This window comes from Pseudomonas luteola NBRC 103146 (assembly GCF_002091675.1).
GTDB classification, from domain to species: Bacteria; Pseudomonadota; Gammaproteobacteria; order Pseudomonadales; family Pseudomonadaceae; genus Chryseomonas; species Chryseomonas luteola.
In genome coordinates this window covers 1-57,423 of the sequence record NZ_BDAE01000010.1, presented here as the reverse complement: position 1 = coordinate 57,423, position 57,423 = coordinate 1, and the positions used below count along the sequence as shown (strand labels likewise).

The 57,423-nt window shown below is 53.8% G+C and carries 53 protein-coding genes and 1 pseudogene (1 of these 54 only partly in view); 21 read left to right on the top strand and 33 right to left on the bottom strand.

Annotation, left to right across the window (positions count from 1 at the left end):
- Positions 1-1,096: the 3' portion of a malate dehydrogenase (quinone) gene (mqo, locus tag PLU01S_RS12855; RefSeq protein WP_073450725.1), read on the top strand. Its footprint begins 395 nt before the window's first position; only the last 1,096 of its 1,491 coding nucleotides appear in the window; its start codon lies off the left edge, out of view; the stop codon is at positions 1,094-1,096.
- Between the two features lie 162 nt (positions 1,097-1,258).
- Here the strand turns inward: mqo and PLU01S_RS12850 are convergent, their stop codons facing one another.
- On the bottom strand, positions 1,259-2,089 hold the full coding sequence (locus PLU01S_RS12850) for an undecaprenyl-diphosphate phosphatase (protein WP_074826666.1): 831 nt from the start codon (positions 2,087-2,089) through the stop codon (positions 1,259-1,261).
- A 193-nt stretch (positions 2,090-2,282) separates the two neighbouring features.
- Between PLU01S_RS12850 and pnuC the strand changes: the two genes are divergently transcribed.
- The 4 genes from pnuC (at position 2,283) to folE (ending at position 4,612) form a co-directional block, all read left to right on the top strand.
- Entirely contained in the window at positions 2,283-2,843 is a 561-nt protein-coding gene (pnuC, locus tag PLU01S_RS12845; protein ID WP_074826673.1) for a nicotinamide riboside transporter PnuC, read from the top strand.
- On the top strand, positions 2,840-3,364 hold the full coding sequence (locus PLU01S_RS12840; protein WP_074826676.1) for an AAA family ATPase: 525 nt from the start codon (positions 2,840-2,842) through the stop codon (positions 3,362-3,364). Before pnuC ends, PLU01S_RS12840 begins: the two co-directional genes overlap by 4 nt.
- A 49-nt stretch (positions 3,365-3,413) precedes the next feature.
- Complete coding sequence (locus PLU01S_RS12835) at positions 3,414-3,971, top strand: Smr/MutS family protein (protein ID WP_010798423.1); 558 nt, start codon at positions 3,414-3,416, stop codon at positions 3,969-3,971.
- A 92-nt stretch (positions 3,972-4,063) separates the two neighbouring features.
- Positions 4,064-4,612: a GTP cyclohydrolase I FolE gene (gene folE / locus PLU01S_RS12830; protein ID WP_010798424.1), complete on the top strand. Its 549-nt coding sequence runs from the start codon at positions 4,064-4,066 to the stop codon at positions 4,610-4,612.
- 44 nt (positions 4,613-4,656) lie between these two features.
- Here folE and PLU01S_RS12825 read toward each other — a convergent pair whose 3' ends face one another.
- Genes PLU01S_RS12825 through PLU01S_RS12810 form a run of 4 tightly spaced genes read right to left on the bottom strand, consistent with a single transcriptional unit; the run spans position 4,657 to position 9,994 of the window.
- Entirely contained in the window at positions 4,657-6,459 is a 1,803-nt protein-coding gene (locus PLU01S_RS12825; RefSeq protein WP_074826679.1) for an ABC transporter ATP-binding protein, read from the bottom strand.
- On the bottom strand, positions 6,456-7,592 hold the full coding sequence (locus PLU01S_RS12820) for a family 1 glycosylhydrolase (RefSeq protein ID WP_074826682.1): 1,137 nt from the start codon (positions 7,590-7,592) through the stop codon (positions 6,456-6,458). Before PLU01S_RS12820 ends, PLU01S_RS12825 begins: the two co-directional genes overlap by 4 nt.
- Before the next feature lie 18 nt (positions 7,593-7,610).
- Positions 7,611-8,816, bottom strand: a complete 1,206-nt coding sequence (glf, locus tag PLU01S_RS12815) for a UDP-galactopyranose mutase (protein ID WP_074826686.1) — start codon at positions 8,814-8,816, stop codon at positions 7,611-7,613.
- Positions 8,804-9,994, bottom strand: coding sequence for a glycosyltransferase family 1 protein (locus PLU01S_RS12810; protein ID WP_074826688.1), 1,191 nt, complete (start codon positions 9,992-9,994; stop codon positions 8,804-8,806). The genes glf and PLU01S_RS12810 overlap by 13 nt, the downstream gene beginning before the upstream one ends.
- Before the next feature lie 432 nt (positions 9,995-10,426).
- On the opposite strand from PLU01S_RS12810, the gene galE reads away from it, so the two are divergent.
- Positions 10,427-11,536, top strand: coding sequence for a UDP-glucose 4-epimerase GalE (gene galE / locus PLU01S_RS12805; protein ID WP_010798429.1), 1,110 nt, complete (start codon positions 10,427-10,429; stop codon positions 11,534-11,536).
- A gap of 54 nt (positions 11,537-11,590) precedes the next feature.
- Here galE and PLU01S_RS12800 read toward each other — a convergent pair whose 3' ends face one another.
- A complete protein-coding gene (locus PLU01S_RS12800; protein WP_074826691.1) occupies positions 11,591-12,193 on the bottom strand; it encodes a glutathione S-transferase family protein in 603 nt (200 codons plus the stop codon).
- A 15-nt stretch (positions 12,194-12,208) separates the two neighbouring features.
- Complete coding sequence (locus PLU01S_RS12795; protein ID WP_074826696.1) at positions 12,209-13,366, bottom strand: aminotransferase-like domain-containing protein; 1,158 nt, start codon at positions 13,364-13,366, stop codon at positions 12,209-12,211.
- Positions 13,367-13,446: 80 nt separating this feature from the next.
- On the opposite strand from PLU01S_RS12795, the gene PLU01S_RS12790 reads away from it, so the two are divergent.
- From PLU01S_RS12790 to PLU01S_RS12780, 3 genes are all read left to right on the top strand, one after another.
- Positions 13,447-13,917: a MarR family winged helix-turn-helix transcriptional regulator gene (locus PLU01S_RS12790; protein ID WP_010798432.1), complete on the top strand. Its 471-nt coding sequence runs from the start codon at positions 13,447-13,449 to the stop codon at positions 13,915-13,917.
- Between the two features lie 120 nt (positions 13,918-14,037).
- The gene (locus tag PLU01S_RS12785; protein WP_037030959.1) at positions 14,038-14,640 is read left to right on the top strand and encodes a LysE family translocator; all 603 of its coding nucleotides are present in this window, start codon (positions 14,038-14,040) and stop codon (positions 14,638-14,640) included.
- A 10-nt stretch (positions 14,641-14,650) separates the two neighbouring features.
- Positions 14,651-15,850, top strand: a complete 1,200-nt coding sequence (locus tag PLU01S_RS12780) for a benzoate/H(+) symporter BenE family transporter (protein WP_074826698.1) — start codon at positions 14,651-14,653, stop codon at positions 15,848-15,850.
- A 57-nt stretch (positions 15,851-15,907) separates the two neighbouring features.
- On the opposite strand, the gene rluB is transcribed toward PLU01S_RS12780, so the two are convergent.
- The 4 genes from rluB to zwf all read right to left on the bottom strand — a co-directional run bounded on the left by rluB (position 15,908) and on the right by zwf (position 20,002).
- Positions 15,908-17,014: a 23S rRNA pseudouridine(2605) synthase RluB gene (rluB, locus tag PLU01S_RS12775; protein ID WP_074826701.1), complete on the bottom strand. Its 1,107-nt coding sequence runs from the start codon at positions 17,012-17,014 to the stop codon at positions 15,908-15,910.
- A gap of 171 nt (positions 17,015-17,185) precedes the next feature.
- The gene (locus PLU01S_RS12770; RefSeq protein ID WP_010798436.1) at positions 17,186-17,824 is read right to left on the bottom strand and encodes a bifunctional 4-hydroxy-2-oxoglutarate aldolase/2-dehydro-3-deoxy-phosphogluconate aldolase; all 639 of its coding nucleotides are present in this window, start codon (positions 17,822-17,824) and stop codon (positions 17,186-17,188) included.
- A gap of 11 nt (positions 17,825-17,835) precedes the next feature.
- Positions 17,836-18,546 (bottom strand): 6-phosphogluconolactonase, encoded by a 711-nt coding sequence (gene pgl / locus PLU01S_RS12765; RefSeq protein WP_074826704.1) that lies wholly within the window; start codon positions 18,544-18,546, stop codon positions 17,836-17,838.
- Positions 18,533-20,002, bottom strand: a complete 1,470-nt coding sequence (gene zwf / locus PLU01S_RS12760; RefSeq protein WP_010798438.1) for a glucose-6-phosphate dehydrogenase — start codon at positions 20,000-20,002, stop codon at positions 18,533-18,535. The genes pgl and zwf overlap by 14 nt, the downstream gene beginning before the upstream one ends.
- A 161-nt stretch (positions 20,003-20,163) precedes the next feature.
- Between zwf and PLU01S_RS12755 the strand changes: the two genes are divergently transcribed.
- Positions 20,164-21,039, top strand: a complete 876-nt coding sequence (locus tag PLU01S_RS12755) for a MurR/RpiR family transcriptional regulator (protein WP_074826707.1) — start codon at positions 20,164-20,166, stop codon at positions 21,037-21,039.
- A gap of 44 nt (positions 21,040-21,083) precedes the next feature.
- On the opposite strand, the gene PLU01S_RS12750 is transcribed toward PLU01S_RS12755, so the two are convergent.
- The 12 genes from PLU01S_RS12750 to edd all read right to left on the bottom strand — a co-directional run bounded on the left by PLU01S_RS12750 (position 21,084) and on the right by edd (position 34,291).
- Entirely contained in the window at positions 21,084-21,257 is a 174-nt protein-coding gene (locus PLU01S_RS12750; RefSeq protein WP_010798440.1) for a DUF1289 domain-containing protein, read from the bottom strand.
- A gap of 74 nt (positions 21,258-21,331) precedes the next feature.
- Positions 21,332-22,648 carry a carbohydrate porin gene (locus PLU01S_RS12745; protein ID WP_019365555.1) on the bottom strand — a complete coding sequence of 439 codons (1,317 nt, stop codon included), beginning with the start codon at positions 22,646-22,648 and terminating at the stop codon, positions 21,332-21,334.
- Positions 22,649-22,724: 76 nt separating this feature from the next.
- A complete protein-coding gene (locus tag PLU01S_RS12740; protein WP_074826709.1) occupies positions 22,725-23,936 on the bottom strand; it encodes an AGE family epimerase/isomerase in 1,212 nt (403 codons plus the stop codon).
- A 10-nt stretch (positions 23,937-23,946) separates the two neighbouring features.
- A complete protein-coding gene (locus PLU01S_RS12735; protein ID WP_074826712.1) occupies positions 23,947-24,858 on the bottom strand; it encodes a carbohydrate kinase family protein in 912 nt (303 codons plus the stop codon).
- A 9-nt stretch (positions 24,859-24,867) separates the two neighbouring features.
- Positions 24,868-25,971 (bottom strand): ABC transporter ATP-binding protein, encoded by a 1,104-nt coding sequence (locus tag PLU01S_RS12730; RefSeq protein ID WP_074826715.1) that lies wholly within the window; start codon positions 25,969-25,971, stop codon positions 24,868-24,870.
- Positions 25,972-25,979: 8 nt separating this feature from the next.
- Positions 25,980-26,825: a carbohydrate ABC transporter permease gene (locus PLU01S_RS12725; protein ID WP_010798445.1), complete on the bottom strand. Its 846-nt coding sequence runs from the start codon at positions 26,823-26,825 to the stop codon at positions 25,980-25,982.
- On the bottom strand, positions 26,818-27,747 hold the full coding sequence (locus PLU01S_RS12720) for a carbohydrate ABC transporter permease (RefSeq protein WP_010798446.1): 930 nt from the start codon (positions 27,745-27,747) through the stop codon (positions 26,818-26,820). Before PLU01S_RS12720 ends, PLU01S_RS12725 begins: the two co-directional genes overlap by 8 nt.
- A gap of 78 nt (positions 27,748-27,825) precedes the next feature.
- A complete protein-coding gene (locus tag PLU01S_RS12715; protein WP_074826717.1) occupies positions 27,826-29,085 on the bottom strand; it encodes an ABC transporter substrate-binding protein in 1,260 nt (419 codons plus the stop codon).
- 158 nt (positions 29,086-29,243) lie between these two features.
- Positions 29,244-30,701, bottom strand: a complete 1,458-nt coding sequence (locus PLU01S_RS12710; protein WP_074826720.1) for an ATP-binding protein — start codon at positions 30,699-30,701, stop codon at positions 29,244-29,246.
- Entirely contained in the window at positions 30,676-31,413 is a 738-nt protein-coding gene (locus tag PLU01S_RS12705) for a response regulator (RefSeq protein WP_010798449.1), read from the bottom strand. The genes PLU01S_RS12710 and PLU01S_RS12705 overlap by 26 nt, the downstream gene beginning before the upstream one ends.
- An 86-nt stretch (positions 31,414-31,499) precedes the next feature.
- Positions 31,500-32,468 (bottom strand): glucokinase, encoded by a 969-nt coding sequence (locus tag PLU01S_RS12700; protein WP_010798450.1) that lies wholly within the window; start codon positions 32,466-32,468, stop codon positions 31,500-31,502.
- The gene (gene edd / locus PLU01S_RS12695; protein ID WP_074826722.1) at positions 32,465-34,291 is read right to left on the bottom strand and encodes a phosphogluconate dehydratase; all 1,827 of its coding nucleotides are present in this window, start codon (positions 34,289-34,291) and stop codon (positions 32,465-32,467) included. The genes PLU01S_RS12700 and edd overlap by 4 nt, the downstream gene beginning before the upstream one ends.
- A 135-nt stretch (positions 34,292-34,426) precedes the next feature.
- Between edd and gap the strand changes: the two genes are divergently transcribed.
- Positions 34,427-35,431, top strand: a complete 1,005-nt coding sequence (gene gap, locus PLU01S_RS12690) for a type I glyceraldehyde-3-phosphate dehydrogenase (RefSeq protein WP_019365545.1) — start codon at positions 34,427-34,429, stop codon at positions 35,429-35,431.
- 68 nt (positions 35,432-35,499) lie between these two features.
- Here the strand turns inward: gap and scpB are convergent, their stop codons facing one another.
- Positions 35,500-36,261, bottom strand: coding sequence for an SMC-Scp complex subunit ScpB (gene scpB, locus PLU01S_RS12685; protein ID WP_074826799.1), 762 nt, complete (start codon positions 36,259-36,261; stop codon positions 35,500-35,502).
- A 152-nt stretch (positions 36,262-36,413) separates the two neighbouring features.
- Here scpB and PLU01S_RS12680 point away from each other — a divergent pair, with 152 nt between their 5' ends.
- The 4 genes from PLU01S_RS12680 (at position 36,414) to guaD (ending at position 40,464) form a co-directional block, all read left to right on the top strand.
- Positions 36,414-37,433 carry a GlxA family transcriptional regulator gene (locus PLU01S_RS12680; protein WP_074826726.1) on the top strand — a complete coding sequence of 340 codons (1,020 nt, stop codon included), beginning with the start codon at positions 36,414-36,416 and terminating at the stop codon, positions 37,431-37,433.
- Positions 37,426-37,659: a DUF1272 domain-containing protein gene (locus PLU01S_RS12675; RefSeq protein WP_074826730.1), complete on the top strand. Its 234-nt coding sequence runs from the start codon at positions 37,426-37,428 to the stop codon at positions 37,657-37,659. Before PLU01S_RS12680 ends, PLU01S_RS12675 begins: the two co-directional genes overlap by 8 nt.
- Positions 37,660-38,224: 565 nt before the next feature.
- Positions 38,225-39,058, top strand: coding sequence for a xanthine dehydrogenase accessory protein XdhC (gene xdhC, locus PLU01S_RS12670; protein ID WP_074826733.1), 834 nt, complete (start codon positions 38,225-38,227; stop codon positions 39,056-39,058).
- Positions 39,059-39,165: 107 nt separating this feature from the next.
- Entirely contained in the window at positions 39,166-40,464 is a 1,299-nt protein-coding gene (gene guaD / locus PLU01S_RS12665) for a guanine deaminase (RefSeq protein ID WP_074826736.1), read from the top strand.
- Between the two features lie 53 nt (positions 40,465-40,517).
- Here guaD and fdhE read toward each other — a convergent pair whose 3' ends face one another.
- Genes fdhE through fdnG form a run of 4 tightly spaced genes read right to left on the bottom strand, consistent with a single transcriptional unit; the run spans position 40,518 to position 46,162 of the window.
- Positions 40,518-41,408 carry a formate dehydrogenase accessory protein FdhE gene (gene fdhE / locus PLU01S_RS12660; RefSeq protein ID WP_074826739.1) on the bottom strand — a complete coding sequence of 297 codons (891 nt, stop codon included), beginning with the start codon at positions 41,406-41,408 and terminating at the stop codon, positions 40,518-40,520.
- A 44-nt stretch (positions 41,409-41,452) separates the two neighbouring features.
- Positions 41,453-42,163 carry a formate dehydrogenase subunit gamma gene (locus PLU01S_RS12655; protein WP_074826741.1) on the bottom strand — a complete coding sequence of 237 codons (711 nt, stop codon included), beginning with the start codon at positions 42,161-42,163 and terminating at the stop codon, positions 41,453-41,455.
- Positions 42,160-43,080, bottom strand: a complete 921-nt coding sequence (fdxH, locus tag PLU01S_RS12650; protein WP_010798462.1) for a formate dehydrogenase subunit beta — start codon at positions 43,078-43,080, stop codon at positions 42,160-42,162. Before fdxH ends, PLU01S_RS12655 begins: the two co-directional genes overlap by 4 nt.
- A 13-nt stretch (positions 43,081-43,093) precedes the next feature.
- Complete coding sequence (gene fdnG, locus PLU01S_RS12645) at positions 43,094-46,162, bottom strand: formate dehydrogenase-N subunit alpha (protein WP_139208821.1); 3,069 nt, start codon at positions 46,160-46,162, stop codon at positions 43,094-43,096.
- Positions 46,163-47,223: 1,061 nt separating this feature from the next.
- Here fdnG and PLU01S_RS26155 point away from each other — a divergent pair.
- A pseudogene (locus tag PLU01S_RS26155) lies at positions 47,224-47,490 on the top strand (urate hydroxylase PuuD); the annotation flags it as partial.
- Between the two features lie 5 nt (positions 47,491-47,495).
- Here PLU01S_RS26155 and rarD read toward each other — a convergent pair.
- From rarD to PLU01S_RS12620, 3 genes are all read right to left on the bottom strand, one after another.
- The gene (gene rarD, locus PLU01S_RS12630; RefSeq protein ID WP_074826750.1) at positions 47,496-48,401 is read right to left on the bottom strand and encodes an EamA family transporter RarD; all 906 of its coding nucleotides are present in this window, start codon (positions 48,399-48,401) and stop codon (positions 47,496-47,498) included.
- A complete protein-coding gene (locus PLU01S_RS12625; RefSeq protein WP_074826753.1) occupies positions 48,398-49,255 on the bottom strand; it encodes a carboxylate/amino acid/amine transporter in 858 nt (285 codons plus the stop codon). Before PLU01S_RS12625 ends, rarD begins: the two co-directional genes overlap by 4 nt.
- A 160-nt stretch (positions 49,256-49,415) precedes the next feature.
- A complete protein-coding gene (locus PLU01S_RS12620) occupies positions 49,416-50,024 on the bottom strand; it encodes an FMN-dependent NADH-azoreductase (RefSeq protein WP_074826758.1) in 609 nt (202 codons plus the stop codon).
- A gap of 154 nt (positions 50,025-50,178) precedes the next feature.
- On the opposite strand from PLU01S_RS12620, the gene PLU01S_RS12615 reads away from it, so the two are divergent.
- From PLU01S_RS12615 to PLU01S_RS12605, 3 genes are all read left to right on the top strand, one after another.
- The gene (locus PLU01S_RS12615; protein ID WP_074826759.1) at positions 50,179-51,078 is read left to right on the top strand and encodes a PA3225 family LysR-type transcriptional regulator; all 900 of its coding nucleotides are present in this window, start codon (positions 50,179-50,181) and stop codon (positions 51,076-51,078) included.
- A gap of 63 nt (positions 51,079-51,141) precedes the next feature.
- On the top strand, positions 51,142-51,693 hold the full coding sequence (locus PLU01S_RS12610) for a peptidylprolyl isomerase (RefSeq protein WP_074826760.1): 552 nt from the start codon (positions 51,142-51,144) through the stop codon (positions 51,691-51,693).
- Between the two features lie 121 nt (positions 51,694-51,814).
- Positions 51,815-53,650 (top strand): ABC transporter ATP-binding protein, encoded by a 1,836-nt coding sequence (locus tag PLU01S_RS12605; RefSeq protein ID WP_074826764.1) that lies wholly within the window; start codon positions 51,815-51,817, stop codon positions 53,648-53,650.
- A 2-nt stretch (positions 53,651-53,652) separates the two neighbouring features.
- Here PLU01S_RS12605 and PLU01S_RS12600 read toward each other — a convergent pair whose 3' ends face one another.
- Complete coding sequence (locus PLU01S_RS12600; RefSeq protein WP_074826766.1) at positions 53,653-54,288, bottom strand: hypothetical protein; 636 nt, start codon at positions 54,286-54,288, stop codon at positions 53,653-53,655.
- A 356-nt stretch (positions 54,289-54,644) separates the two neighbouring features.
- Here PLU01S_RS12600 and queD point away from each other — a divergent pair, with 356 nt between their 5' ends.
- Both queD and PLU01S_RS12590 read left to right on the top strand, forming a co-directional pair.
- Positions 54,645-55,001, top strand: coding sequence for a 6-carboxytetrahydropterin synthase QueD (gene queD / locus PLU01S_RS12595; protein ID WP_010798473.1), 357 nt, complete (start codon positions 54,645-54,647; stop codon positions 54,999-55,001).
- Positions 55,002-55,085: 84 nt separating this feature from the next.
- Positions 55,086-56,555, top strand: coding sequence for an inorganic phosphate transporter (locus PLU01S_RS12590; RefSeq protein WP_010798474.1), 1,470 nt, complete (start codon positions 55,086-55,088; stop codon positions 56,553-56,555).
- 432 nt (positions 56,556-56,987) lie between these two features.
- Here PLU01S_RS12590 and PLU01S_RS12585 read toward each other — a convergent pair whose 3' ends face one another.
- Positions 56,988-57,236: a hypothetical protein gene (locus PLU01S_RS12585; RefSeq protein ID WP_073450714.1), complete on the bottom strand. Its 249-nt coding sequence runs from the start codon at positions 57,234-57,236 to the stop codon at positions 56,988-56,990.
- Positions 57,237-57,423 lie beyond the last annotated feature (187 nt).

Here is a 57,423-nt window from a genome sequence, read left to right as displayed (position 1 = left end):
GCGCTTCGAAGCATTGTCGGCGAACCCCTTGTTTGCCGGGATGGAATACACCGAAGATCGTGCAAAGCTTGAAGAGTGGATGCCCCTGATGATGAAGGGACGCACCACGAATGAAAAGATCGCGGCGACACGCACTGAGAGCGGTACCGACGTGAACTTTGGCGCACTGACCACTAACCTGCTCCATCACCTGACCAAGCAGCCGGGTACCAAGATTACGTATAACCAGAAGGTTACCGATCTGCATCGCGAGCCTGACAATCGCTGGCGACTGACCATCCAAGATACCCAGACCGGCGCAACTCGCACCTTACGGGCCCGGTTTGTTTTTCTTGGCGCAGGCGGCGGTGCTCTACCACTCCTGCAAAAATCCGATATACCGGAAAGCCACGGTTATGGCGGCTTCCCGGTGAGCGGTCAATGGCTGCGCTGTGACAAGCCGGAAGTGGTCAGTCAGCATCAGGCCAAGGTGTATGGCAAGGCAAGCGTAGGCTCGCCCCCCATGTCCGTACCCCATCTGGATACGCGTGTTGTGGACGGCAAGAAATCTCTACTGTTTGGTCCATTTGCAGGCTTCACAACGAAATTCCTGAAGCAAGGCTCCTTTATGGACCTGCCTAAATCCATTCGAGCCAATAATCTGGGCCCCATGCTGGCTGTGGCACGGGATAACATGCCCTTGACCAAGTATCTGATCGGTCAGGTCATGCAGACGTTCGACCAGCGTATCGAGGAGCTTCGGGGCTTTTATCCAGAAGTGGACAAGAATGACTGGCGCCTTGAGATTGCAGGTCAACGCGTTCAGATCATCAAGAAAGATCCCAAGACGGGCGGCACTCTGCAGTTCGGAACGGAAATCGTGTCGGCACAGGACGGATCGATTGCAGCGCTACTGGGTGCCTCTCCAGGCGCGTCGACGTCAGTCTCGATCATGCTTACGCTCATTCAGCGCTGCTTCCCTGAGCAATACAAGAGTGAGGCCTGGCAGGCTCAGTTATTGAGGATGTTCCCGGCACTCAATGGTTCGCTGGATAAGGACCCTGAGCTGCTTCAGCGCGTGCGTTCACACTGTAATGAAGTTTTGCAACTCCGATAATATCGGTGAAAGAGGACGTGTTGAGCACGTCCTCTTAGAATAATTAGAATATCTAGCTAGCGTGTATTCACTGGACAACCGTCCACCCCGCCCCGAATACCCCCTCAGTGACTGTCGAATGCCATGAGAAACTCTTCCATGGCATTCGATTCGCGACCTTACTCAAGCCACTGCAGACGTCCAATCCACCCAGCCAAACTTCCAGGTTGCCAGGATCAGCAGACCAAAGACGATCCGATACCAGGCGAACATCGCATAACTGTGGTTACCAATAAATTTCAGGAGACCACGCACGGCGATCATCGCGAAAATAAAGGACGTGATGAAACCGATAGCGAATACAGGCAGGTCACTGGGCTGAAAAAGATCCCTGTACTTGTAGCCTGAATAGACCGCGGCGCCGACCATGGTAGGCATGGCGAGAAAGAATGAAAACTCGGTTGCAGCTTTTCGAGAAAGGCCGATCAGCAAACCACCAATAATGGTAGACCCCGAACGGGAAGTACCTGGGATCATAGCCAAGCATTGAATGCAGCCAATCTTGAGCGCATCGACCCAGGTCATGTCATCGACATGATCGATATTCGTGTTGTGTTGGCGCCGCTCCGCCCACAGCATGATCACGCCACCAATAACCAGTGCAATGGCTACCGTGATGGGATTGAACAGGTATTCATGGATCGCATCGGCAAAGGCAACGCCCAGAATGACGGCTGGAAAGAAGGCTACCATCAGATTTACGGTAAACCGTTGAGCCTCTCGTTGGCGGGGCAGGCCGACTACGACATCGATGATCTTGCGGCGAAACTCCCAAACGACAGCCAGAATCGCACCCAACTGAATAATGATGTTGAACGCCATGGCTCTATCGCCACCAAATCCCAACAGGTCGGCCACAATAATCTGGTGACCTGTACTTGAGATCGGCAGAAACTCGGTCAAGCCTTCTACGATGCCCAAAATTAGCGCCTGGATGGCACTCCATAGATCCATTCGTTTCTCCATATAGCTGCCGAGGTAGCAGCGCTAGCTTGCTTATTCAACTGGGGAGTCAGGTCTACAACCGGAACGCCGTGAACAATACCAGAGGCCTTACTTTTCGTTGGCATACGTTCAATAAAACGGAGCGATACAACTGAAGGTAAGATACGGTCCCTGTCCGACATATTTTCCCAGGGTGCTTAGGGTGTCTTCTTTTGAAATAGTTGCAGCCGTTTTAGGCGTTATCGCGGTCTGGCTCACGGTTCGGCAAAATGTTTGGGCCTGGCCGGTCGGATTAGTCATGGTCGTGATGTATGCCTGGGTCTTTTATGATGTCAAACTGTACTCAGATATGCTGCTTCAGGGCGTTTATGCCGTTCTGCAGCTCTATGGCTGGTGGCAGTGGGTCAAGGGCGGACAAGATCATCAAGGACGACACGTCACTCGTCTTTCAAATGCAGCTCTGCTGGGTAATCTGCTGGTAGGTGCTCTCGGGACAATTGCCTTAGGTTATTTAATGAGCACCCATACCGACGCAAGCCAGCCCTGGCTGGATGCGGGGCTGACCAGCTTTAGCCTGGTTGCTCAGCTCTGGATGGCACAGAAGCGGGTCGAATGTTGGGTGCTTTGGTTCGTAATCGATGTAATCTACGTTGCGCTCTTTATCTACAAGGCCCTCTACCTGACCGCCCTGCTCTATGTACTGTTTGTTGGTTTGGCCGCGCGCGGCTGGTTTGTATGGCGACGTGAGGTAGCAACCGTATGAAGGTGATCGTACTGACAGGCCCTGAATCCACTGGCAAGTCATGGTTGGCTCAAACGCTCAAAGACAATCTGGACGGAATGCTGGTAGGCGAATATGTGCGGGAATACTTTGCTACGCTAGGGCGCGATACTACCTACGAAGACATCACCCCTATCGCGCGTCGTCAGCTTGAACATGAAGACGCAGCACGCCAGCAGCGCCCCGCTCTTCTGATCCTAGATACTCATCTTTTAAGCAACATCTTGTGGAGCCGCTTTCTATTCGATGATTGCCCGGACTGGCTGGAAGCTGCATTGCTTGCGCGCCACTACGATCTTCATCTGCTGCTGGACCCGCGGGAAGTACCCTGGAGCAACGACGGACAACGCTGCCAGCCTGACATGCGAGACCGCCTGGCCTTTTATGAGGCTTGTAAAACGTGGCTGGATAACCATAAGCAAACCTATCGGTGCATCGGAGGCAACTGGGCGAATAGACAACGCCTGGCCTTGCAATATGTCACTGAGTTGCTGGAAGGTTAGCGTACCTGCATGTCTATCCAGTAAAATGATGAAATCATTTGGAGGCCCTATGCCAGACGACGATTTCTCATCATTCGCCAGTGAAATGCGAGGCGTTCGACGCTTGGTAGATGACCATGCAGACACCGGTAAACCGCGCACGGATCGTCAGCAGGTCGTCAAGCGTCGTGAAGCCGCCATACAGTCAACGGCAGCTATCAAGGTTGATGGGTTGTCTGATCAGTTCATCATCGACGTGGGGGCTGAAGACGAGCTTTACTGGGCACGTGATGGTGTTCAGGATAGCCAGATTCGTAAGCTCAAGGCCGGGCAGATTCCGTTTGACGGCAGCCTGGATTTGCATGGCATGACGGTAGAGAAAGCGCGCGCGACATTGTGGGACTTTATCGCTGAGGCAACGAAATTCGAAGTTCGCTGCGTTCGCATTACTCACGGGAAGGCAGCGCGCCTTGATGGACGACGTCCGCTCATCAAGAGTCATGTCAACACTTGGTTGCGTCAACATTCTCAGGTGCTGGGCTTTGTGTCTTGCCAACCGCGCCATGGCGGTACTGGCGCCGTCTATGTACTGCTTAAACGAACCATGCTGGAAGGTCGGGACGAATAACCTAGCTTTCCAGTCAGAATTGATTTTAATCGCCGCAGCCCCTACTCTCCTCATCCCGCATCGCTGCGGTGTCAATATCCATAGGAATTACCATGTCATTGGAACAACACTACTCCGCCATTCTTTCTCAGTTAGGCGAGGATGTTTCCCGGGAAGGCTTGCTGGATACGCCCAAACGTGCCGCCAAAGCCATGCAGTACCTGTGCAAAGGCTACAACCAGACGTTGGAAGAAGTGGTTGGAGATGCGCTGTTCACTTCAGACAATAGCGAGATGGTACTGGTCAAAAACATCGAGCTGTATTCGCTGTGCGAGCACCATATGCTGCCCTTTATCGGCAAAGCTCACGTAGCCTATATGCCAAGCGGCAAGGTGCTGGGCTTGTCCAAAGTTGCCCGCATCGTTGATATGTACGCGCGCCGCCTGCAGATTCAGGAAAACATGACCCGTGAAATTGCCGAGGCGATTCAGAAAGTCACCAACGCGGCGGGTGTAGCGGTAGTCATCGAAGCTCAACATATGTGCATGATGATGCGCGGCGTCGAGAAGCAAAACTCATCGATGGTTACTTCCGTCATGCTTGGTCAGTTCCGTAGCAACGATGCAACACGCGCCGAGTTCATGGGCCTTATTAACCGATAAGTCTGATGCTCGTGAAAAACCGGCCTGAATGGCCGGTTTTTTATTTAACCTGCATTGCGGTGTTGGGCCTGTACGTCATCAAGCCCCTTGGCCTGGATAGTCCATAACGACTCGAACAGTCCTCCACTTCGCTGCAGAACAGCCGGTGGGCCATCTTCAACAATACGCCCTTTGTCCATTACGATGACCCGATCGAACGATGCGACTGTAGACAACCTATGGGCTACTGCCAGAACGGTACGTCCACGAACTAGGTCCGTCAGCGCCATCTGAATTTCCTTTTCCGAATGCGTATCCAGCGCAGAGGTCGCCTCATCCAGAATCAGGATGGGGGAGCCCGTCAAAAACGCCCGCGCAATGCCCAAGCGCTGACGCTGCCCTCCTGACAAGCGAGCCCCTCGTTCGCCTACCAGTGTGTTGTACCCTTCCGGTAGCTGGCGTATGAAATGATCGCAATAGGCGTGGCAAGCTGCTTTATAGACCTCTTCATCCGTAGCATCAGGTTTTCCATAACGGATATTTTCACGGATGGAACGATTGAAGAGAGCGATCTCCTGCGGCACCACTGCGATGGCTGCGCGCAAGCTGTCTTGGCTGACTTCATGAATAGGCTGACCATCGATAAGAATTCGACCGCTACTCACTTCATCCAGACGTTGAAGAAGGTTAATCAGCGTAGACTTGCCTGCCCCGGAGGTGCCCACTAGGCCAACCTTTTGGCCTGAGGGAATGTGCAAGGACAGGTCATCAATGACTTTGGATCCGTCAGGATAGCTGAATGAAACATGCTCAAACGTGATGGAGCCTGACTTGGCATTGAGAGTAGCAGCATTTTCTGTGTCCTGAATGCCATGGGGCTGGGCAATCACCTTGAGCGTATCGGCTACCGTTCCAAACTGCTGCGCGGCATCGACCAGTGCCAGCGCCAAGTCTCTGGAGCCATGCAGAATACGGAAGGTCAGTGCACTCACCACGACGACGTCACCAGGCGTAACAGTACCTTGTCGCCAAAGGTAAATAGCCCAGAGCAGCATAGAGCCAGCCATCAAGGTCAGGCATATATCGTGTAGAACTCGCGCTTTCTCCACGTACATCCAGCTACGACGCTGAGCACGTGCCTCAACACCCAGTTCCCGCGCCAAGCGATCACGCTCTCGAGCCTGAGCCGAAAAAGCCTTGATAGTCCAGACATTGGAAACCATGTCCACAACCTCTCCGCCTACACGCGACGCTTGCTCGGCAAAGGCCTGATGCTTATGGCGGCCACGGATGCCAAAACCCGTAATGATGCAGCCAACCAGCAGCACAAAGCCTATCAACGCCAGCGCCATTTCCCAACGGATGGACAGCATAACGACTACCGCCCCCAGGAAATCGGTACAGGGCGGGACGATACGCCACGTCAGCGCAGAAAAAATATTCGCGACGGCTGTGCTGGTCTGATTGATTCGATTGCCCAATGCGCCAGAGAAATGCTCCTTGAAGTAACGCATTGGGTGGCCGGTCAGATACTCGAACAGATCGATTCGCAGATCTACGCCTGTCTTGACAATAGTCCGACAGCCAAGCCACCCACCTCCTCGCCACAGGATGTTTTCAAGAGCAATAAGTCCGATGAAAAAACCAAAGGGGAGCCAGACATTAGCTTCCATTCGGTTGTCACTGGCCATAGCATCCACAAGAAGCTTCATGGCGTACTGAACGGCAACGGCGCAGGTGGCGCCGCCAACCATTAGGAAAAACAACCCTCCAAACGCCAAACGGCGCCGACAGACATAGCGCCATAGAAACGCGATCGGACGAGAGGGGAACGGTCGCCTCCCTGGAGAGTTGGAAGTGTTGCTCATGAAGCCTGCCCTTCAGCCATCGCAGCGAACTGAGCCTGTTGACGCTCCAGCTCTTCTGCCAACGGAGAATAAATGGCTCGATGACCCTGAGGATCAGCATAACCATATAAACCGACTTCACATAGGCGCTCATCGTTCCATCCCGGATAGTCCAAGATGGGATACAGGCAAATGCCTTCGACAGGGATATCCTGAGCCATGGCGTTACGAACTTCTTCACATACGTATGCCAGCCATGAAGGCCTCGCCTCACCTTCCGCTCCTGTCTCTGCAATCATGAGCGGCCGCTGGTAGCGGGCATAGACCTCAGCCAACATTCCACGCAAGGGACGATACAGTGGATCATCCCGAAAAACGGTTTTACCGCCGTTAAACCATTGATTGTCGGAATAGAAGTTGAGCCCAACGATATCAAGATATTCAGCCTTCCCACCGAGCCCCGGCCAAGCTTTTCCACACAACATGTCCCAGGCTTCGAACTGAGACTGCCGGTAGGCTTCGGCCGCCTCGCGGTCTGCTGCTCTACCAGAGGCAGGAATCACATTGATGAGTGGGTCCGCCTGGACGAACCGAGCCTTGGGCGCAACACCACGAATGGCTTCGATGGCAGCAATCGAGGCTCGGATCAACTGATGCTTGAGTTCAGCTCCCCGCTTGACACCCTTGGGGTTGAACTGCCCCGTATCACCACCACCCCATGCCCAAAAGGATATTTCATTGACTGGACAATAAAAGGGTACTTCTATGCCTTCGTCACGCATAAACGTGGCAACAGCCTTTGTGAATCGCTCAAAGCGTTCCACAAAGCCGGGATACCAAATATCGATGTCGTCAGGCCACCCATAGTGGCACAGGTCCCACACAATCTGGACACCCTCTTCCCGGGCGGCTTTGACTTGGGGAAGCAGGCTCGACCAGTCAAAAAAACCTGGCCGCGTCTCAATTAGATGCCAGCGCACACCATCACGAGCAGCCTGAATGCGATGGGTACGCAAGCGCGCAAAGTCGGCTTTCGCAAAGCGATCATGCCCCGTCGCCTGGATCAAATCCAGGCGACGGTTATCGAAACGGCGGTGAGTTGAGCACTCGAACCCACCCAGGAAAAAACTGTTAAAAGTCCCAGGTACATGCATCGTAATGTGCTCCGGTCTTTATACTGCCGAGACTTCAGCAGTGTCCTCAACCACACCTTCCGATTCCGCGATACGCTTGTAGGCTGTCAATGCCTGTCCAACGACCTGGTCCATGTTGTAGTACTTGTACGTACCCAAGCGGCCCAGGAATGTCACGTTAGGCGTCGAGTTAGCCAACTCCTGATATCGCTTGTAGAGCTCGGCATTTTCCGGGCGAGGGATTGGATAATACGGGTCGCCCTCCGCCGACGGATATTCATAGGTCACGCTGGTTTTCAAATGCTCTTGGCCGGTCAGGTGCTTGTATTCACTGATACGGGTGTATGGAACATCTTCAGAGGGATAATTGACGACTGCCACAGGTTGGAACTGCGCCGAATTGACCGTTTCGTGATGAAACTTTAGCGAGCGGTACGGCAGCTTGCCGTAGCAATAATCAAAATATTCATCGACAGGACCGGTATAGATCAGCTGATCGAACTGGACTTCGTTACGGATCTCGCGGTAATCGGTGTTAAGCATGACCTTGATGTTGGGATGATTCAGCATCTTCTCAAACATACGGGTGAAGCCATGCAATGGCATGATCTGGAAGGTATCGCCGAAATAGCGATCATCCGTATTGGTACGGGTAGGAACGCGCGAAGTGACTGATTTATCCAGCTGTGAAGGATCAAGCCCCCATTGCTTGCGGGTGTAGCCACGGAAGAATTTCTCGTAAAGCTCACGGCCTACCTGATTGATGACAACATCCTCAGATGTCCGGATAGGCTCTACCGGTTCAGCCCGACCTTTCAGGAAGCTCTCGGCCTCCTCGTCTGTTTTCAGGTCAAGACCATACAGCGCATTCACCGTGGTACGGTTGATCGGGATCGGTACCAGTTGATCGTCCACATAAGCGAGCACCTTGTGCTCGTAGGTACGCCACTCGGTAAAACGGGAAAGATAGTCCACGATCCGCTGCGAGTTGGTATGAAAAATATGCGGGCCGTAGCGATGAATCAGAACCCCTGCCTCGTCATAGTGATCATAGGCGTTGCCCGCAATATGGGGCCGGCGGTCTACAATCAGGACACGCTTATTGAGCCCTACGGCCAGACGCTCAGCCAGTACGCTCCCGGCAAATCCGGCGCCTACGATCAGATAGTCGAACCCACGTCTCTGGGATTCTTTTGAACTCGCTGCACCTGCAGACATGGCTTCCCCCTCGTTTATCGTGCGCATTTCATTTGCTCCGTCATGCCCTGCCAAGTGGCATCCCATGACATTTCACCCAGGATAGAATCGGCCTGTTTCAAAAGCCCTTCCCGATCCTGGGCATCTACCAGCGAAGCCTCTACGGCACGAATGAATGTTTCAGCGCTATCTGCAATACGGACGATACCCGACTCACCATAGGTGCGTACCACATCGGTAATGGGTGTCGATACGACAGGCTTACCGCCTGCCAAGTACTCGGGCGTCTTGGTAGGGCTGATGAAACGTGTTGACTCGTTTAAGGCAAAAGGCATGATCGCGACGTCCCAGCCCGCAAGATAATGGGGCAGCTCGTCATATACCTTGCCGCCCAAGAGATGAATATTGTCGAGCTTAGGCAAACTATTGGGATCTATCTTGACAACCGGACCAATCAGCACAATGTGCCAATCAGGCCGTTGACGCGCGACCTCGGCCAGCAAATCGATATCCAGACGCTCGTCAATCACGCCATAAAACCCAAGACGCGGATGCGGAATACTGTTCTGGTCATCAGGATCAAGCTGCTCGGCGCGGGCTTGAGCGAAATGAGCGATATCTACACTGCTCGGGAAAGGATGGGCATTAGGGTGGCGCTCGCGCTTGGCCTCATACAGGCTATAACCACCCGTAAACACCACATCGGCCTTTTCCAACAGAAGTCGTTCACGCTCTAGCATTTCCGGCGGCGCGCCTCGGAAAGCAGAAAGCTCATCCATGCAGTCATACACGGTAAGCGTGGATTTGAGGTGATGGCTGAAGGGCCAACTCATGGGAGTGTAATACCAGAGAACCGCCTCCTCGATTCCGGACTCTTCGACGTATCTGTCCAGCAGACGCTTCAATACTGCCTCAGCCGCCTCGCCCTGTACGTCAGCAGGCAGTCTGGGTACCAGACGCGTAACGCCTAGATCAGCTTCGATTTCTTCAAGCCAGGGATTGGGTTCATCCGATGGCATCGGCTCTTCAAAGAACAGTACGTTGTAGTCGCGCGCAAAGCGGGACATCAAGTGCTGAGGCCGTTGGTAGACGAAATTCCAGCGCAGATGGGAAAGACAGATCAGGGTAGGAAGGTTTTCCCTGCCTGATGCATCAAAGCCCATTTCCGTTCTGGATGACGGCTTTGACTTGCCAATCTCATATTGAAAGGGTCCAGCCCAGCTCATCGATTACTCCTTAACTCGTGTATGACCAAGTCAGGAACTCGTACAACACGAATCGAGTTCTATGCCTTTTCCCGTTGGAAAGATCCGATTCTTTCCATTTAAGAGCTAAACCCGCCGGCTACTCAATACGCCAAAACCGGCAAAAATCAGAACACCTTGCATTCGAACATCATCGAATATCAATAGAGTCACTGGGCGGTGAGACTGGTTCTGAGCAAACCCAGTTCCAACCCTTTCGTCGATACATGTTTTTTTACACTTACCTCATTCCTGTAGGAACTAGTCGTCATATCACCGGGTCTGGCTTTATACATGCATATTCTTTGTGCATGGCCTGTCTTGTTTGCCGCTTCGAATAGGCCGCTGAACCTCGTTCAGCGCTTCGCTGTGTCGGCGTGCTTTGTATTACGACTAGATCAATGGAGCGTGACGATGATTCTTGTGACTGGGGGCGCGGGTTATATAGGGTCGCATGCTGTTTTGGAGCTGTTACTGTCAGGGCAAGACGTTCTCGTGTTGGATAACCTGTGCAACAGTTCACGTGTAGCATTACAACGGGTCGAGCAGCTAGCTGGCCGCAGCGTGCATTTCGTCAAAGGTGATATACGCCGACGCGCGCAGTTGGATGCTCTGTTTGCACAATATCCAATCGAGGCTGTCCTGCACTTTGCCGGGCTCAAAGCAGTAGGCGAAAGCGTCAGACACCCGTTGAGCTATTACGACAATAATGTGGGTGGCAGCCTGACGCTTTGCCAGGCAATGGCTGACGCGGGTGTCTTCAAGCTGGTATTCAGTTCATCAGCAACCGTTTACGGCATGCCTGACACGGTTCCTATCAGCGAGCAGGCACCTACCGGTATACCAACCAATCCGTACGGGCAATCCAAGCTCATGGTTGAAAACCTGCTGCGCGATCTGGCTGCTGCAGATCCTCGCTGGTCCATTGCCCTGTTGCGCTATTTCAATCCCATAGGTGCACACGAATCCGGCATGATTGGTGAAGACCCAAGTGGCATTCCCAATAACCTTCTGCCATACATCACGCAGGTAGCCATTGGCCGTTTGGAGCGCTTGAGCATTTATGGCTCGGATTACCCTACTCCAGACGGTACCGGGATACGTGATTACATCCATGTGGTCGATCTGGCCAAAGGACATCTTTCCGCCCTGCGCAAGCTGCAAAGCGTCAAGGGAGCGCACGTCTGGAACCTCGGAACCGGGCGCGGCTATTCGGTACTGGAGTTAGTCAGGGTGTTTGAAGAGGTTGCACAGATGCAGCTGCCCTATCGCTTGGCGCCTCGCCGCGAGGGGGATGTTGCGGAGTGCTGGGCCGATCCTCACAAAGCCGAACAGGAACTGGGTTGGAGAGCAGAACGCAGCCTGACGCAGATGATTGCCGATGCTTGGCGCTGGCAATCGCAGAATCCAAATGGTTATCGTGTTGCAGAGACAGTGAAGAAGTCCATCAAACAGATTCCAGCAAAGCCTATTACAGGCACTACCGGAAGCCGGATAAACACGTCTGCCAACGCCTCGGCTTGATTCTCAGCTATAAAAAGGCCGCTGTAAAACAGCGGCCTTTTTCATTCTTGTCAATCAGTCATACATGCCCACATGCTGCGGATGGCTTGCAATACGCTGCAGCCAGGCATTGATGGCAGGGTACCGAGACAAGTCGAATCCACCCTCTGCCGCTACGTGCGTATAGGCGTAAAGCGCAATATCGGCAATGGAGTACGTATCGCCTACCAGATACGGTGTCCGGGAGAGTTGCTGCTCCATAACATCCAATGCCTTATAGCCTTCCTTAAGGCAACTTGCATGTTCGGCACGCCGCTCTTCAGGCATGTCAAGGTAAAACTGAATAAACCGCGCCACTGCTACGTAGGGCTCATGACTGTACTGCTCGAAGAATTGCCATTGCAGTACATGAGTCCGCAAACGCGGCTCCTGGGGCAGGAATGTGCTGCCTTCTGCCAGGTAGTTCAGAATGGCATTGGACTCCCATAGGTAGGAGCCATCATCCAGTTCAAGCACAGGAATCTTGCCATTGGGGTTTTTTTCAAGAAACGCTGGAGAGCGTGTCTCGCCCTTTAAGATATCTACATCAACCCATTCATAGGCAAATCCGCGCAAGGCCATCATCAGCTTGACCTTGTAGCAGTTGCCGGAACGCTGGTCTCCATAAATCCGGTACATAATGATCTCCTTTCATTACAAGGCCTGGGCGGCCTTTATGACACTGGCCAAACGGCTCAGCCCTTCATCAACACGCTCAGGTGCCACATGGCTGAAATTCAGGCGCAAGCGACCAAGGTTGCCCTCCGGGTCACTGAAGAAAGGCTCCCCAGGCATGAAGGCCACATCCTGAGCCAAAGCGGGCTCCAACAGCAAGCGTGTGTCGATTGGCTGGCGCAGTGTTAGCCAGAAAAATAGCCCCCCCTGAGGCTGATTCCAGTCTGCAAGCTCACCAAAGTGGCGAACCAGCGCAGCCTGGTAGGCATCGCGACGAGCACGATAGAAATTGCGCAGCTCCTGAATATGGGCTTGATAGCGTGGCGTTCCGACCCACTGTAAGGCCTGCCACTGCCCGATACGGTTCGTATGCAGATCAGCGGCCTGCTTGAGGCGCAACAAATAAGGATACAGATCAGGAGAGGCAATCAGATACCCCACGCGCAAACCAGGCAGTAACGTCTTGGAGACCGTACCGGTATAGATCCAGCTGGTTCTCTTCAAGCGGCTTACGATAGGCGTAGCCGGTGCATCATCAAAGATCAGCTCGCGATATGGCTCATCTTCGATCAGCGTGACGCTGAACTCATCCATCAAGGCTGCCACCTGATCACGGCAGGCTTCGGTGTAACGTACACCGGACGGGTTCTGGAAAGTAGGAATCAGATAGGCAAAGGCTGGCTTGTTGGTCTCGAGGCACTGGCGCAGCGCTTCAATATCCATGCCTTCCGCCGTCAGTGGTACTGTCAGGCAATCGGCACCGAAAAATTGAAAGCTCTGCAGCGCAGCCAGATAGCTGGGGCCTTCTAACAGCACCTGAGTATCTTGGTCGATGTAGAGTTTTGCAGCCAGATCCAATGCCTGTTGCGAACCAGCCGTAACCAGTACTTGACTGGCATCACACTCAACGCCCAAGGCTCTGGCCTGGGCAGCGATCGCTTCGCGCAGCTCCGGCTCTCCTTCGCTCGTTCCATACTGCCCCAGATTCACCGGCAGAGCATCCCATTCCACGCGAGGCAACATCTCCTGCGCAGGCAGACCACCTGCAAAGGACATCACTTCCGGACGCTGTGCCGCTGCCAGAATTTCGCGGATAAGACTGCTTTTTAGACGGGTAACGCGTTCGGAGAAAGCCATGGAAGCACCAGTAGTCAGCGGCCGGAGAATAAGTCAAACTGCTTGACCGAAACTACGCTGAACCGGATAGAAGCGTCAATATGCTTGACCTAAAAAATACCGTAGCCCAACGCCAGGCGATGCAGTCATTCTTCTTCGGCTACCAGGCATTTACCGCCAAGGCCGACGAAATGCTTTCGCGCCGCGGGTTTAGCCGCGTACACCAGCGTATTCTCTTTTTCGTGGCTGGCTCGCCAGGAATCAGCCACAAAGAGTTGCTGGAGGCTTTGGGGGTTACCAAGCAGGCAGCTAATCCGCCCGTTCGCCAGCTAATTGAAAAGGATATGCTTGTGGTGGAGTCAGACGCGGAAGACAAGCGCAAGCGCAAGTTGCGGCTGACATCGCACGGTGCAAAGCTTGAGCAGCTCCTGCGGCGGGAACAAGTCAAGCTGCTACAGCGTGCCTTTGACGAAGCCGGAGAAGCCGCAGTAGAGGGATGGATGAAAATCAACCAGACGCTGGCAGGCCAGGAGCGCCAACGCGAATCGAGCCGGAAAGACGGGTCGACTTGAGCACAGACTAGCGGCTTCATTCAGACAAAGCCTGATCGACTGTACGGCTCCTTCTACAAGTGAGTGTATCGGTACGCCAGCCAACAGGCTGTTTATGCTGGAAAAAAAGGAAGTCCAGCCATGACAGCCGAATTACTTACCGCTTTTATACTTTTCGCCTTCGTATCCTCAGCTACTCCGGGTCCCAATAACATGATGCTGCTCGCGTCAGGCGTTAACTATGGTTTCCGCCGGACACTTCCGCATATGTTCGGCATTAGCCTTGGGCATATGGTGATGGTAATCACCATGGGATTGGGTCTTGGACAATTGTTCAGCCTGTACCCCTCACTGCACATGGCCTTGAAGGTCGTGGCTACTGCATACCTGTTGTACCTGGCATGGAAAATTGCCAACGCCGCACCGCCTACGCCCAAGCAGGCTTCCGGCAAACCATTCGGTTTTTTTCAGGCAGCTGCCTTTCAATGGGTTAATCCAAAAGCCTGGGTAATGGCCATAGGCGCCGTCACCACGTATTTGCCCGTTCAAGATTTCAACAGCAACCTGCTGCTGATAGCGCTGCTGTTTGCGCTTATCAACCTGCCTAGCGTTAGCCTTTGGACGCTGTTTGGTATGGCATTACGTACACTTTTGAATAGCCCGATGCGTCTGCGTGCGTTCAACTGGACGATGGCTGCCCTGCTAGTTATTTCTCTGTATCCGATTCTGCTGTCTACCCATTGAAGACCGTACCATGACCGTATCCACCGCCTTGCGCCCTTTTGCCGACACATCGCCTTCTTCAATCGTTGCCGGTTTCGTAGCGATGCTGGTTGGCTACACCAGCTCCCTGGTGCTTATGTTCCAGGCAGGCCAGAATGCAGGGCTGAACAGCACTCAGATTTCCTCCTGGATCTGGGCACTGTCCATCGGGATGGCGATAACCACGATCGCGCTCTCGCTGCGCTTCAGGACTCCTATCGTCATCGCGTGGTCTACCCCCGGTGCTGCCCTGCTGATGACCAGCTTGCCTCAGGTCCCTTACAGCGAGGCTATCGGCGCTTTCATGTTATGCGCCCTCCTCACGGCCTTCTGCGGTATGACTGGCAGCTTCGAGCGTCTGATGCGCAAGGTTCCTGCTGCATTGGCCGCCGCGCTGCTGGCGGGCATCCTGTTTCGGATCGGCATTGAGATCTGCTCGGCTACTGAGCAGCAACCTCTGCTTGTAATAGGCATGTTCCTGACGTATTTGCTGACCAAGCGACAGGCACCCCGTTATGCCGTATTGGCTGCCCTGATGATTGGAATGATCATCGCCGCCGTCGTAGGACTGTTGCATTTCGAGCACTTTCATTTGCAACTGGCGGTGCCTGTCTGGACCACACCGTCCTTCTCCATGTCCGCCATCATCAGCATTGGTATTCCGCTATTTGTTGTTGCCATGGCTTCTCAAAACATGCCAGGCATTGCGGTGTTGCGGACCGACGGCTATCAGACACCTGCCTCACCCCTGATATCCGTTACCGGAATAGCCTCGTTACTGTTGGCCCCATTCGGCTCCCACGGAATTAATCTGGCGGCCATCAGCGCAGCCATCTGTACAGGGCCTGAGGCCCACGAAGACTCACAAAAGCGCTACACCGCAGCGCTCTGGTGCGGCTTCTTTTACGGTATAGCCGGAACGTTTGGTGCAACACTGGCAGCCCTGTTTGCAGCGCTTCCTAAAGAATTAGTGCTATCCATCGCCGCACTTGCACTGCTTGGGTCCATCATGAATGGGCTTAACAGTGCCATGAGCGACCCCAAACAACGCGAAGCCGCTCTTGTCACTTTTCTTGTAACCGCTTCAGGCATGACATTATTAGGCGTTGGGTCGGCTTTCTGGGGAGTGGTCGCAGGCCTGATCACCCAGTTAGTCCTGAATTGGAAAAAGGCTGCTGGATCAACGATATAGGTAGAGCCCATACAAAAACGGCTCGCCTAGGCGAGCCGTTCGAGCACAGGTAACCGCTTAGCGTTTACCGCGATTATTACTACCAAAGCCTGGACGCTGACCTTCACGGGCTGGACCATTACGGCGCTGTGCCGGTGCGGCCCGTTCCCGGGCAGGACGCTCGCGACGTCCGTCATCACCAGAGGCATGCTCTTCACGAGTCCGTACCGGACGCTTGCGCCCACTTTCGGATGGACGCTCGGCTAATGGCGTGCCACCACGGCGGCCCTCGCCCTGCGGCTTGCCAGAGCGCTTGTCACCACGGCCGCCGCGGCCAGCCTCAACAGGCTTGCCAGACTTGCGTTGCATACGCTCAAGCTTTTCGCGAACCTTCGCGGTCACAGGAGGCAATTCAACAGGCGTCAGCCCTACTTCTGCGCTGAGAATATTGATCTCACCCTGCATCATCTCGCGCCAGCGACCCATGGACAATTCAGCCGTCAGGAAAACCGGTCCGAAACGTACCCGCTTCAAGCGGCTGACCAGCACGCCCTGGGATTCCCACAGGCGGCGAACCTCTCGGTTACGTCCTTCCATGACCACGCAATGGAACCAGTGGTTGAAACCGTCACCATTGGGAGCCTGTTGGATATCGGTAAAGCGTGCAGGACCGTCTTCCAGCATGACACCTGTCTTGAGACGCTCGATCATGGCCTCATCGACTTCACCACGCACACGTACCGCGTACTCCCGGTCCATCTGATAAGAGGGATGCATCAAGCGGTTGGCCAGTTCACCATCGGTTGTGAACAAAAGCAGGCCAGTCGTGTTGATATCCAGACGACCAATATTGATCCACCGCCCGCCTCTCAAGCGCGGCAATCGGTCAAACACCGTAGGACGCCCTTCGGGGTCATCACGGGTGCAGACTTCACCTTCAGGCTTGTTGTAAATCAGTACACGGCGAACATTTTCGGTGGCCTCTTCGCGGCGTAGCACACGCCCGTCCACAGCAATGGCATCCTGAGGCGTAACACGCTGACCCAGAGTGGCGACATTTCCGTTTACTTGAATACGGCCCTCGGCAATCCAGGCTTCCACATCACGGCGGGAACCTACACCCATACGGGACAGGACTTTCTGGAGTTTTTCCCCGACTGGGGTATGAGGAGTGTTGTCGTTCATAAGGCACCTCCCGGTGTAAGCGGCAACAAAAAGGCGCGCATCATAGCGTCACCTGGCCTTTGAGCCTAGCGACTAAATGACTCGACGTGCAGGCCTTTCGACAGAAAAGAGATGGATGGTCTGAGATGCAGACGGCCTGCATGATACAGGCCGTCGAACAAGATGACTGCCTTAATCGAGCGCAGCCAGGGCTTCGCGGCAAAGCTGCTCTATCTTTGTCCAGTCACGCGCCTTGATAGCGTCGGAAGGCAGCATCCAGCTACCTCCTACGCACATGACATTGCTTTGCTGGAAATAGGCTTTGACATTACTCGGATTGACGCCGCCCGTTGGGCAGAATCGAAGATCGCCAAAAGGACCGGCAAAGGCTTTAAGCGCGTCTATTCCACCGTAAACGTTGGCCGGGAAGAGCTTGAAGCGACGGTAACCCAGCCGATAGGCACGCATGATGTCTGAAGGCGTAGCAATACCGGGCAGTAGCGGCACATCGCTTTTAACGCCTGCCTCAAGGATTTCGTCCGTGCAGCCGGGCGTTACAATGAACTGAGCACCTGCTTCTACCGCAGCATCAAACATGTGGGTGTCCAGAACAGTACCGACACCCACCGTTAGCTCCGGGCGTTCCTTGCGCAGCAGGCGCACAGCATCCAAACCATGGGCAGAGCGAAGCGTGACTTCCAGTGTCTTGAGCCCCCCCGCTGCCATCGCGTCAGCAAAAGGCAGGACGTCAGCCGGATCGTTGATCACGATGACGGGCAGGATGCGTGCTTTCTGGCTCAGCGCATCAATGGCAGCGATCTTGTTTTGCATGTCACTCATCCTCAAGGGCACCAATAGATCTTCAGCGGCTCTCGCAGGAAGGCGCTGATAGGAGTCGCCAGCTCATCACCGGCAGTTGCAGCGGTTTGCAGAGCGGCCAACTTGCTCTGACCCTGGATGGCCAGGAACTGATTGTGAGCACCAGACAACAATGCGCGTGTCATGGTCAGGCGTTGACGAGGCACGGAAGGTGCCCACATGGGCAGGCACAAGCGCTCGCTCTGTGGATCAAGCGCATCCTCAAGCCCAGGGCTTCCGGGAAACAACGAAGCAGTATGTGCATCGTCGCCCATTCCCAGCACCAGCACATCGATAGGCTTGGGCAGATTCTTCAAGCGGTTATCAGCCTCCTGAGCAGCCGTTTCAGCGTTTTCGCCAGCGGCATAGAGGTCTACAAACGTCGCTGCCCGGGCTGCATTACGCAACAGGTGCTTGCGAATTAGCCCGCCGTTGCTATCCGGATGCTCTAAAGGCACCCAGCGCTCATCGGCGAGCGTAATCGTGACCTTCGCCCAGTCCAGCTCCTGCTCGGATAACTGTTCAAAGAACGGCACTGGGCTACGACCACCCGAAACCACCAGTGTGGCCGCCCCTTTCTGTGCAATGGCCTCACGAAGCGCAGCCGCTACAGCTTGGGTCAGCTGCTCAGCATGGGCCTCACGACCGTTCAGCTCGATGAATTCGACGCCTTGTGGCAGGTTAGATATCGCCATACCAGGATCTCCCGTCACGTGCAATGAGAGCAATGGAAGTCAGCGGGCCCCATGTGCCAGCTGCGTATGATTTCGGGGTATCGCCCATTTTTTCCCAGCCTTCCATGAGCTGGTCGCACCAGCGCCAGGCCGCCTCGATCTCGTCCTTGCGCACGAAGAGAGACTGGTTGCCCTGCATCACTTCCAGCAACAAACGCTCATACGCGTCTGGTACCCGCGCCGACTTGAAGGCCTCGGAGAAGTTGAGCTGCAACGGACCGCTGCGCAGCTGCATCCCTTTGCTCAAGCCTTGATCCTTGGTCATGACCTGCAGGGAAATCCCTTCGTCCGGCTGAATACGGATGATCAGTCGGTTGTTGATCAGACTCCGCTGCTCAGGCGCGAAGATGTAGTGTGGCGGTTCCTTGAAATGAATAACGATCTGCGAAAGTTTTTGCGGCATACGCTTGCCGGTACGCAAATAGAAAGGCACTCCGGACCAACGCCAGTTACGAATATCGGCGCGAATGGCCACGAATGTTTCCGTGCTGCTGCTCTCGTTGGAGTTTTCTTCCTCCAGATAGCCGGGCACCGGCTTGCCATCGCTGTAACCACTCGTGTACTGGCCCAGCACGACACGGCTGGCCAGCTGATCGGCGGTGATCGGCTCAAGCGCCTTGAGCACCTTGACCTTTTCGTCACGGATACTGTCCGCCGAGAGATCAGCGGGCGGGTCCATTGCAGTCAGGCAAAGCAGCTGCAGCAAGTGGTTCTGCACCATGTCGCGTAGCTGCCCGGCCTGATCGAAATAACCCCAGCGGCCTTCGATTCCTACTTTCTCAGCAACCGTAATCTCCACATGGGAGATATAGTTCTGGTTCCATTGGGTCTCGAACAGACTGTTTGCAAACCGCAGAGCAATCAGATTCTGTACGGTTTCCTTACCCAGGTAATGGTCGATACGATAGACCTGACTTTCCGGGAAGAACCGAGCCACGGAGTCGTTCACGACACGCGAAGACTCAAGGTCATGGCCGATGGGCTTTTCCATGACGACACGTGTACGGCTGCTAAGCCCTACCGCATCAAGATTCTCGCAAATCGAGCTGTATACTGAGGCGGGTGTTGCGAAATACGCAATCACCGTTTCGGAGTCACCTACGTCTTCGGCCAGTCCGGCATAGTCTTCCATGCGTCGGAAATCCATGGCACGGTAGCTTAAGCGGGCGGCGAAACGTTCCCAGACGGCTTGATTCCAGTCAGCATTCGGCACGTAATGCCGAACCCGCTCTTCAATATGAGCGAGCTGCTTGGTGCCGTCTCCTTGATCTCGAGCAAGCGCGACGATACGCGTGTCATCATGGAGGAGACCTTCGCGATCGAGTTGGTAGAGAGCCGGAAACAACTTGCGCAGAGCGAGATCGCCCAACGCGCCGAACAGGGCCAAAGTGCAAGGGAGTACGCGAACTGCTGGCATATATTCGTTCTTTTACGAAAAGTTGGTGAATGAAAGCCCAGTTTAAGTGAGCTTTCCCCTTTTACGTAGTATAAAAATCAAAAATTTAATAAAACCTTTTTGTGCAGCCTTATTCCTCTATAGCTGTACGATAAAAGGATGACAACTTTCAGGAGCATTTGATGGATCGGGCCAGCACATTGCTGCAATTGATTCAGACCCGTCTGCCGGAATTGAACCGTGCCGAACGCAAGGTAGCCGAGGTTATTCTAAACAATCCACGGCAGGCTACCCGCCTGACCATTGCTGCTCTGGCGCAGGCAGCTCACGTCAGCGAACCGACCGTCAACCGCTTCTGCCGATCACTGGGAATCAGCGGCTACCCTGAAATGAAGATTCAACTGGCTCAGAGCATCGCCAGCGGCGCCGTCTACGTAAGCCAGGCGGTGGAAGCGGATGATGAGCCTGAAGCCTACTCAGAAAAGATTTTCAGTAGCACCATCGCCTCGCTCGATAATGCTCGTCAGCGCATGGATGCTCAAGTGATCAATCGAGCCGTCAATCTCCTGATTCAGGCACGGCAGATTCATTTCTTTGGCCTGGGTGCATCTGCACCCGTAGCGCTGGATGCCCAGCACAAATTCTTTCGCTTCGGTCTGGCTGTTTCGGCCCATTCAGACATTCTGATGCAGCGCATGCTTGCGTCTGTAGCGCAGATAGGCGAAGTCTTTGTCATCATTTCCTACACCGGCCGCACGCGCGAACTGGTGGATGTTGCCAAGCTGGCACGGGATAACGGGGCATCAGTTATCGGGATGACTGCTGCTAATTCTCCGCTTGCGAAGGTTTCAACACTTAGCCTTGATATTCCAGTGCCCGAAGATACTGATATCTATATGCCAATGTCATCACGTATCGTTCAGCTGACAGTACTCGACATTCTGGCCACTGGCGTTACGCTGCGCCGCGGCGTTGATTTCCAGCCGCATCTGCGCAAAGTAAAGGAAAGTCTGGTAGCAACACGCTATCCAATGGAGCAGGAACAGGAAGAGTTGTAATCGACGAGAAAGGCTGGAGCAGTACGCTTCAGCCTGTAGCGAGGTTACTTCTTCTTGAGCTTCTTGAGACGCTTGCTGGCCTTTTCGACCACATCCTTGCGCTCTTTGTCCTTCATGGACTTCCAGCCCTTGATTTCATCGCGGCTGCGGCCGCATCCCTGACAGACTTCATCCTTAAGCTTGCATTGGCTTACGCAGGGACTCTCAACCTTACCCACAGGGCTACCTCAGCATCTGGACACAGCGAACAGTATAAACACACTGTTCGCTGCGCCCAGTACCATCTGCGGAATTAGAACACCGCTTGGACCTTCAGGCCGCCGACAACAGCATTATCAACTTCCTTGACGCCGCCCGGGTTACGCATGTACTGAATATTCGGACGTAGGGTGAGCCAGTTGGTCACGTGTACGCCGTAGTACAGCTCAGCATCGTATTCGCTGTACTGCAGCGGTACGTAGCCTGGGTTGTCATAATCGTCGATACCGGTAGCAAGGTTGGCTGCACGTTGCGCATCACGCGCATCGCTGTTGGTGTGGATACGGGCCACACCGAAACCGATGTCGTCTTTTGGTCGCGCATCGAATGGTCCCTTGTACACCACACCAGCCTGGATGTAGTTGTCTACCTTGTTGGTAGCCTTGTCATGCACCGTGAAGTTGGCGAATACACTCAGACCACGAGAAGCATCACCGTTGTGCTTGGTCAGCTGCTGCTTGGCTACAACCCAATAGCCATGCTTACTGGAATGACGGCTGGAAACACCATCCACATCATCCGCATCAGCGGTGCTGTAGTAGTAACCGAAGCGGTACTCACCCGGTAGGCTGTTCAGTGTTGGCAACCATACCAGCTCAACTGGCAGGATCACGCCTTTGGCACCGCTGGTATTCATTTTGAAGCCATTACCGGTTTCAAGCAGCGACGGGTTCTGCTCGTAAACCCCAACCTGCGCAAACAGCTCAGGTGTCAGGTTGTACTTGACGCGCATGGCCCACTGGCTGACCGGCCAGTTGTACCACTGATCACCTACCCAGTTACCCACCTGGGAGCCACAGAACGCCAGGTTCTGGAAGTCACAGTCGAACGAGTTGAAATCTTCACCCTCGCCGAAACGACCCGCTTTGATGTCTAGGCGGCCATCAAAGAACCCCTTGCTCAACCACAACTGGGTAAGGCGCCAGGTCTGGCCGCGACCCCAGACTTCTTGTACGGAAGAATACGTACCGGAACGTGGATCACCAATATTGTCGTTGGTCAGGTTACGGCCGTCACGTGAAGTAATGGCAACTTTGAATACGGAATTCTCCCAACCCAACGTCTTGTTCATGTCGACCGCCAGGCCGAACATGTACTGGGAAGACCAACGTGCGGTGTGATCCTTGTCGTATCCACCTCGCATGTTGGTAGCGCCTTCCCCGACGTACTCCAACTTGATGTCGTAACCCTTATCTAGCAGTTCAGTACGCAGGCCACCCCAATCGCCTGTCATACCACCTGCTTCAGGGTCGAAGGCATCGGCTGCATGGGCAGTGGCACTGAGTCCACCCAGTGCAGCTAACGACAACACAGCCAAGTGCCGTACGCGTTTGCCTTTATGCTTATACATTCTTCTCGGTCCTTTATAATTTTTAATGGGCTATACGCAACACACCACAGGTCCCACGCCAATAACTGGCTAAACTTCACGGCAGAACATTGAGTACCTCGTAACAGGCTCCCATGGTGTGGTAGTCGACCTTTCCGGCCGGACTTTTTTCGTCGGAATACTTGGTATTTCGACGGTCGAGGATGCGCCACCAAGCGCCATACTCGTGATCAATGAAATGCTCCCAACTATAGTGCCAGAGCTGTTCATATTGTTTCCAATATTTACCGTTGCCGGTGCGCTCGGCAAGCAAGGCTGCAGCCGCCAAGGCCTCGGCCTGAACCCAGAAGTACTTGTCTGGATCACAAACGCTGCCATCCGGAGCGAACCCGTAATATAGGCCACCATGTTCATGATCCCATGAGGTTTTCCACGCGGCATCAAACAGCTCTGCAGCACGTGGCGCCAACCATGCCTGGGGACGATGGCGCTCGAGAATCAGCAAGAGCTTGGCCCACTCGACCTGATGTCCAGGCTGGAAACCCCAAGGGCGGAACAGGTTGGCAGGATCATCTCTGTTGTAATCCCAATCGATGCTCCAATCCTGATGGTAATGCTCCCAGATCAACCCGCCTGATACATCCTGAGCAACCTCAGCACGTTCCTGGCTAAGTGCTGCCTGGCGCTGAGTCATATTGAGTGCAAGCGTTTCGGCGCGGTCCAGATAGCGGGACTCTTGTGTCGCCTCATAGGCAGCCAGAAGCGCCTCGCAGGCATGCATGTTGGCATTTTGTCCACGATAGGAGGAAACCTTGGACCAGTCGGCACTGATCTCATCACAGTACAGACCGTCTTCTTCGCGCCAAAAATGACGCTCAAAGGTATCCCAGGCTTCAGCCAGCCATGCTCTGCTCTCCTCGACTCCTGCCATGACGCCGTGAGAGTACGCCAGGATAACGAATGCCAGACCATAGGCATGATTGGTGCCGTCTACTACTTTGTCGCCCTTCAGTAGCCAGGCGTAGCTGCCATTGGGCTGCAGATGCTTTTCCCTTAGAAAGCGAAGCCCGTGCCGTGTGGCGCCCAAGTATTCAGCGTTGCCAAACTGCCGATAGGCCATTGCAAAATTGAAGACGAAACGGGTACTGGAGACAAGATGGCGCGTCTCTCGGTCGTAGATATCGCCATTGTCACGGAAGAACTGGAAAAACCCGCCCTGCTCGTCGATGCAGCGTGGATAGTAGAAAGCCAGCGTATGCTGGATATGATCCAGCAGAGTGTCACGTTGACGGAAGTCTGGAAAGTTCATACGAAGTCCCTTAGGCAGGAAGCGGCGAAGTCGCCATCATGGCGCGAACGTCATCAAGCGTCGGCGCATAGGCCCCCGATTTCTGGCAAGACACCGAGGCACAGGCAGCTGCGAAAAGTAGTCGCTCTTCCAGTGATGCGCTTGAAATGATCCCTGACGCCAACCACCCCGCCATACAGGCGTCACCGGCACCTACGGTGTCCGCCACATGAATCGGAATACCAGGCTGAGTCCATTCCCCCTGGCTGGAAAGCAGCGTGATGCCCTTGGCACCCTGCGTATAGAGGATGTTGGCCTCTGGATTCATCTTCCGCAGGCGGCTCAAGCCCTGTTCAGGCGTTAATCCGGGATAGATATTTTCCAGGTCTTCGTCAGAAAGCTTGATGTCGTCTGCCAGCTTCACAAGGGTTGGAAAGATACGACGACAGTAGTCATCGCCCATCAGGTTTCGCCAGTTGGGGTCGTAGCTGATACGTTTACCTCCTGCCTTGGCCTTTTCTGCCTGTTCAAGCAGTTTGGAAGCCAACGGCTCACGGGCCAGACTGATGCAGCTGAAGTGGCAGAGTTCAGCAGCCTCGAGCCAGCCTTGCGGCAACGCATCCGGATCAAAGGCTAGATCCGCCTCCCCAGCAAAGAAATACCGAGGTGGATTGCTGGACGGCACTACTGCCACCAGCGGATCAGCTTCGACCCGCTGCAGAAAACGCATATCCAGTCCGGACACCTGAGACTGCTCATGAATCTCATCGCCTAGAGAATCCTGGCTGATTGATCCCGCAAACGCAGCGGGTACGCCCAGACGCGCCAGCGTCCGGGCAACATTCCACGGTGCACCGCCTGGATGGCCTTGCCACTGTCCGGGTGAATGCTGGACCAGATCGGTCAAGGCCTCTCCAAAAACCACCACACGTGGCAATGTCATAACTTTCTCCTAAGCGATACGAGCACCTGAAGCAGGTTCGAATAATACGAGACGCTCTACATCAAGCTCTAGCGTTACGATTGATCCGATTTCAGGAGTGTCGACTGGCGCTACTCGGCAACACACCTGGACGCCATTGACCTCGACATAAACCAGAGTGTCGGGACCTGTTGGCTCCACGACCTGCACTCGGGCGTTGACCAATGGCAAATCGCCGATCTGACCACTGCGAATACAGATTTGCTCAGGTCGAACCCCTAAAATTGCTTCGCGACCGTCTGCCAGAGCGGTTTGAAGCATGGGTAGACCAATAGCGGTACGCTCGCCATGCCCCTGCAAACGCACCACAGGGCGCCCGTTTTCCTGCTCCAACGCGACAGGAATGAAGTTCATTGGCGGAGAACCAATGAAGCTGGCCACGAAGAGGTTGGCGGGGTTGTTGTAGATTTCCTGGGGAGTACCAAACTGTTGAACTTCTCCCTCTTTCATAACTGCGACACGGTCGCCCAGCGTCATGGCTTCGATCTGGTCGTGAGTAACGTAGACAGTTGTAGTCTTGAGCCGCTGGTGCATTAGCTTGATCTCGGTGCGCATTTCCACACGCAACTTTGCATCAAGATTTGAGAGCGGCTCATCGAACAGGTAAAGCTTGGGGCGGCGCGCCAGTGCGCGCCCCATGGCGACACGTTGTTGTTGCCCACCGGATAGCTGCGAGGGTTTGCGCTCAAGCAGGTGCTCAATCTGCAAAAGCTTGGCGACACGGTCCACTTCCGCCGCGATCTGGTCAGCAGGTGTCTTGCGGATCTTCAACCCAAAGGCGATGTTTTCCCGCACCGTCATGGTCGGATACAACGCATAGGATTGAAATACCATGGCGATATCGCGGTCCTTGGGCTCGACCGCAGTTACATCCTCACCACCCAGCATGATGGCCCCGCTGGAAATATCTTCCAGGCCAGCGATGGCGTTCATCAGCGTAGACTTACCGCAACCGGAAGGACCAACCAGGATCAGGAACTGCCCGGTCTCGATACTGATGTTGATACCTTTAAGCGCTTCCTGAGCAGCGTTGCCGTAGGTCTTGCGGACATTTTTAAGTTCTAGTGCGGCCATGATTGTTCTTATCCTTTGACGACGCCCGAGGTCAGACCACGGACGAAATACTTGCCGGCGAAGATGTAAACGAGCAGTGTCGGCAGCGCCGCAATCATCGCAGCGGCCATATCAACGTTGTATTCCTTGGCCCCGGTACTGGTATTGACGAGGTTGTTGAGCGCTACCGTAATCGGCTGCGCAGAGCCGCTGGCGAACACTACGCCAAACAGAAAGTCATTCCAGACCTGAGTGAATTGCCAGATCAGGCTTACCATCACGATAGGGGTGGAAAGCGGCAGCAGGATCTTCCAGAAGATGGTGAAGAAGCCTGCACCATCCAGACGTGCCGCCTTGATCAGGGCATCCGGAATACCGACGTAATAGTTCCGGAAGAAAAGCGTTGTGAAGGCCAGACCGTAGATGACGTGAACCAGCACGAGTCCGGTCGTGGTATTGGCCAGACCCAGCTTGCCCAAGGTGAATGACATTGGTAACAGAATGACCTGGAACGGGATGAAGCAGCCGAACAGCAGCATGCTGAACAATACGTTCGAGCCCTTGAAGCTCCACTTCGACAAGGCGTAGCCGTTAAGCGCACCGATGAAAGTCGAGATGATGACGGCAGGAACCGTGATCATGAAGGAGTTCCAGAAGTACTCGTGAACCGTACTCCAGGCCTTTATCCAGCCAATGAGTGTCCAGTCTACGGGTAACGTCAGCAGGTTACCGGTGCGCACGTCATCCGGTGTCTTGAAGCTAGTTAACAGCATGACTACCAGTGGCACGAGATAGACAGCGCAAGCCACCAGAAGCGTAGTGTGAATTGCAATGCGGTTGAAAGACCAGCGCTTGCTGTGGGAAAGATCAGCCATGACGCTTGCTCCGCAGTTCGGAATAAAGGTAAGGCACCAGGATGGCAAGCACCGCGCCAAGCATCAGGACGGAGCTGGCCGCCCCCAAGCCCATTTGCCCGCGTGTAAAGGTGTGTTGATACATGAAGACCGCAGGAAGGTCGGATGAGTAACCGGGTCCACCGGCGGTCATGGCCATTACCAAGTCAAAGCTCTTGATCGCAATGTGCGACAGGATCATCACGGCACTGAAAAAAACAGGTCGCAAACTGGGTAGAACGATGCGCAGATAAATCGTGGGCAGCGAGGCTCCGTCGATTTGTGCGGCACGAATGATGGCGCTATCCACGCCGCGTAAACCGGCCAGGAACATTGCCATGACAAAGCCGGAGGCCTGCCAGATCGCAGCGATCAGCAAGCAATAGATGACCCTATCCGTATCAACAAGCCAGTCAAAGCGGAAACCTTCCCATCCCCAGTCGCGCAGGAGCTTGTCCAGGCCTAACCCTGGGTTGAGCAGCCACTTCCAGGCAGTACCGGTAACGATCATCGATAGCGCCATGGGATAAAGATAAATGGTGCGGATAAAACCTTCGCGTCGGATGCGTTGATCCAGCAGGATGGCGAAGAACACGCCGATGATCAGGCAAAGCAGGATAAACATCCCGCCAAAGATGGCCAGGTTTTTACAGGCCACCAGCCAACGGTCGTTAGCCAGTAGGCGTTCAAACTGGGCAAGACCTGCAAAGTTATACACCGGCATGAAGCGGGACGTGGTCAATGAGATCACGGCCGTCCACAGCATGTAGCCGTACAGGCAAACAATCATTGCCACCGCGGTAGGGGCCAGAACCAGCTTGGGAAGCCATTTCTGGAGGCGGTCAGGCTTTCGTACAGACGTGCTGGTACCTGTGCGCATGATTTGCACTTCGCTTAAAGACATCGAAGAACTCCTGATCCAACCCGTAGGTTGGTATTTGCATCAGGACCGGGCGTCTTGCAACGCCCTGCCCTTACTGCATTACTGCGCCGCTTTGATGGAGGCGACCAGTTGTTCGGTCGCCTTTTGGGGGTCGGCGCTTGGATCGTTGAAGAAGTTGGTGATCACATCGAAGACAGCGCCCTGGATATAGCTGGTGTTGGCCATGCTATGCGCCAGGCTTGGCTCCGCTTTGCCCGAGTCGTTGGCTGCCTGGAAATCCTTCATGGACTGTTTGGCACAGTCATCGAACTTCGCCATGTCGATATCATTGCGAACAGGAATCGAGCCTTTGTTCAGGTTGAAGACTTCTTGGAAAGGCTTGTCGATGACAGTACGGGCCAAGTCGTCCTGGGCTTTCCTGTTTGCCTCGTCCTTGAGCTTAAACATGGCCAGGGAATCGATGTTGTAGATGAAGTCACCCTGAGTGCCCGGCATGACTACGCACAGGTAGTCCTTGCCAGCAGTCTTGTTTGCAGCCGTAAACTCGGCCTTGGCCCAGTCGCCCATAATCTGCATACCGGCCTTGCCATTGATGACCATGGCGGTAGCCAGGTTCCAGTCACGGCCCGCTGCATCTGGGTCGATGTAGTTGCGAATACGCTTGAAGGTCTTGAACACTTCAACCATCTTGTCGCTGCGCAAAGTGTCTTCGTCAGTTTCGACAAATGCCTTGTGATAGTCCTCTGGCCCCATCATGGCCATGACCAGCGACTCGAAAATGGTGGTGTCCTGCCAGTTCTGACCGCCGTGGGCAATCGGAATGATACCTGCTGCCTTGAGCTTGTCTGCAGCCTCGAAGAACTCATCTAGTGTCGTTGGCACCTTGGCGCCCGCTTTCTGGAAGGCCTCAGGGTTTATCCAGAGCCAGTTGATGCGATGAACACCGGCGGGAACGGCGACGTAATCACCATCATGCTGCATGGTTTCAGCGATGCGCTTGGGCATGATGCTGTCCCATTTTCCGGCCTTGGCGATGTCGTTCAGGTTGGTAAGAAAGCCCATGTCAGCCCACTCCTGAATGTCGGGGCCTTTGAGCTGTGCTGCAGAAGGAGGATTGCCAGAAACCGCACGGGTTTTCAGAACGGTCATCGCGGCCTCACCGGCACCGCCGGCAACCGCGAAATCCTTCCAGGTATCGCCCTGCTTTTGCATCATTTGCTTGAGGGTATCGACAGCCCGAGCTTCACCACCTGAAGTCCACCAATGCAGGACTTTCACTTCACCCGCCTGGGCGGTTAGGGGTAATTGGCTCAAGCAGGACAAAGAAACCGCGAGGGCGAGACGATTGAGTGCTTTCATGATCAGTGACCTTGTTGTTTTTATAAATCTGATCGGAGTCTAGCCAGCCCTTGGCCAGCGTGGGTAACGAAGGGAATCATTAATGTCACAATGCCGTTACATTAGGCGGCTTTTGTAGATATCGATCACAATTTGACGCCACTCGTTTCAGGACGCCTCTAGCGCGGCAATGTCAGCGTGACCCGCAGGCCCCCTTCCCGACGATTACGCAAGACCACCTCCCCCCCATGGGCATGGGCTAAATTGCGCGCAATCCCGAGCCCCAATCCGTATCCCTGCTGTTGACCTGTCAGGCGGACATGCGGTTCGAAAACCTGCTCTAAATCCTTTTCTGGCACCCCTGGGCCTTCATCGTCGACATGCAGCATAAATACCTTGCCATCATCCTCCACCGTCAAGTGCGCCCGATTACCGTATTTCAGCGCGTTGTCGAGTACATTGCCGATACAGCGCTTCAAGGCCAGCGGCTTGCCGGGATAGAGAGCTACCGCCTCACCTTGCAACGTCGCTCGAGGCTGCTCACCGGCCTGGTAAGGCTCGACGATATTGCTCAGCAGGAGATTGAGGTCTACCGACTCGATGTTTTCGTGAATATCGGTGTCCTTGACGCACTGCAGTGCTCCCTTGACTAGCAGATCCAGTTCGTCAAGGTCTCGATTGAAGCGCGCCTGCAATGCCTCATCCTCCAGTAACTCGGCACGGAGCCGCAGCCGGGTGATAGGGGTCCGCAGATCATGGGAAATCGCACTGAAAAGCTGGCCCCGCTCGGCCAGGTATCGACTGATACGATCACGCATGGTGTTGAAGGCGCGTGTGACTTCCTGAATTTCACTCGCCCCGACTTCAGGAAGGGGTTGAACCTGTGCCTCCAGCGAAAGCTCACGTGCCTCTTGCGACAAACGTTTAAGCGGCCGGCTCTGCCAGTGGATGAGCAGGCCGATGAACAAGAGCAGAAAAGCGCTGCTGAACAGGATGAACCAAGCCTGCTGCAGAGGCAGGAACGGCTCATCCAGGGTGAGATAAGGGGCTGGCATCAGTGTCCCGATGTAGACCCACTCCTCCGGGCCTATTCGTATCTGGGTGACCAGAATGGGCGGATCTAGTGGTTCAAAGCTGAGGACGTAGTGCGCCCAGGAGCGTGGCAACTCATCCAGGGAAAGATTGCCATTGAACAGGCGCAGGTGCTTGGGGCTGACAAACTCCACATACATCGGCATCCCATTGCCGAGACGCTCCCGCAAGACTGACTCCACAGCATGAAGTACCGCCTGCTTGCCAGGCGAATCGGGCAGCGGCTCCATGATCAAGGGCTTTTCATTAAGCGATACGAAAAACCGTGTACCGCCCATATTACGCAACTGCTCCAGCACTACCGGACGATACGCCGGCGGTAGCAGACTGAAGTAACGCACGCTGGCCGCAATGGAGTAACCAAGGCTGCGCGAAGCGTTCAGCAGGCCTTCCATTCGGCTGGCACGCAAGTGCGATATCCAGAAGAGGCTGGAAACGCCCTGGGCCAGCAGAACCGCCAGCAACGTAAGCAACAGCATTCTTCCCAACAATGAGTGCGGTACCAGCCGCTGGAGTGCCTTAAAAAACATCAGCGGTCGGGCCATGCACCTGCGCCGCCAGAAGGTAGCCACTGCCGCGTACCGTGCGAATCAGTCGAGGCGATTTCCCGGTGTCACGCAGCCGTTGACGCAAGCGGCTGACGGCCATGTCCACGATGCGGTCAAGCGGCATGACTTCACGCCCCCGCGTCGCGTTGGCAATCGTGTCACGGTCAAGTATTTGCTGGGGATGATCTAGAAACAGTTTGAGCAGAGTGAAATCAGCGCCGGACAGAATGACCTCTTCTCCGTCCTGGTGGAACAGCCTATGCGTGACAGTATCAAGACGCCATTCATCAAACACCAATGTGTGTCCCGACTTGGCGTCACCAAAACCTGCGCGCCGGAGAAGCGCTTTGATCCGCGCCTGCAATTCCCGCGGGCTGAATGGTTTTCCAATGTAATCGTCAGCGCCTAATTCAAGGCCAATCACACGATCTGCCTCATCGGAGCTGGCGGTCAGCATGATGATAGGTACTTGAGAGATGGAACCACTCAGCGCTCTGACCCAACGGCAAAGACTGAAGCCGTCCTCACCCGGCAGCATGACATCCAGTATCAGAAGATCAGCCGGCTCGGCTTTAAGCGCAGTACGAAATCCGTAGCCGTCTGCCACAGCCCGAACGCTAAATCCGGCACGACTCAAATAAGCCTCTAAAAGCTCACGAATGTCCTGATCGTCATCGACCAGCAGGATGGATTTACCCATCGGTGTCATAGCGTTGTCCCTTGTCTTTTTTATTATTGCCCCGGTGTCGAAGCATGCACGACACCGGGGGGAACGCCAAGAGGTGAAACGCGGTATTACTGACCGTTCAGGCTTTGCTGCAAGGCAACCCCTGCGCCAAACAAGCCAGGGTACTCGGCGGTAACCAGCCAAGCAGGAATATCCTGCAGGTAGGCACTGCTTGTCTTACCCTTGTCCGCAAACGCCTTGGCAAAGGCGCCGTTCTGGAAGCGCTCGACAAATCGCGGAAGAATTCCACCGGCGATATAAACGCCACCCAACGCACCTAAGGTCAGCGCAGCATTACCTGCCACACGGCCCAGCCATACGAAGAACTGCTCCAGCACCTCGTCGGCATAGGCGTCACCGGACAGCGCCATTTCACAGATCTCGGCAGCGGTCACGCATTTCTCTTCGCGGCCATCCAGCTCACAGCTGGCCTTGTAGAGATTCACCAGGCCATTGCCGGAAATAATACGCTCCGCCGACACGTGGTTACCAAACTGGCGCTTCAGGATCTTCCAGATTTCGAACTCACGTGGCGTGCCGATCGGCAAGTCAACGTGACCGCCTTCGCTGGAAAGTACCATCCAGCGGTCATCCCCGATCGGCAGCAGACCGGCCACACCCAGGCCAGTCCCCGGCCCAATGATCAGACGTGCCCGATTGGCATGCGCCGCTCCCTCACGGACCTGAACGCAATGCGCTTTGTCCAGCTTGGCTACAGCCCAGGCCATTGAGCTGAAGTCATTGATCAGAAGCAGGTGAGTCAGACCAAGCTCAGCGCAGAAACGCTCGCGGCTGATAACCCAGTGATTATTGGTAAAACGGAAGTCACCCTCGCCTACCGGCCCCGCGCAGGCGAGACATACGGAGTGGATATCGTCAAGAGCGACACCGGTACGCTTGAGGTATTCACGCACAGCATCTTCGGGACGCTCGAAATCGGCACACGCCATCACCTCGATCGCATCAAGCTGCTGGTCACGCCACAATGCGAAACGGGCATTCGTGCCCCCGATATCCCCTACCAAAGCCAAATTCATTTCAGCGCCTCCAGGCTGGATGTAAATGCACTCGCACCCTTTTCGGCGGTGCTCATTGCTTGCCGCATGAACGCAAAGAGTTCACGTCCCGTTCCAATTCCCATGCCTTGCGGGGGCGCCACCTGCTCCCGAGCATTCCACTCGGCAGGATCAACCACCACGATCAACTCTCCGGTTTGTCCATTGACACGCACCAGATCACCGTCACGTACTTTCGACAACGGACCGCCATCGATTGCCTCAGGGCATACATGGATAGCCGCTGGCACCTTGCCGGATGCTCCAGACATACGTCCATCAGTCACCAGAGCGACCTTAAAGCCTCGATCCTGCAACACGCCCAGGTAAGGCGTCAGCTTATGTAACTCCGGCATACCAAGGGCCTTGGGTCCTTGAAAGCGGACCACCGCTACAAAATCGCGGTCCAGCTCACCCGCCTTGAAGGCATTAGCAAGCTCGGCTTGATCAGCAAATACTCTAGCAGGCGCTTCTACGATCTGGTGATCAGGCGCTACGGCAGATACCTTCATTACCCCACGGCCAAGGTTGCCATCCATCACACGCAAACCACCTTCAGGGCGGAACGGGCGCTCAACCGGACGCAGGATTTCTTCATCCAAGCTCGCCACAGGTCCTTCACGCCATGTCAATGTGCCATTCTCCAAGAATGGCTCCTGCAAGTAACGACGTAATCCATGACCCATGACGGTGTTCACATCTTCATGCAGCAAACCGGCATCCAAAAGGGTGCGAATCAGGAAATTGGTGCCACCAGCCGCATGAAAATGGTTCACATCCGCCTTGCCGTTGGGGTAAACCTGCGCCAGCGTTGGAACGACAGCCGACAGATCCGCCATATCCTGCCAGGTCAGTTCGATACCAGCCGCCTGTGCGATGGCGGGAATATGCAGGGTATGGTTGGTAGAACCACCGGTTGCATGCAAGGCCACGACCGAGTTGATAATGGCTTTTTCGTCAACGATCTCACCCAGCGGGATGAAATTACCGCTTTGCTGCGTGATACGTGTCACCTGACGCGCCGCTTCACGGGTCAGCTCGTCACGCAGAGGCGTATACGGATTCACGAAGGACGAGCCCGGCAGGTGCAGTCCCATCACTTCCATAACGACCTGATTAGTGTTGGCTGTACCGTAGAAGGTGCAAGTGCCGGGACTATGGTAGGACTTCATTTCGGACTCAAGCAGCTCCTCGCGGGTTGCCTTGCCCTCCGCAAAAAGCTGACGCACTCGGGCCTTTTCCTTGTTGGAAATGCCCGAAGGCATTGGACCACCCGGCACAAAAACGAATGGCAGATGACCAAAACGTAGAGAGCCAATCATCAGGCCAGGAACGATCTTGTCGCAGATGCCCAGGCACAGTGCGGCATCGAACATATTGTGGGACAGTGCCACAGCGGTGGACATTGCGATGACTTCACGGCTGAGCAGGCTGAGCTCCATGCCTGCTTCGCCTTGGGTTACGCCGTCACACATGGCTGGCACCCCACCGGCGAACTGACCAACGGAGCCTATTTCGCGCAGAGCATCTTTGATGATCTGGGGAAAATGTTCGTAAGGCTGGTGCGCAGATAACATGTCGTTGTAAGACGAAACGATAGCGACGTTAACCTCATCCATAAGACGCAGGCGCTGCTTATCCGACGCACCGCACCCGGCTACGCCGTGGGCAAAGTTGGCGCATTGTAGCTTGGCACGCTGAGGGCCTTCGCTCGCAGCTGCCCGGATCATTTCAAGGTAGCGCGTACGCGTAGGACGGCTACGCTCAATGAGACGCTGTGTAACTTCAAGGACGCGAGGATGCATGGTTCCGATTCTCCAGGCAGGCGAAAAATTTGTTGTTTTTAAAACAAATTTGATCTGAGTGGCTATTATTCCTCTCAAAATACGCGATAGTGTAATTGTTTTTACAACAAATCCTGCCAGAACGAGGTTTCAAATATGAGCATTCGTATTGCTATCAATGGTTTCGGGCGTATCGGCCGTAATGTTCTTCGTGCGCTTTACTCCGGAAATTATCGTCAGCATATGCAGGTTGTCGCCATCAATGACTTGGGTGACGCGTCCATTAATGCCCATCTCCTGGAATTCGACAGCGTGCATGATCGTTTCAATGCTGAGATTTCCGTTGATGAGAATAGCCTGACCGTGAATGGCGACCGTATTGCGGTATCCGCTATCCGAAATCCGGCAGAGCTTCCCTGGAAAGACCTGAATGTTGACGTGGTGTTCGAATGCACCGGTCTGTTCACCAGCCGCAGCAAGGCGGCGGCTCACCTGGACGCAGGTGCTTCCAAGGTCATTATCTCCGCACCTGGTAAGGAGGTTGACGCCACTATTGTTTATGGTGTGAATGACAATATCCTGCGTCAGTCCCACCAGATCATTTCCAATGCGTCCTGCACAACCAACTGTCTGGCCCCGGTCGCTCAGGTCCTGAACCGTGAGTTGGGTATCGAGCATGGTCTGATGACCACAATCCATGCCTATACCAATGACCAGAACCTGTCGGATGTCTATCATTCCGACCCCTTCCGTGCCCGCTCGGCTACTCAGTCGATGATTCCAACCAAGACCGGTGCGGCTGAAGCCGTGGGTCTGGTGCTGCCAGAGCTGGTCGGGAAGTTCAGCGGCATGGCTGTACGTGTGCCGACCATCAACGTGTCGCTGGTCGACCTGACCATTCAGGTTTCCAAGACAGCAGATGCCAAGGCAATCAATGCCTTCATGAAAGCGGCCAGCGAAGCCTCGCCGGTATTGGGTTATAACGACCGTCCACTGGTGTCGATCGACTTCAACCATAACCCGCTGTCCTCAATCTTCGATGCCAACCACACCAAGGTCACCGGCAATTTGGTGAAGGTCATGGCTTGGTACGACAACGAGTGGGGATTCTCCAACCGTATGCTCGATACCTGTCAGGCACTGGTAAACGCTCCGGCGTAACACAGAACCTGACACAGACGAATCGGCCGGATCATCTCCGGCCGATTTTCATTATAGCGGCTATTGCCTCATTGCTCTTCCCGATCCTCTCCCATCGGATCGATGGCCTCTTCCAGACGCAGATCGTTAAAATCGATCTTGAGTCCGGTCTCCATGGCATCCAGCTCCGCCAGTAATGTCCGAAAACTGGTCTCCTCTGCCGGCTTGGCTGTTGTTTCGGCAGGCTCCGGTGACATGACTGACGCATCTTCTGCTGCCAGCGCGTGATCGTCGAGAACAGGTTCTGGCTCGAGCTCCATCTCCCGAATAGCGGCCAGCGTTGGCAACTCATCCAGGCTTTTCAGGTTGAAATAATCCAGAAACGCTCTGGTAGTGGCAAACATGGCCGGGCGGCCCGGCACATCACGATAGCCAACCACGCGAATCCATTCGCGCTCAAGCAATGTCTTGACGATCTGGCTGTTGACTGCAACACCACGCACTTCTTCGATTTCACCACGGGTGATTGGCTGTCGGTAGGCAATCAGCGCCAAGGTTTCCAGAAGCGCTCGCGAATAACGCGGCGGACGCTCATCCCAAAGACGACCGACCCAGGTTGAATACCGCTCCTTGACCTGCAAGCGATAACCGCTGGCCACTTCCTTGAGCTCAAAACCACGCTTCTTGCACGAGCCGGCCAGCACAGCGAGTCCATCGCGTAACTGCTTGGGCTCGGGCCGCTCATAGTCATCGAAGAGTTCCGCGAGGCGTTCCAGCGTCAGCGGTTTACCCGCAGCCAGCAGTATTGCTTCGAGCAGAGGCGCGAGTTCTTTAGGGTCAGAAACATTCATGGCGCGCATCTTAAAGAGGTTGTTGCCAGAGCAGAAGCCACCCTGAAGAATTTCCGATGATCTTATCCAGATGTCCATATCTGTGGGGCACTTGTCATTGCAGACAGACACAGTGCGCAGCACACTTGATTGATCCGTCCTGAGTATGAACCATGAGTGCCGTCCGCGTTGTTGCCAGCCTTCTCTATCCAGACGTAATGAGCCTGGATGTAACCGGGCCATTGCAGGTTTTTGCGTCTGCCAATGTTGAACGGCAGCGACAAGGGCTGCCTCCGGCTTATCAGATAAGTCTTCTGGCTGATCAGCCCGGCCCAATCATGACCTCATCTGGCATTCAGATCGTGGCGGATCAATCCTGGCGTGACATGCCTGCAGAGCAGCTCGATACCCTACTGATTCCTGGCGGTATTGGCGTCGAGCAGCAATGTCGACATACCGAACTGCTGGACTGGCTGCAACAGAGCCAGCCTCGCCTGCGTCGTCTGGGGTCCGTTTGCTCCGGCGCCCTGATCCTGGCTGAGTCAGGACTGCTGAAGGGCCGACGCGCCACGACACACTGGGCTGACCTGGAAGCGTTGCAGCGTTACACCGCCATACAAGTTGAGGGAGACCGCCTGCATACCTACGATCCTGCCGGGCAGGACGGTTATGCCGATGTCTTTACTTCCGCCGGTGTTACGGCAGGCATTGACCTTGCGCTGGCCCTGGTTGAAGCGGATCTGGATCGACCTACAGCATTAAGCGTAGCGCGCAGACTCGTCATGTTTTTACGTCGTCCCGGTGGTCAGGCACAGTTCAGCGCCTGTCTTTCGCCGGAGCCCAGCCGAACTCCTCGTTTGGCCGCATTGTTGGACTGGATACCCGCGCATTTGGGGGAAGATCTTTCCATCGAGCGTCTGGCAGAGCAGGTCAACATGACGCCTCGCACCTTGTCGCGTGCATTTGGCAGGGAGTTGGGCATCACTCCGGGACGCTATGTAGAACAGGTTCGCCTGGAGACCGCCAGAGCACTTCTACATGATGCACAAGCCTCAATCAGCACCGTTGCTCGCCTCTGTGGCTTCGGCCACCCGGAAAGCCTTCGCCGGACGTTTCAGAAACATTTGTCAGTCAGCCCGCAGGCGTATAGCGCCCGATTCGGTGACCCCATACGAGGACTTGATCATGCTTGAGCTACGCCCTAACTGTGAATGCTGTGATCAAGACCTGCCGCCTGACACAAGCGACGCATTCATTTGCTCTTTCGAGTGCACATTCTGCAAGACATGCGCCTTGAGTCACCTGCACGGCTGCTGCCCCAACTGTGGAGGTGAACTGGTCAGAAGACCGATCAGACCGGCACGAAAGCTGGCGCACTTTCCTGCCAGCCTGAACAGAAAGATACAGCCCTGCCGATAACCATGCAGGCTTTCTGATGGACACGCTCTTAAGGTCCATACCTAGTACATTAACGCTATCGCCGCCTCCAGCGGAGCGGAGCGAATTTGAGCGGCAAGGTAGCGCAGAACGCAGCATTCAGGATTCGCCAGCACCTGGTCGAATTTGCGGCTCGCACTATGGTGCCCGCGAAGAAAATATTGCCTTCACTAATGGCTATGTAGCATATGGGAACAGCAGCCGGCCTTCGAAAAGTTGTTCCGCAGGGGCTATATCGATCAGATATCTCTCGAAATTCCTACAATAACGGATATCCCCCTGATTTCCGCATCAAGCCGGTGGAAGATCGAACCCGAGGGCAACCGTATCTCACTCCTACGCCGTAGGCGAGCCGCCCTTCATATGAGGCATTGCTGTCTGGTACAAATTAAAGGACGCCGTTGCCAGCCTAGCGGATTACCGGATTCACCCAAATGTTGATGCCCTCCCCACTCGAGTATGTACTGTAGGACGTGAAACTGACGAAACGCCTGGAGCAGGCCGAGGCCTGCTCCACTGCAAACCCCGCCACTGAGCAGGTAAATGTATGAAAGAAAAGACGGGCTGGTTAGCCGAGCTGGCCACTTTTGAATCCCAGGGCACTCCGTGCGTGTTGGTCACCGTTGTTGAAGAGAAAGGCTCAACGCCGCGTACTACAGGGACAAAAATGATAGTCACTGCCGATAGTTTACGTCTGACGATTGGCAGCGGTCACCTCGAGTACAAGGCCATCGAGATTGCGCGGCAGATGCTCAAGGAAGGAATACGCGAGCCGCGCATCGAACGGTTTACGCTGGGTGAAAGTCAGGAACCATGCGGCACGGAAGCCACAGAATTGCTGTTTGAGCCCATGGGCCAGCACACGGTGCACGTCGCCGTGTTTGGTAATGGACATGTGGCGCGTTCCCTAGTACCACTACTAGCCAGCCTGCCATGCGAGATACGCTGGATCGACTCACGTGTTCGGGAGTTTCCAGACACTCTTCCTAGGGGAGTCACCAAAATCGTCACGGACGAACCTCTGGATGAAGTAGACGCCATGCCAGGCGGCACCTACTTTATCGTCATGACGCATAATCATCCGTTAGACCTTGAGCTGACCGAGCGCATCCTGACCCGTAACGATTTTGGCTATTACGGACTGATAGGCTCTAAAACCAAGTGGGTGAAGTTTCAGCATCACCTTGCAACCAAAGGTTTTACGACCGAACAGATCGGTCGCGTACGTTGCCCTCTGGGAATCCCGCAGATTAAAGGTAAACTTCCTGCGGAAATTGCGATCTCTGTAGCGGGAGAAGTTATCGCGACCTATAGCGCACAGGCTACGCTACAAGAAGCCTCTCCACTGCGTCTCGTTCAGCCGACACATAACCATTGCTAATAATGTCGCGCGGGTTTGAATTGTCGACCTTGCAGTGGCTGATCGTGCGCGACAGGTTGCATGCTTGACCTGTCTACCGTTAACACACTGGATGATTAAGAAGGGATATGACTACTCAAGCCTACCGTGCCGCTCTGCTCCACTGCGTTGCCGATCCGAATGACGTCGGCATTGAGGCTGCCTGTGAGTTCGTTGAAGACGGACTGCTGGTCGTAACTGATGGTCGCATCGATGCAATGGGAAACGCAGCCACGCTGTTGCCCGTACTGCCTGAAGGAACCGAGGTCATTGAGCACCCGGATGCGCTGATTACACCAGGCTTTATCGACACGCACATCCATTACCCACAGACAGGAATCATCGCGTCCTATGGCGAGCAGTTGCTGGACTGGTTAAACAACTACACCTTCCCGGCCGAGGGAGCGTTTGCTGATTCAGCCAAAGCGGCGGAAGTCGCCGATATTTTCCTCAAGGAGCTGTTACGTAACGGCACCACAACTGCTCTGGTGTTTGGCACTGTACACAAGCAGTCTGTAGAGGCATTCTTCGAAGCGGCTGAAAAGCTCAATTTGCGCATGATCGCCGGCAAGGTCCTGATGGATCGAAATGCTCCCGACTTTCTGATAGACACGCCGGAGTCCGGCTATGCAGACAGCAAGGAGCTGATCGAGCGCTGGCATGGCAAAGGCCGCCTGCACTATGCCGTGACACCGCGCTTTGCACCAACGAGCACGCCAGAGCAGCTAACGCTTGCAGGCCAGTTGCTTGGGGAATATCCGGATATCTACCTGCACACGCACCTTTCCGAAAACCTCAAGGAAATCGAGTGGGTGAAGTCGCTTTTCCCCGAGCGCAGCGGTTATCTGGATGTCTACGATCATTATCAGTTGCTAGGTAAACGTTCCGTGTTTGCACACGGTGTACACCTTTGCGATGAAGAATGCGCCCGCTTGAGTGAAACTGGATCAGCCGTTGCCTTCTGCCCTACTTCGAATCTGTTCCTGGGTAGCGGTCTTTTCAAACTGCCGCAACTTGAAAAGCATAAGGTAAACGTTGGCCTGGGCACGGACGTTGGTGCTGGCACGAGTTTCTCAATGCTGCAAACCGTCAACGAGGCGTATAAGGTCATGCAGCTGCAAGGCGAAAAACTGCATCCGTTCAAGGCCTTTTACCTTGCAACGCTAGGCGGCGCTCGTGCGTTACGCTTGGAGGATCGGATTGGTAGTTTCGCTCAAGGTAACGATGCAGACTTCGTAGTGCTTGACTACCATGCAACACCGCTACTGAGTTATCGCCTGAAGCAGGCCAAGTCACTGGAAGAAAAACTATTTGCCTTGATGATGCTGGGTGATGATCGAGCCGTTAAGGAAACCTACGCCATGGGCGTGAAGGTTCATCAGCGCTAAGGCGCCAATGAAAAGGCCGGCTAGAAAGCCGGCCTTTTGTTAAGGGCAAATAGTTATTCACCTACAATCAGCAGCGGGTTGAATCCGCTTCGATCAAATTGCCCTTCTTCTGCAAGCTTCATATCCAGCATAAGGCTAGCTAGATCATCCGCCATTGGTTCCGCTCCCAGATTGAACTCTTTGGTTACAATCTTGAGATAGCTGTTGCAGTCGCTACATGTTTCCACCTGCGCAGCCACCGGCGCTTTGCCTTGCTCATCTTCGAGGCTCAGGTACTTCACCGTACGGCCTTCTCCACACACACTGCACTTGCTGCGCTCCAGATGCCACTCGGTCGAACACAGACCACAGTGCAGATAGCGTACGCCACTGCGGTCTCGATCAGCATGAATGATACTGGCGACAGGAGCCGACCCGCAGCATGGACAAATCGTTCGTGCATTACCGGATGGCCTTCTGGGTGGCGAAGATAGACACTGCGTAAGACGAACCCAGGCGATCTGCAATGCTGCCGAGATAAAAGGAAGCAGGGCACGATGCTCTACAGGGCCTGGACGGCCATCCAGAATATCGTCCGCCAGTGCTTCCCTTGTCTCATGGTCCAGATGACGCAGTGCAGTCAAAAGCTCACGCTGCTTATCGGCCACGTGGAGTTCAAGCGTATCAAGCAATGCGTTCAGCTCAGCCTGCCAATCAATGTCACGACGCAAAGCATTGATTCCAAGCGGCGGCATACCATGCTCCAGCGCCAGCGTAAAAGCGCTTGGATCAGGTAGCCAACTGGCTTCATGCTCGTTCAAGACAATGTCCTGCGCTTTGACGAGCTGCGACATGAACAGCAAGAACCCGCTGAGCGGCTCGACTTTCTCAGAAAGCTCGTTGAGCCGTCGTGCCCGCATGGCAAATACCTGCTTTTTAGGCAGTACAACGGGAGCCGGATCCATGATCCCCGTCGGCGAGGTCCCATATTGGTGAGTGGCAGTGGCTGTCACGGCGTCCCCTTCGTTGGCATATGATGCTCATTGACCGCACCCGAACGCGAGCCGGTTCTTTCCTTTTCTTTGCGCTCCTGCTCCACAATATCATCGTACCAGAGGCGATGATGATGCTTGGCCCAGGCACGGCTAACCCGTCCCTGCGTCATCGCTCGGAAGGAGCCTTTCACCCAGATCGCCGAGTAAACGTGAATGATCAGCGTGATGATCGCAACAAAGGCGACGTATGCATGTACGAGGCTCGATACCCGCAGCCATTCACGCGGAAAATATTCCGCGAAATAAGGCCGCCAGATAACGATACCCGAGATCAACAGCAACGGCACACTCATGACCATTAGCCAGTACACCAGCTTCTGACCGGGATTGTTGATGCCGATCGGTGGCGCCAGTTCGTCCCGGTTACTGAGTACATCACCAATGTGCTTCATCCACTCGATATCATGACGCTTGAACAAGTTGACCTTGAAAAAGCGTATGGCCATGACCACGAAACAGAGTGCCATGATCACCCCGATAAAGGGGTGAACCATGCGCGTCACTGTCGGACCGCCAAACAGGGCGGTCAGGTCAAAAAAGAAGGGATGAAAGAACGCCAGACCGCTGAGCACCAGACATACGAACGTAATCGCGATGACCCAATGGTTCAGACGGCTGAACGTGCTGTACCGCAGAATGCCTTTCTCGCTGCTTGAAGGGGTCATTTGCGATCCTCCTCTAAGGCCTCGTGACGAATCTCCTCATCCGGCGTGTCCTCTGGCTCTTCCTTAGGGCCTTTCATGACGTAGTGAGCAAAACCTGCCAGGGCAGTCAAACCAATCATCGCGGACATGATGGGCTTGGTAATGCCCTTCCACAGCCCTACCAGCGGACTGATCTGCGGATCGCTCGGCAGATTACTATAGAGCTCTGGTTTGTCGGCATGCTGCAACACATACATGACATGGGTACCGCCTACACCCGGTGGATCGTACAGACCAGCATTGGCGTAACCACGATCATTGAGCTGGCCTACCCGCATCAACGCATGTTCGGTCATGTCTTCCTTGGTACCAAACATGATCGCGCCTGTTGGGCAGGTCTTAACGCAGGCAGGCTCCAGGCCGTGATAGACACGGTCCGAGCACAATGTGCATTTATAGGCCTTTTGATCCTTCTTGGAGATACGCGGAATGTTGAATGGACAGCCTGACACGCAATAACCGCAACCGATGCAGTGCTCGGAGTTGAAGTCCACGATACCGTTGGCGTATTGCACAATCGCCCCGGGTGCCGGACAGGCCTTCATGCAGCCAGGCTCTGCACAGTGCATGCAGTTGTCCTTGCGGATCAACCACTCCAGATTGCCCTGCTCGTTCACATACTCATTGAACCGCATGACCTGGAAAGTAGTAGGACTAAGGTCTGCCGGATTGTTATAGCTGCCGTCACAGTGGCCGATCTCATCACGCAGATCGTTCCACTCCGAACACGCTACCTGACAAGCCTTACACCCGATGCACCGGGAAACGTCGATCAGCTTGGCGACCTTCTCCACTCCGCCGTCACGTGTGTGCGGCGAGGCTTCGGTGGTCGCGGACCGGGCGACGATGTTTTGAAAGTTGACTTGATCGCCTCTCATGATTATCGCGTCCTCATACCTTCTCGACGTTCACCAGGAACGACTTGAACTCAGGCGTCTGCGTGTTGGCATCGCCCACCACTGGTGTCAGGGTATTGGTCAGGAAACCTTTCCTGGCCACGCCTTTGAAGCCCCAGTGAATAGGAATACCAATCTGGTGCACCGTGCGTCCTTCCACTTGAAGCTTATGGATACGCTTGGTAACCACCGCAATGGCACGGATGAAGCCACGCTTTGATGTGACCTTTACCGTATCACCAGCCTTGATACCGAGTTCATTGGCCAGGTCTTCCCCGATTTCCACAAACTTTTCTGGCTGTGCAATGGCATTGAGTCGCGCATGAGTGGTCCAGAAGTGGAAGTGCTCCGTAATCCGATACGTCGTAGCGGCATACGGAAAGTCCTTACTGGTCCCCATTTGCTCCCGGTCGCCTTTGAACACACGTGCCGCCGGATTGTTTTTGGCTGCAGGGTTGTTCGGGTGCATCGGATTATAGTCGAGAGGAGACTCGAACGGCTCATAATGCTCAGGGAACGGCCCTTCCGCCATCATGCTACCGCCAAAGAAGTGCGCAACACCTTCCTGGTTGAGAATAAATGGGCTAGCACCGGCTTCTGGTGGCGACGTCCAAGGAAAGTCTGGAATATCTGGTCCAGCCCAACGCTCGCCGTTCCACCAGATGAGCCGCTTCTCGGGCGCCCAAGAGGTGCCATCAGGACGCGCGCTTGCACGGTTATACAAAATGCGTCGATTGAGAGGCCACGACCAAGCCCATCCCAATGTAATACCGACATTGTAAGGATCGGCATTATCGCGTCTATCCATCATATTGCCGGCACGAGTCCAGCAGCCAGAGTAAATCCAGCAGCCACAGGCTGTACGACCATCATCGGTCAGATAACCAAAGTCATCCAGCAGATCCCCCTTCTTGTGGGTGATGGTTTTGCCATCGGTACTGGGCAGATCCGCCAATGCGCGGCCGTTATATTCCTGGGCCAGATCTTCCGGGTTAGGCTCTTCAGGGTTGCTGTAGGGCCAGGTCAGATTCAGAATCGGATCAGGGAATGCTCCGCCTTCATCACGATACATCTGCTGCAGACGATGGAAAATACCGGCCATGATCGCAACGTCTGGACGCGCCTCGCCTGGTGGTGGTGCCGCGCGCCAATGCCACTGCAACCAACGACAGCTGTTGACGATGGAGCCATTTTCTTCGGCGAAACAGGTCGTGGGTAGACGGAAGACTTCAGTCTGAATCTTTGACGAGTCTACATCATTGTACTCGCCATGGTTTTTCCAGAACTCGGTCGTCTCGATATCCAGAGGATCCATGACTACCAGGAACTTGAGCTTGGAGAGTGCTTCCACGTTCTTGTTCTTGTTCGGGAACGAAGCCAGGAAGTTGAAGCCTTGCGCCAGGTAGCCTGTTATCTCGCCATTGTGCATACGCTCAAGGGTATGCATAACGTCATACAACGGTTCTGTGAGCTTGGGCAGCCAGTCATAACACCAGTTGTTTTCTGCCGTGGCTGCATCGCCATACCATGACTTCATAAGGCTGACATGGAAGCGCTTGAAGTATTTCCAATAAGACACCTGCCCTGGACGTAACGGCTGCTTGGCACGCCGCTCGATATAACCGTCAAAATCCTGCTCTTCATGAGAAGGCAGACGGATATAGCCAGGAAGCTGGTTTGAGAGCAGACCCAAATCGGTCAAGCCCTGAATGTTGGAGTGCCCACGCAAGGCATTAACCCCACCACCCAGCATGCCGATGTTACCCAGGAGTAACTGCACCATACTGCCGGCACGAATCATCTGCGCGCCAACAGAATGCTGTGTCCAACCCAGCGCGTAGAGAATGGTCATGGTTTTGTCTTCGGCAGCCGTCTCGGCAATCATGTCCCAGACTTTCTGGACTTGATCACGCGGCATACCGCAAACGCTTTCAACCTTCTCGATGGTGTAGCGGCTGTAGTGCTTACGCATCAGCTGATAAACGCAGCGGGGATGCTGTAGGGTTGGGTCTTCCTTCACCATACCCTTTTCATCGAACTCATAACTCCAGCTCGACTTGTCATAAGCACGAATATCGTCCTGCTTATAGCCGGAGAACAAGCCATCATGAAAGTCGAAATCCTCTTTTACGATGATTGCGACGTCGGTATAGGCCTTGACGTATTCATGGTTGATCTTGTCAGTAGTCAACAAATAGTTGATCAGACCGCCCAACCACACGATGTCAGTACCTGTCCGAATGGAGGCATGGTAATCCGCCACGGCGCCCGTACGGGTAAAGCGCGGATCAATGGAAATGAGTTTGGCGTTGTTCTTTTCCTTTGCCTCGATTACCCAGCGAAAGCCTACAGGATGCGCCTCAGCCGAGTTACCGCCCATGGAAAGGATCAGATTGGCATTGCGGATATCAGTCCAAGAATTCGTCATCGCACCGCGACCGTATGTTGGGGCAAGACCTGCCACCGTCGGTCCGTGTCAAACGCGTGCTTGGTTATCCATTACAACAACACCAAGGCTACGTGCGATTTTCTGAGTCAGGTAAGCCGTCTCATTCGAGGTAGCAGACGCTGCAAGAAAACCTGTCGTAGTCCAATGGTTGACCAGATGACCATGCTGGTCACGGGTCACAAAGTTCTTATCGCGGTCATCCTTCAAATGACGCGCAATGCGGTCCAGCGCTTCATTCCAGCTGATACGCTTCCATTCATTAGAGCCCGGCTCGCGAACGGAGGGGTGGGAAAGACGGGACTCGCTTTTGACGAAGTCGAGTGCGCCAGCACCACGAGGGCACAGGGAGCCGCGACTGACCGGATGATCCGGATCGCCCTCGATGTGGTAAATATCCTCAACGGTATTGATGCTGTTATCGCCTCGGCTATAAATCAGCATGCCGCATCCTACGGAACAGTAGGTGCAGGTGTTTCGAGTTACCTTGGCTGCAGCAAGTTTGAAATAACGGATGGACGCCATGGCAGGTTCAGGCGCAAAGCCCAACATTGCCATACTCGACGTTGCCACCCCGGTCGCGCTTAATTTTAAGAAGTTTCTTCGCGATACACGGATCGACATGGGGGTTACTCCAGGCACAACTTTCACGGATCAACCCTTCGGCCCCAAGATATTCGCAATTGTTCCCCAAAAAGTTCCACTACCTTACGAAAGGTTACAAAGGGCACATATATAAATAAGCACGCCCTTCCCCTCTACCACACGCATTGCGCTGTTAAGAGCACTGTCTGCTGCCCAGTATAGAGCGCGCTCCCTTACCAGCCATGTGCGTCAACAATGCGTGAGATCGGCGTACTCAGCGGCATCAACTCGTTCTAAGCAGAATAACTAAGAATATTCGCATGATGCTAAAGGCAATCCAGCGCTAAATACGACATTATCCAGAAAAGCCGGCTCGGGACATGAGACCTCTTTCTCGGCAGTTACCACCCACCTTGAATCAGCTCATAGCATCCCGAAACAAAATTCTCATCCTTCAATAACAGCTGATCACAGCGGCCATTGGTGTTTAGTACAAGCATAACCAATGCGCTGCATTATCCACGCGGCACAACGCTAGAGCGATATTTGCACCCGCACAGCCGTGAGCGATATCCAGCATATGATCGTCCCATGACCAGCCCCTGATAATGGTATTGAATCAGTCAACGCGTGATGAGCTACAGTAGAGCAAACCAGAAAGGCACGGCTTTTTTGGTCATAGTTCTACCGCTAGCGACAAATTTGATCCTGACGCCATCAGGGTCTTTGTTGCCAACGAAGAACAAGCCTTTAGTTATCATCGAACAGTTAGGCATCACCCTGTATTAGCACTCTTGGATGTTGCGACCTTATCGTTGACCGAAACGGCACAGCCAGCCGATAGCTCCTGACTGACTATCATCAGGCCGAAACACCGCTTGGTTATACTGATAGCTTTAGCCAGTGATCGCGACATGCAAAAACTCAGATGGATGCTGTTTGGCTCAGGGCTAACATTGGTAGCGCTGGGCCTCTTCCTGTGGTTTGACAATGAGCAGATGTCTCCATTGATACAATCCACTCACACGCCCCCACCTGTCAAAAATCCAGGCAGCCTTTACGCTACGGTACAATCGCAACAGATGCCACTTACCGCTACAGGTGATTTCGCTCAGGTAGAAGGCATCATTCACGAACGCTGTACGGTCTGTCATTCCAGTCAACCCACCAGCCCCTTGTTTAGTGAGGCACCGGCTGCGGTTCTATTGGATACGCCTGATCAGATCCGGCAAATGGCCCCGCGAATCAAGCAGCAAGCCATAGATTCCAATGCCATGCCTTTAGGCAATGTCACGCAGATGACCCAGTCCGAGCGAGACCTCGTAGGACGCTGGATTTCAACGCTTAGTGGCGGCCGCTGAAGCTATCAGACATTTTCCAGCCCTCGACGCAACTGCTTCTTGAGCAAACGGGCACTGTCCAGGCAAACAAGCAGTACGGCAGTCCAGATCGGTCCGTATGTCCAGAGCAGGGAAGAGACAAATGCTTCGTCCAGCAGCAGGATCGCGACAAACACAAGCAGGGCTGGCTCGATGTAGCTTAGAATACCAAACAGCCCCATTGGCAACAGTCGGCTTGCAGCCATCATGGCGCCGAAGGCCACCGCGCTCAACAAGCCAAGCCCCGGTAGAAGGATCCACAAGCTCGGCGCCACCTGCAGAGCCGAGGCAGGACTGAAAAAATAGAGCAGCACGATAGCCAAAGGCGTCATGCACAGCATTTCTAGAATAAAGCCGGACAGCGCATCAATTTTCATCCAGCGCCGCAACATGAAATAAGGTGGATAACCCAGAGCCGACACCAGCGTAACCCAGGAAAACGCCCCGGTAGCCCACCACTCATGAATGACGCCGATCAAGGCGAAGACTACAGCGACCCGATATAACGGTCTCATCTCTTCGCCGTAAAACATGCGGCCGACTATGACCATCACCAGAGGCAACAGGAAATAGCCCAGTGTTATATCCAGAGTATGCCCTGTCATCGTTGCCCAGACAAATACCCCCCATTGCGATCCAACCAGTAAGGTGCTGCCTATTAGAGCCAAAATCAGCCGAGGCTCACGAAGCAATCGAGCAAGCGCCTGTCGCAGCATAGCGCCCTGTCGTGTCAGTACCAGAAGCAGCAATACCATGGGAATCGACCAGAGAATGCGTTGCGTCAGCACCTGAACACCGTCCAGTGGCTCCAGATAATTGAAGTACACCGGCATCACAGCGAACAGTACGGAAGAAAGCACCGACAGCGCCATACCCCGGCCAGATAGAATCATGCGAATGCCCTGCGTCCCAAACGATTGATCATCAAAGAGCCCACGATAACCCCACCACCCAATAGCAACCGAACAAGATCCACATCTCGATTCCAGATAAGAATATTCACGATTAGACCGGCAGGTACATGCAGTTCGTTCAAAATCGCCAGTGTTCCGCCGTTGACCCGGGTTGAGCCGATCGTCCACCAGTACATGCCCAGCGCCGTGGCAAACAGTCCCATCCAGATCAGTACGCCCCACTGTACGGCTGTTTGGGGCATACGCTCCAGATTGCCAAACAATAGAAATGACGGCAGCGCAATCAGTAAGGCGCCTAGGAAAAAGTATCCAAAACGGTGATACAGCGGGATATCCGAGGGATGACGCTGTACCAGGTATTTACACAATACCTGTCCTGCCGCGAAGGTCAGATTGGCCAGCTGCAACAACAGAAATCCTGACAGATACTCACCTTCGAGCCGCTCCAAGCGAATCACGACGGCCCCTAGAACTGCCACCACAGCGGCGACCAATGACCACGGATTGAAGCGGCGACACACCACATCATCCAAAAGCGTCACATAAATAGGCGTCAGTACGGTAAAAAGGAGTACTTCCGGTACCGTCAGAACTGCAAAGCTTCGGTATAGGCACAGGTATGTAATGCCGAATTGAAAGGCACCCGCCACCATCAAGCCTGCAATGAAGCGCGGCGCAACACCTCGCCACCGAGTAAACGGCAGAAACACAGCGGCGGCCAGCAATACTCTGATCAATACAGCAAAATCACTGTCGACCTTACCGGCCAGGTATTCCCCTATCAAGCTGAAGGAAAACGCCCAAAGTACAGTGACAGACAACAGATACGGCATAACGACCACTCAGCAAAAGTTGCGCGACAGTACCGCGCTTTTTAGCATCAGAAAAGTCTTCACCTCTTGATACCGAATCCACGAGACACCAGGAATAACCAATGCCCAGACGAAAAAAAGCCTCCCGAAGGAGGCTCAATCCAAAGGTAAACGCCTGAACTTAGAGTGCTTCGGCCAATTGAGCCTTCGCCAGTTCCAGTCCCTTGGCCATTGCTTCTGGCCCCATCGCAACGCCCTCTACATGGATAAACGTCACATCAGTAATGCCAATGAAGCCCAGCACCTGCCGCAGGTAAGGCTCCTGATGATCAAAGGTATTTGCAGGACTTCCGGTGTAAACACCACCGCGCGCCGTCAGAATATATGCGCGCTTGCCTTCAAGAAGCCCTTGGGGCCCCTGCTCAGTGTACTTGAACGTCACACCTGCACGTAGTACATGATCCAGCCAGGCCTTCAGGGTACTAGGGATAGCAAAGTTGTACATGGGTGCGGCCAGTACGAGAACATCGGCTGCCAACAGCTCTTGGGTCAGCTCGTTCGAACGTGCAAGAGCTGCTTTTTGTGCCTCGGAATGTGTCTCGGCTGGGCTCATCCAACCTGCCAGAAGGTTTTCATCCAGGTGAGGAATAACATCAACGGCAACATCCCGTACCGAGATTTTGTCTTCTGGATGTTTATGCTGCCACGCTTCGATGAACTCAGCGGTAATCTGACGAGAAATCGAACCTTCTTTACGAGCACTGCTTTCAATCACGAGAACCTGAGACATTATGCTGGCGTCCTTTGTAATGGGAGAATGAGCACAGCTTAATAACAATTAAGTTGATATAAAAACGGAATTTATAGCTAATACCAATCAACTTTATTGATATAACAATGTCTTATCATGGCGTTTACGCTGCCCGATTCGCTAAGGAATAGGTATGAAGGCTCCTCGAGTTACGCTAGACCAATGGCGCACCTTACAGTCAGTGGTTGACCACGGCGGTTTCGCACAAGCTGCCGAGATGCTACATCGCTCTCAGTCATCCATCAGTTATACAGTCGCGCGCATGCAGGAGCAGCTGGGCGTTCCGCTGCTACGCATCGAGGGGCGCAAGGCGGTACTGACAGAAGCCGGAGACGTCTTGCTAAGGCGCTCACGCCAACTGGTTAAACAGGCCAGCCAGCTGGAAGAGCTTGCCCACCATATGGAGCAAGGCTGGGAAGCAGAGGTACGCCTGGTAGTCGATGCAGCCTACCCTACTTCCCGTTTGGTCAGCGCACTGACCGAATTCATGCCACAAAGCCGTGGATGCCGGGTTCGCCTGAGGGAAGAGGTACTGTCTGGTGTAGAGGAAGCCTTACTTGAAGGCATGGCCGATCTTGCTATCAGCGGTCTGAATATTGCGGCTCACCTAGGCGCAGGCTTGGGTACAGTTGAATTCGTCGCAGTCGCCCATCCAGATCATCATCTGCATCGACTGCAGCGTGAGCTGACGTTTCAGGACCTTGAGGCTCAGATGCAGATTGTCATACGAGATTCCGGTCGCACCCAACCACGAGACGCTGGCTGGCTGGGCGCGGAACAGCGCTGGACCGTCGGGAGCCTTGCTACAGCCGCCACTTTTGTCCGCAATGGGCTGGGGTTCGCCTGGCTACCTCGTCATTCTATCGAGCGCGAAATCAATGAAGGTACGCTAAAACCTCTTTCGCTGAGCCAAGGAGGTAACCGCTTCCATCCTTTTTATATGTATCAGAGTCGAGAGCGCCCGCTCGGTCCTGCCTCTCAGATACTGGTTGAACTGATCAAGAAACAAGGTACAGGGCATGGCCAGTCTTGATAAGTGCCATGCAAACCGCGCTACGCTCATACATAACCAACCCTAAACCCAAAAGGAGCGCTTATGCTCAAAGCTTTCTTTACTGCCGCCACGCTTGTACTGGCTTCTTCTGCCTGGGCTGCCGAAAATCCTCATGTCGTGCTGACCACCAACCAGGGCGAAATTGAACTGGAACTGGATGCACAAAAAGCGCCTGTCAGCGTACAGAATTTTCTTTCTTACGTAGATTCAGGTTTTTACAAAGGCACCATCTTCCATCGCGTCATTCCAGGCTTCATGATCCAGGGCGGCGGATTTACCCAGGACATGCAGCAGAAAGACACACAAGCCCCTATTCGCAACGAAGCGGACAATGGACTTAAAAACACACGCGGTACCGTATCCATGGCACGCACCGCAGCGGTCAATTCGGCAACCAGCCAGTTTTTCATCAACGTCTCAGACAATGCCTTTCTTGATCATGGCCAGCGGGATTTTGGTTATGCCGTCTTCGCAAAAGTTACTCGCGGCATGGACGTAGTAGATAAGATCGCCGGTATCTCGACTGTTAACAAAGGCATGTTCCAGAACGTTCCACGCGAACCGATTTTGATCCTCGCGGCCAAAAGATCATAAGCCTGCTTCCGATTAAAGTGTGACTGCTTATTCTGCTGACAGGCAGTCACACGCCTCTGAGGATCAGGCTTAAGACAGCGCGGCTTCCTGCCGCATACACTGAACGGCAACGAGAGCGCATATGGTTTTTCGCCTGTTTGAAACTATTATTGATCCCTTCAAGCCTGCCTCCGACGAAACACCTCCCAGCAACGTAATGCGGTTCTACATCCACTACCTTAAACAGGCCTGGCCTGCTTTTCTCTTTCTATTGGTAGTGGGCCTAGTAGGTTCCCTTATCGAAGTCGCACTCTTCAGCTTCCTGGGTCGAATCGTCGACTTGGCACAGAGTTCTGCTAACAGCACGGTTTTCTTTCAGGAGCATGGCCATGAACTAGTCTGGATGGCAGTCGTTACACTCTTGTTGCGTCCACTTTTTATCAGCCTGCATGACCTGCTGGTCCATCAAACCATTACTCCTAGCCTGACTACACTGATTCGTTGGCAAAATCATCGCTATGTCTTGAAGCAGAGCCTCAGCTTCTTCCATAACGATTTTGCAGGTCGTATTGCCAACCGTATTATGCAAACCGGAGCCTCGCTACGGGACTCCGCTGTCCAGGCAGTGGATGCCATCTGGCATGTACTTATCTACGCCGGCAGCGCCCTGGTTCTTTTTGCCCAGGCTGACGTCTGGCTTATGGCTCCCCTGATTATTTGGATCATCGCGTACATCCTTACCCTTTGGTACTTCGTACCCAAGACCAAGGAGCGATCCGTCATCTCGTCCGAAGCACGCTCAAAACTGTCCGGACGGATTGTTGATGGCTACACAAACATCATGACGCTCAAACTCTTTGCTCATACTCGGCAAGAGGAAGACTACGCTCATGAAGCCATGGCAGAACAAACAGAAAAAGCTCGCTATGCGTCACGTCTGATTACCGCTATGGGTGTCACTATTTCCCTGTTGAACGGCTTCCTAATCGCCGGAACGACGGGACTTGCCCTGTGGCTTTGGCATAACGGTCTTATCTCAATCGGAGCGATTGCTCTTTCTACAGGACTTGTCATCCGTATCAACAACATGTCCGGCTGGATCATGTGGGTAGTCAATGGCATCTTCGAAAACATTGGTATGGTTCAGGATGGCCTGGAAACTATTTCACGCCCCCGCACCGTCATTGATCAAAGCAGTGCCAAACCACTTGAGATTGAGCGAGGCGGAATCCGCTTTCAAGAGATTGCCTTTCACTATGGCAAAACCCGTGGCGTTATCGAAAACCTTAACCTAGACGTAAAGCCCGGAGAGAAAATAGGCCTTGTCGGACCCTCTGGCGCAGGGAAATCCACGCTGGTTAACGTCCTGCTTCGCCTGTATGACTTGGAAAAAGGGCAAATCTTGATTGATGGCCAGGATATTGCTCACGTCACTCAGGAAAGCCTTCGCAGCAACATAGGTGTCGTAACTCAAGACACATCACTACTGCATCGCTCGATTCGCGAGAACCTGACGTATGGCCGACCCAATGCAACAGACGAAGAAATTCAAGCAGCCGTACATAAGGCTAGAGCAGATGAATTCATTCCATTACTGACTGATGCGCAAGGACGAACCGGGCTCGATGCGCAAGTAGGCGAGCGTGGGGTCAAGTTGTCCGGCGGGCAACGCCAGCGTATTGCGATTGCACGCACCCTACTCAAGGACGCGCCTATTCTTCTGCTGGATGAGGCAACATCAGCACTGGACTCAGAGGTCGAGGCTGCCATTCAGGAAAGTCTCGAAACGCTTATGAAAGGCAAGACTGTGATAGCCATCGCTCACCGTCTCTCTACCATCGCACGTATGGACCGACTTGTTGTGATGAATAAAGGCCAGATCGTTGAAACTGGCTCCCATGAAGAATTGATTGCTCAAGGAGGGTTATATGCCCGTCTATGGCATCACCAGACGGGCGGATTCGTAGGAGAAAGCTGAGGCTATTTCAAAAGAGCTGTTTGGCAATATTGGTCAAGCAGCTTTTTTTGGTTTTCAATATCCAAGCCAGGATAGAAACCCTGAATCTTCTGAAAACCACCAAACCACCATTGCTTTTCAGTCACGCACTCATAAACAGGGCATTGCTCGCTACGGGCGGCACAGTCCTGGTAGTACGTAAGCATTTGGCTTTTGTCAGCGCTGCCTTGAAAACTTCCCTTGCGGTCCCTCAAGGAAAAGAAGTCAATAAAGGCTGGACCGCTGTAATGTCTGACCTGCACTTCAAGCGCGGATGGGTAAAAAATCACCAGCAATACGTTAAAAAGCAGCCACATGATCAGCGCTGTAACGGGTACAGGCAGTCGTGCGCGATAACGCCCTCCCGCCTTTATGAAAGCAGCAGTGACTGCAGTTGTAAGTGCCAAGGCGAACAATAACGATGTCAGGCCATTGACAACATACCCATGTGTACCCGCCTCCAGTCCATTGGGTAGCGACATTGAGTCATAACCAATATGTATCAGCTCCCATCCGAGCTGATTACCAAGTACAGCGAGCATTACCAGCACTGCAGCAATTCCAATAAGCACCCAAAAAGTGAGCTTGGTTGGCGATTCCGTTGATACGTTCTTTGCCACGGGACCCCTCATACATGATTAAAGCCGCGAGCCTGCCTTGCTTGCTATCACAGCGCAACGACTTTCAGCGAGCACCGAATGTCCATAATTGTTAATCATAAAAAAATGCTTGATTAGAAACCGCTTTTGCTTCAACCAAGAGCATCTTCACAGGTTGCTTCTCCCTCTATTCACGCCTCTACAGCCCGCTCGTATTCGTCTAACATGAATCATGTGATCTTCAGGTACACCTTACCGATAAGCGCAGTCAGTCGGCGAAGTGGGATATAAAACATGAGAAGTCGAAAAAATTATGACGAAACTGTTAAACTCCGCGCCCATCAGAACCGCATGTCGCGGTAGTTCGAGCTGATCACGTGGAAATTTTTAAAGAATTCACCTTCGAAGCAGCCCATTTCCTACCTAATGTTCCAGAAGGACATAAGTGTGGGCGCCTACATGGGCACTCCTTCAAAGTAGCCATCTATCTTGAAGGGCCGGTTGATCCCCACACAGGCTGGCTACGGGATTTTGCTGATATCAAAGCGATCTTCAAGCCTATCTATGAGAGACTCGATCACTACTATCTGAACGATATTCAGGGTTTAGAGAACCCGACTAGTGAAAATCTGGCAATCTGGATTTGGCGTGAACTGAAACCACAGTTACCCGAACTCTCTCGGGTCCGTGTTCACGAGACCTGCACAAGCGGCTGCGAATACCGCGGCGACTGAATATTACCCATTTATTACACAAAGGGTCAGTTGTCTGGCTGCTTTCTGACATAATTGCTGCCTTTCAACTGTCGATGAAACGATATGTTCGATCTCTTCAGCGGGCTAGATGTCTGGGTAGGCATTAGTCTGGTTCTTGCCTTGGCTTTCGTGCTGACATTTGAATTCATTAACGGTTTTCATGACACCGCAAATGCTGTCGCAACCGTCATTTACACCAAGGCAATGCCGCCTCATTTAGCGGTTATGTTCTCAGGTATATTCAATTTCCTGGGCGTTCTGTTTGGTGGTGTTGGTGTTGCCTATGCCATTGTTCACCTCTTGCCAGTCGATCTACTCATTAATGTGAACACAGGTCATGGCCTCGCGATGGTCTTTTCGCTTTTGGCTGCTGCCATTACCTGGAACCTAGGCACTTGGTATTTCGGTATACCAGCTTCTAGCTCTCACACTCTGATCGGCTCAATTTTGGGTGTTGGCCTTACTAACTCCCTTATCACAGGTATCCCCTTAAGCGAGGGCGTTAACTGGCAGAAGGTAATTGATATCGGCCTTTCGCTTATTGCCTCTCCAATAGCAGGTTTTGTACTGGCAGGCGCTATTCTTATAGGTCTAAAGCGCTGGCGCCCCCGTTCCAAAATGCATAAGACACCTGAGCAACGCCGCGAAATAGACTCAAAAAAGCATCCACCTTTCTGGAACCGTTTGATGCTAGTCATCTCGGCCATGGGTATGAGCTTCGTGCATGGCTCCAATGACGGCCAAAAAGGGATTGGCCTCATCATGCTGGTACTCATAGGCATCGTGCCAGGTAAGTTCGTCTTGGATCTGACTAGCACCACCTATCAGATTGAACGCACCCGTGATGCGGCTATTCACTTGGGTCAGTTCTACGAGCGTCAATCGAGTGTTCTGAAGGAGTACTTGGATTACACAACTGGCAATCGGGATCTTCCTGAAGAGTTCAGCTGTGAAACCAGGCTTACAATCCCTACACTTAATGCGTTGTTAAGCAATCTGAATGGTGTGACCGACTATCGCGCCATGACCGTGGATCAGCGGACCCAAGTACGCCGCTATTTGCTTTGCCTGGACGATTCCGCAAAGAAAATTAGCAAGCTTCCCGTTCTGGAAGGCCGCGATGTTGAAGATCTGAACAGGCTGCGTAAAGACCTTACCAGCACAACAGAATATGCTCCGTACTGGGTGATCATCGCAGTAGCATTGGCTCTAGGGATCGGAACCATGGTCGGTTGGAAGCGAGTGGTACTGACAGTAGGTGAAAAGATAGGCCGGCAAGGAATGACGTATGCACAAGGTGTCAGCGCGCAGTTTACTGCCGTAATCGCCATCGGCGCCGCGAACATTTATAGTCTGCCCGTATCCACTACACACGTTCTATCTTCTGGTGTAGCAGGCACAATGATCGCCAACCGCAGCGGTCTGCAGGGCGGTACGGTACGTAATATTCTATTAGCTTGGGTACTAACTCTCCCCGCCTCGATGCTGCTTTCAGCTGCCCTTTTCTGGTTGTCCAACCAGTTTATTGGGTGAGATCTTAGCTTGGTAGCTAACTAGCTATGATTGCTAGTTAGCTACTCGCCTCAGGCGACTACTCGTCGAATTCCTGTAGAAGCTCTAAACATCTCTTGCTTTAGCGAGTCTGTATAGGTATAGCCCCTTTAAGGGATATCAATACGCTTGAGCAGTATGGTGACGCCATGAGCCCAGCAGCCTATATAGTATTATTGATTATCGGATGGCTCGCATTAGCCGGTACGATGTTATGGGCAATGCTTAGAATAAGCCGATCTCCACGGCATCATAGACATTCGCACTCTGAAACAGACAAGCCGGTTACAGTAAAGCCTACTGGCTCAGAACCTCCGCAGCATCTTTCAAGCCTATCTCATAAAGCTCGCTCCTTCCACGCCTGAGCGGCTAATAAAAACCGACCTATTAAGGTCGGTTTTATTTATCTCTTCGCTATATCGAGCTGATCAACAAGGGCACTACTTCCGTACTGCTTTCGAACTCTCGTTCAATCATCTTTTTCAAAGTCAATAACGAATCCTGAGACGCTGGCTTTTCAAAAAGTTTTACGTGAGAGGTGATAAGGCCATTTAGCCAAGCGGCTAATTGCTCAGCAATTGTCTCCTTAGCATCACCTTTGACTTGAAAGGCAAAGCCAGGAACTTCCCCAATAACAAAACCAGAACCAATAGCAGCAAACATAAATCCACCTCACTCAATGCTTGTATCTAGTTGAGTGAGCAAGCGAGAGGGAGTTCGTGACTGTTTATCGGGAAAGAGCTTTTTCCTGAAAAGAAGAGGCCTAGCCTCAGTAAGCAGACAGGCGGAAGCAAATAAGCAGTTCTTGCAGGCCACGCAGAAAGAAAAGCCCATCGCCTTTATTTCTGCT

What these genes read in the sequence shown, in the direction of transcription:
- PLU01S_RS12850 (WP_074826666.1), bottom strand. Translation starts at nt 2,089, where the DNA reads ATGGATCTATGGAGTGCCATCCAGGCGCTAATTTTGGGCATCGTAGAA.
- PLU01S_RS12840 (WP_074826676.1), top strand. Translation starts at nt 2,840, where the DNA reads ATGAAGGTGATCGTACTGACAGGCCCTGAATCCACTGGCAAGTCATGG.
- PLU01S_RS12835 (WP_010798423.1), top strand. Translation starts at nt 3,414, where the DNA reads ATGCCAGACGACGATTTCTCATCATTCGCCAGTGAAATGCGAGGCGTT.
- folE (WP_010798424.1), top strand. Translation starts at nt 4,064, where the DNA reads ATGTCATTGGAACAACACTACTCCGCCATTCTTTCTCAGTTAGGCGAG.
- PLU01S_RS12825 (WP_074826679.1), bottom strand. Translation starts at nt 6,459, where the DNA reads ATGAGCAACACTTCCAACTCTCCAGGGAGGCGACCGTTCCCCTCTCGT.
- PLU01S_RS12820 (WP_074826682.1), bottom strand. Translation starts at nt 7,592, where the DNA reads ATGCATGTACCTGGGACTTTTAACAGTTTTTTCCTGGGTGGGTTCGAG.
- glf (WP_074826686.1), bottom strand. Translation starts at nt 8,816, where the DNA reads ATGCGCACGATAAACGAGGGGGAAGCCATGTCTGCAGGTGCAGCGAGT.
- PLU01S_RS12810 (WP_074826688.1), bottom strand. Translation starts at nt 9,994, where the DNA reads ATGAGCTGGGCTGGACCCTTTCAATATGAGATTGGCAAGTCAAAGCCG.
- galE (WP_010798429.1), top strand. Translation starts at nt 10,427, where the DNA reads ATGATTCTTGTGACTGGGGGCGCGGGTTATATAGGGTCGCATGCTGTT.
- PLU01S_RS12800 (WP_074826691.1), bottom strand. Translation starts at nt 12,193, where the DNA reads ATGTACCGGATTTATGGAGACCAGCGTTCCGGCAACTGCTACAAGGTC.
- PLU01S_RS12795 (WP_074826696.1), bottom strand. Translation starts at nt 13,366, where the DNA reads ATGGCTTTCTCCGAACGCGTTACCCGTCTAAAAAGCAGTCTTATCCGC.
- PLU01S_RS12790 (WP_010798432.1), top strand. Translation starts at nt 13,447, where the DNA reads ATGCTTGACCTAAAAAATACCGTAGCCCAACGCCAGGCGATGCAGTCA.
- PLU01S_RS12785 (WP_037030959.1), top strand. Translation starts at nt 14,038, where the DNA reads ATGACAGCCGAATTACTTACCGCTTTTATACTTTTCGCCTTCGTATCC.
- PLU01S_RS12780 (WP_074826698.1), top strand. Translation starts at nt 14,651, where the DNA reads ATGACCGTATCCACCGCCTTGCGCCCTTTTGCCGACACATCGCCTTCT.
- rluB (WP_074826701.1), bottom strand. Translation starts at nt 17,014, where the DNA reads ATGAACGACAACACTCCTCATACCCCAGTCGGGGAAAAACTCCAGAAA.
- PLU01S_RS12770 (WP_010798436.1), bottom strand. Translation starts at nt 17,824, where the DNA reads ATGCAAAACAAGATCGCTGCCATTGATGCGCTGAGCCAGAAAGCACGC.
- pgl (WP_074826704.1), bottom strand. Translation starts at nt 18,546, where the DNA reads ATGGCGATATCTAACCTGCCACAAGGCGTCGAATTCATCGAGCTGAAC.
- zwf (WP_010798438.1), bottom strand. Translation starts at nt 20,002, where the DNA reads ATGCCAGCAGTTCGCGTACTCCCTTGCACTTTGGCCCTGTTCGGCGCG.
- PLU01S_RS12755 (WP_074826707.1), top strand. Translation starts at nt 20,164, where the DNA reads ATGGATCGGGCCAGCACATTGCTGCAATTGATTCAGACCCGTCTGCCG.
- PLU01S_RS12745 (WP_019365555.1), bottom strand. Translation starts at nt 22,648, where the DNA reads ATGTATAAGCATAAAGGCAAACGCGTACGGCACTTGGCTGTGTTGTCG.
- PLU01S_RS12740 (WP_074826709.1), bottom strand. Translation starts at nt 23,936, where the DNA reads ATGAACTTTCCAGACTTCCGTCAACGTGACACTCTGCTGGATCATATC.
- PLU01S_RS12735 (WP_074826712.1), bottom strand. Translation starts at nt 24,858, where the DNA reads ATGACATTGCCACGTGTGGTGGTTTTTGGAGAGGCCTTGACCGATCTG.
- PLU01S_RS12730 (WP_074826715.1), bottom strand. Translation starts at nt 25,971, where the DNA reads ATGGCCGCACTAGAACTTAAAAATGTCCGCAAGACCTACGGCAACGCT.
- PLU01S_RS12725 (WP_010798445.1), bottom strand. Translation starts at nt 26,825, where the DNA reads ATGGCTGATCTTTCCCACAGCAAGCGCTGGTCTTTCAACCGCATTGCA.
- PLU01S_RS12720 (WP_010798446.1), bottom strand. Translation starts at nt 27,747, where the DNA reads ATGTCTTTAAGCGAAGTGCAAATCATGCGCACAGGTACCAGCACGTCT.
- PLU01S_RS12715 (WP_074826717.1), bottom strand. Translation starts at nt 29,085, where the DNA reads ATGAAAGCACTCAATCGTCTCGCCCTCGCGGTTTCTTTGTCCTGCTTG.
- PLU01S_RS12710 (WP_074826720.1), bottom strand. Translation starts at nt 30,701, where the DNA reads ATGGCCCGACCGCTGATGTTTTTTAAGGCACTCCAGCGGCTGGTACCG.
- PLU01S_RS12705 (WP_010798449.1), bottom strand. Translation starts at nt 31,413, where the DNA reads ATGACACCGATGGGTAAATCCATCCTGCTGGTCGATGACGATCAGGAC.
- PLU01S_RS12700 (WP_010798450.1), bottom strand. Translation starts at nt 32,468, where the DNA reads ATGAATTTGGCTTTGGTAGGGGATATCGGGGGCACGAATGCCCGTTTC.
- edd (WP_074826722.1), bottom strand. Translation starts at nt 34,291, where the DNA reads ATGCATCCTCGCGTCCTTGAAGTTACACAGCGTCTCATTGAGCGTAGC.
- gap (WP_019365545.1), top strand. Translation starts at nt 34,427, where the DNA reads ATGAGCATTCGTATTGCTATCAATGGTTTCGGGCGTATCGGCCGTAAT.
- scpB (WP_074826799.1), bottom strand. Translation starts at nt 36,261, where the DNA reads ATGAATGTTTCTGACCCTAAAGAACTCGCGCCTCTGCTCGAAGCAATA.
- PLU01S_RS12680 (WP_074826726.1), top strand. Translation starts at nt 36,414, where the DNA reads ATGAGTGCCGTCCGCGTTGTTGCCAGCCTTCTCTATCCAGACGTAATG.
- PLU01S_RS12675 (WP_074826730.1), top strand. Translation starts at nt 37,426, where the DNA reads ATGCTTGAGCTACGCCCTAACTGTGAATGCTGTGATCAAGACCTGCCG.
- xdhC (WP_074826733.1), top strand. Translation starts at nt 38,225, where the DNA reads ATGAAAGAAAAGACGGGCTGGTTAGCCGAGCTGGCCACTTTTGAATCC.
- guaD (WP_074826736.1), top strand. Translation starts at nt 39,166, where the DNA reads ATGACTACTCAAGCCTACCGTGCCGCTCTGCTCCACTGCGTTGCCGAT.
- fdhE (WP_074826739.1), bottom strand. Translation starts at nt 41,408, where the DNA reads ATGGATCCGGCTCCCGTTGTACTGCCTAAAAAGCAGGTATTTGCCATG.
- PLU01S_RS12655 (WP_074826741.1), bottom strand. Translation starts at nt 42,163, where the DNA reads ATGACCCCTTCAAGCAGCGAGAAAGGCATTCTGCGGTACAGCACGTTC.
- fdxH (WP_010798462.1), bottom strand. Translation starts at nt 43,080, where the DNA reads ATGAGAGGCGATCAAGTCAACTTTCAAAACATCGTCGCCCGGTCCGCG.
- rarD (WP_074826750.1), bottom strand. Translation starts at nt 48,401, where the DNA reads ATGATTCTATCTGGCCGGGGTATGGCGCTGTCGGTGCTTTCTTCCGTA.
- PLU01S_RS12625 (WP_074826753.1), bottom strand. Translation starts at nt 49,255, where the DNA reads ATGCCGTATCTGTTGTCTGTCACTGTACTTTGGGCGTTTTCCTTCAGC.
- PLU01S_RS12620 (WP_074826758.1), bottom strand. Translation starts at nt 50,024, where the DNA reads ATGTCTCAGGTTCTCGTGATTGAAAGCAGTGCTCGTAAAGAAGGTTCG.
- PLU01S_RS12615 (WP_074826759.1), top strand. Translation starts at nt 50,179, where the DNA reads ATGAAGGCTCCTCGAGTTACGCTAGACCAATGGCGCACCTTACAGTCA.
- PLU01S_RS12610 (WP_074826760.1), top strand. Translation starts at nt 51,142, where the DNA reads ATGCTCAAAGCTTTCTTTACTGCCGCCACGCTTGTACTGGCTTCTTCT.
- PLU01S_RS12605 (WP_074826764.1), top strand. Translation starts at nt 51,815, where the DNA reads ATGGTTTTTCGCCTGTTTGAAACTATTATTGATCCCTTCAAGCCTGCC.
- PLU01S_RS12590 (WP_010798474.1), top strand. Translation starts at nt 55,086, where the DNA reads ATGTTCGATCTCTTCAGCGGGCTAGATGTCTGGGTAGGCATTAGTCTG.
- PLU01S_RS12585 (WP_073450714.1), bottom strand. Translation starts at nt 57,236, where the DNA reads ATGTTTGCTGCTATTGGTTCTGGTTTTGTTATTGGGGAAGTTCCTGGC.